We start from the raw sequence: 56,605 nt of genomic DNA on the forward strand, positions 1-56,605 counted from the left end.
CGGCCGGCTCCCAGGGGCTGACGGCCGAGCGCAGCGCCCGGCTCGGTGACCGGTTCCGCCGGCTGACGGGGCCGGACCTCGGCCGTCACATCCTGCGGACCGCCGAGCACCTGTGGGGTGTACGCCGGGACCATGAGCCGCGGGCGGTCGCCGACCGTGCCGTACTGGCCTCCCTGCACCACTGGCTGTTCACGGGATGGCGGCCCGAGGTGATCGACGCTCCCGTGTCCGTTGTGTGGGCGTCCGATTCGCTCCGCCGCTCACTGGTGGCCAGGACCGACTGGAACGACTGGACGCGGGCGGCCGCCCAGGAGACCGAGATCGAGGCGACGCACTACTCCCTGATCAGGAAACCCGTCGTCGGGGAGGTCGCAACGCACTTGATGAAGACCGTCGCCACCGTCGCGACCGGCCACTGAGCCCGCGACCCCACCCACCCCTTTCATGGAGGCAGTCCGTGTTCGACGTCAGCGAAGCGTGCCGTACATCCCTCCTCAGCCTGTCGCGGCTGACCACCGACGAAGTGGCCAGGGTGGGTGAGACGGCGTACCGGTTCGGCAACTCCCCGAAGGAGTTCGCGGACCGGCTCCACGGAGCGCGGGTGGGCCTGCTGTTCACCGCGCCGTCCACCCGTACCAGGTCCTCGTTCTGGAACGCGGCGGTCACCCTGGGCTGTCACACCCTGCACCTGGGCTCCTCGGAGCTCCAGGTGTCCACGGGAGAGAGCTGGGGCGACACCGGAGCGGTCCTGGCGCACTACGTGGACGCGGCCGTCGTGCGCACCAACGGCCCCCAGGACGAACTGGGCAGGCTCGCGGAATCGCTGCCGGCCACCGTCAACGCCCTCACCTACGAGGAACATCCGACACAGGCCATCGCCGACCTGTGCGCGCTGCGGGACCACTTCGGCGGCGCCGAGCAGCTCCGGCTCGCCTACCTCGGCCTGGTCAACAACACCGCCCGGTCGCTGGCACACCTGGCCTGCCGGGTCCCCGGGATGCGGCTTGACGTCTACAGCCCCGAGGGAGCCGGATTCCCGGACGAGGAGCTGAGCGAGATGAACGACGTGGCCGGGCGGGAGGTGGTGAGCCAGCGCCACTCCGTTCCGGACGCGCCCCACCCCGTCGACGCCCTCTACACCACGCGGTGGCAGTCGATGGGAGTACCGCACAAGGACACCGACTGGCGCGCCCGCTTCGCGCCGTTCCGTGTCACCCAACGCACCATGGAGCGGTTCAGCGGTGAGGCGGAGGCGGTGTTCATGCACGACCTGCCCGCGATCCGGGAGCAGGAGGCCACTTCGGAGGTGCTGGACTCCCCTTTGTCGCTGGTGCCCCGGCAGGCATACCACAAGACGTCCGCCGCCGCGGCCGCCCTCCTCCGAGTGCTCGGCGAGGACACCGCCGCGCGCTGAGCCCCCAGGGCGGGCCGGCTGGATGTGCGGAGGTCCGTCCGGCGGGCCTCCGCACCGGCCTCGTCAGCCGCTGTCCGGCGTCAGCCGCTATCCCGTGGCCGACGGGCCACCGCCGGCGACCGCCAGCAGCTCGTCCGGCACCGCCCCGTACCGCGGCGGCCTGCGCCGGACGAGATGCGGCGCCTCCCGCAGGGCACGGCCCAGAACGGTGAGGTACTGGGAGTCGGGCAGCGTGGCGTGCAGATGGGTGCGCAGCAGCGCGTGCATGACGTAAACCCACCGCCGCGGCAGACCGGCCCGTACCGGACGCAGCAGATTGCGGTCCGCCAGCTCATCGAGATGAGTCGCCGCCGACGCGCCGGAGCAACCGATGAGCACCGCGGCCGTGGCCGGGGTCAGCCGCTCGACGTCGAACGCGGCCAGGGCCGACAGGGCGCACCTGCTCTCCTCGGTCAGCCGGCCGCACGCCTCGTCGAACGCCTCGGCCAGGCTGCGTCCCAACAGGCTCAGCAGGCTCGCCGGGTCCTGGGCGCAGGTGAGCGAGGAGGCGACCCGCTCAAGGGACCAGTGGGGCCGGGCCGCGAGGACGTTGCCGACCGCGCGGAGGGCCACTGGCAGCCCTCCGCATACCGCCAGCACCTCCTCCAGCTGCCGGCCCTGACTCTCGAGCCGCTCCGGGGACAGCCCTGAGGACAGCAGCGCGCCCGCGTCCTCCGCTCCGAGCACATCGAGCGGCACCCGGACGGCGCCGTCGACGGCCAGACTGGACACCTGCGTCGTGATGCACACGGCGGAACTTCCCCCGGTGGGGATGACCGCCCGCATGTCGTCTGGCTCGGTGACATTGTCGATGAGCACCATGACGCTGCGGGATGCCACGAGGCTTCGGTACAGGTCCTGACGCAGGGGCCAGGAGCCGGGCTGCTCCTCCTCCGGCACACCCACGCCGTGCAGCAGCCGCCCCAGGACGTCCCGCAGACCCTCCTCGGTGCGCGGGAAGGCCGACGCGTCGACGTACAGCTGGCCGTCGGGGAAGCTATCGCGCGTCAGATGCGCGGTGTGCACGGCGAGCGCGCTCTTCCCCACCCCGGTCATGCCGTTGATGATGACGGTGCGCGCCGCGGTGTCCATCCGCGTGGTGGAGCCGGTGGTGAGCGCGTCGACGATGCGCCTGCTCTCCCAGCCGCGGCCGATGAAATCGGGGATGTCCGGCGGAAGTTGATTGGTCACCGGACCCGCCGGGCCACCGCGGTCCGGCCGAGCCGCCGTGGCGGCCGGGGGCCGGGCCCGCCCTGACTGTTGGTCCGCCGGGGCGGTCACCACCCGGTCCATGGACAGCAGCTTCTGGTAGAGGTGCTGGATGTCCGCGGCGGGATCGGTGCCCAACTCGTCGGCCAGCCGCCGCTGAAGGCCGAGATAGACGTTGAGCGCGTCGCTGCGCCGCCCGCTGCGGTCGAGAGCCAGCATCAGATGGTGATGCAGACGCTCGTGAGTGGGGTGCGCCGCGACGAGGTCGACCAGCTCGGGCACCAGCTCGGCGGCGTCCCGTGTCTCCAGGTCGCCCTCTATCCGGTGTTCGAGCGCGAAGATGCGCAGTTCCTCCAGCCGGCTGGCCTCACGGTCAAACGCTTCGCCCTCCAGGTGCTGGAACGCCGCCTGGCCACGCCACCTGCCGAGGCCGGTCCGCAGAACGGCCGTGGCCTCGCCGTGCCGGCCGGCCGCCCGCAGCTCGATGGCCCGGCTCACCTCCTCCTCGAAAACCTTGGCGTCGATCGCGCCCGGGGACGGCGTCAGCGAATAGCCGGACGGGAACGTCTGGATGGTCTTCGCACCGAGAAGGTGTCTGAGTGAGGAGATGCGACTGTGAATTTGCGCGAACACCGTTTGCGGTGGCCTGCGGGGCCAAAGTGTGTCCACGATCTGCGGAACCGACACAACGCTACCGGCACGGACAAGCAGTAGCGCGAGCAGAACCTGCTGCTTCGGGCCGCCTATGGGGACAGGCTGGCCGAGAGCCAATACCTGGAGAGGACCCAATACGCTGAACTGCAAAACTCTTGCTCCTCACAGGATGTGTCCAATGACTGCCATCTTGCTGGATTCTTCGTGTGGAGAAGTGATGCAGGTGGGGGTGAACAGCGAGGCCAGCGATGGTGTCCTGGACGCCTGGAATGGACAAAGCCAGGTCTTGCGGCCCGTGTGAAGTGAGAGGGGACCAACGCGGGAAGTCGGAAAGAGCCGCCCCCGGAGACTCTCAGATGTGACGCCGAAGGAGTTTCGCGGAACCGCCGACGAGAAATGCCGGGCATACGCATTCATACACGGCAAGGCGACCCCCGACTCCTCCAGATCCCGCACACGCTTGCCTCGCACCTACGGCGATCAGCGTACCCGCAAAACAGACGATTGTAGAGCAAACCTACAGTGTAGGTTTTATCCAATACTGATGGTGGAGTGAGCGGCCGACATGCCCGGCCTCGGCCACCCGATACCGACCCTCGACCACCGCTCTCCGGACGGGATCACAGCGGAACGCGCAGTGCGGACCGGCCCTCCCGCCAGGCGCCCAGAACCTCCTCGGCGAAGCGGTCCTCCAGAAGCACGGTGGCGTCGACGCCGAACGCCACATCCTTGGCGAGCGCGGGCTCGCGCGTCAGAAGGCCGTCGATCACCCCGTGGCGCACGACCTGCTCGTGGACGGCGTCGGCCTCGACATGCTCGGTGTAGAAGAACACCGCCGCCTCGCCGGCACCCAGCCGCCGCAGCGCCTGGGCCAGCCGGTCCGACGCGGGCGAGGAGGTGATCTCGACCGTCGCGAAATGTCCCACCAGAGCGCCGCGCAGCGCCCTGTGCAACCCCAGCAGCGACATCATGTTGACCACGGCCAGCATCCGCGCCGACGTGGCGTTCAGGTAGTGGTTGTACGTCGGGTCCAGAGCCAGGTCGGTCATCAACTCGGCGAAGAGCTCCGCGTGCACTCGCTCCCCGCGCCCGGCCCCGAACTCGTCGTACTCCACCGCCGCCATCGCCGCCTTGGCCCGGCCCCGCAGCCGTGGAACGACCCAGACATGCGGGTCGGCCTCCTTGAGCTGGTACAGCGACCGATGCGCGATGTACTCACGCAGCTGCCACAGCTCGCCCTCGTCCCGGAGGTGATGTGACACCCCCGCCCCGTCCGCCGGCTCCACCAGCAGCCCGGCCACGGCGGCTTGCGGGTCGTCATGGGCGGTGGCCTCGGAGCGCAGCGCATCCAGAAAGCGCCGCTCCAGTACCTGCCGCGCCCGCAGCAGATCCGGGTCCCACTCCCATGCGTCGTCCACCCCGGAGAACCCCTGGTAGTGGAGCTCGTAGCACACATACAGCGCGAGCTGTGCGTCATCGCCGTAGGGATCGGCCGCACGGAGCGACCGGCCGCCGGGCGGAGTCGCACCGCCGGGTTCGCGTACGAGAGCGTCGAGGAGCGCGCCGGACACCTCTCCTCGCGCCGTGGGCAAGGGCATCGGCCGGGCCGCCTCCGCCGGACGTGTTTCGCTCACTGTTCCCTCTGCCTCTGTCGTGGTGTCTCGGACCGGCCCGCGCCGGTGTGTGCGTCAATCGGCCCCGGTCCCCTCGACCAGGACGCGGATGGTGTCCAGCCCGGGGTCGGCCGCGTCGGGGAGGTTCATCCCGGCCTTCACTCCGGTCCGCAGATAGTCCAGGACCGGCTGCTTCAGCACCTCGCCGGGCAGCACGGCCGGTATGCCCGGCGGGTAGGGGGTGATCGTCTCGGCCGCCACCCGGCCCGCCGCGCGGGCCAGGGGCACATCGGCCACGGAGCCGAAGTAGGCGTCACGCGGCAGGCAGGACTGCGCCATCCGCAACTCGCCCGGTGCCGGCACGGCCACCTCGGGAGCGGGCCGCAGCTCGTCCGCATGGCCGGCCAGGTCGCGCAGCGCCGTCAGCAGCGCGCCGGTCGTCGAGGTGTCATCGGCGTGGGTGAGCTGGGCGCTGATCCGGCGGTGGTCGGCGAGGTGTGCGTTGACGTCGTGGTGGTCCCGGAGCCAGTCGGCCGCCCGGTAGCCACTGGCCCCGAGACCGGTGAGGTCGATGACGACGGGGAACGGATCGAAGTCGGTTGCGAGTCCCGGGCCCACGTAGTCCGCGCGCCCGTCCACATGCAGTCCGCCGATGGCCTCGATCTCCTCGCGCACCGCATGCGCCCGGCGCAGGGCCGCGCCGAGCAGTTCCTCGCCGCCCAGCGCCATCTGGCGGCGCCATCCGTCCATTCCCGCGTAGAGGAGCACGGACGGGCTCGTGGTGCCGAGCAGATCGGCGCGGGACCTCAGGACGGCCGGGTCGATCAGATCGCCCTGGAGGTGGAACACCGATCCCTGCTCCAGGCCGCTGCCCATCTTGTGGATGCTGGTCACACAGACGTCGGCGCCCGCGTCCATGGCCCAGCTCGGCAGCTCGGAGCAGAACGGCAGATGCGCTCCCCACGCCTCGTCGACGATGAGCGGGCGTCCGCGCCGATGGCAGACCTCGGCGATCCCCGCCAGGTCGGCGCAGGACCCGTACGGAGTGGGGCTGGTCACCAGGGCTCCCCTGGCCTCCGGGCACGCGTCGAAGGTCCGCTCGAACGACGCGGCCGACGGCGGATGCGCGATATGGCGGGCACCGTCCCATTCGGGTTCCACCCAGACCGGCCGGACACCGGAGATGATCAGGCCGGAGACCACCGATTTATGCGCGTCCCGGCCCACCAGCAGGGTCTCGTGGGGTCCTGCCACCGCCAGCATCGCCGCCTTGACGGAGAGCGAACTGCCGCAGGTCGAGAAGAAGGTGTGCCCGGCCCGGACCGCGTCCGCCATCAGCGCCTCCGCACGCTCCAGCACGCGGCCCGACCCCAGCCGGTCGTCCAGGCCGCCGAAAGCGAGGAGGTCGGTGCGGAACACCTCGTCCCCCAGAACCTTGACGACCTCCGGGTCGGCACCCCGGCCCTGCTTGTGCCCGGGCGGAGTGAACGGAAGGGCCCCGCGCCGGTGGTACCGGGCCAGGGCCTCCAGAACGGGAGCCTCCATGTGATCCATGCGCGACGGGTGCCCCGCCACCTGAACGGAAAACCGTACGGGACGCCGGGCCGTACGGCCGGGCGGCGCATCCCTCAGCGCTCCCTGCGCGAGCGGTGGAAAAGCCACACCGCGGGTACGAACCAACAGGTCACAAACCAGATCACGGCCGCGGCCACCAGCCAGAACGCGGTCACATCGGCCACGACCACACGCAGGATCAGCAGCAGCGCCGACGCCACCGTGCACAGCAACAGCACCAGCCCGGCCACGGTGAAGCGGGAAGCCCAGTCCACGGTTTCCGGCTTCAGCCGGCGCCCGGTGACGATCCGGTGCAGGGCCACCGGCGCGATCAGCGCGCCGGTGGCCGCCGCCCCCAGCAGGACGGTCACGACGTAGATGCCCCGGTCCACCTGGCCCAGACCCTGGAAACGCGGTGTGAAGGCGACGGTGAGCAGGAACGCGAACAGGATCTGCACACCCGTCTGCGTCACCCTCACCTCCTGGAGCAGTTCGGCCCATCTGCGGTCCGCCCGCTCCTCGCGGGTCTCCACACGACCGGACCGTGCCTCGTGGCCGCCGTTCCCCGGCGTGTCGTGGTCGTCACGCATCTGCGGGACCTCCTTCGGGTCCCGCCACGGGTTCCCACCCGCCCCGAAGGGCGAACATCACACGGCCGAACCCCGGAGAAGCCCTCGGGTCACCTCAGCACGTCGACGGCGAACGCGATACAGAAGGCCACGAACAGCGCCACGAAGAGCCAGATGACGATCGTGGGGCCCTTCGACCAGCCCTTCGTGGGGTTGTACGTCTCCCGCGGACCCGTCTCCGAGAGGCCGTCTTCGGCCGGTGGGGTCTCCCCCGGGGGTACTCCCACATGTGGCTGGAGCCGGGGAGTGCGGTCGGGGTCAGTGGCCGGGTTCCTCTGGTCCATGTCCGATGCGCTCCTCTCCGCCTGCGGCGCGTCGGCTGCCCGGGTTCCGCCACCCCGTTCGAGGCGCTCTCCCCGGTGGCTTCCCACGATACGGCGGAAGCCACGCCGGGCACGTCACGGCGTGCGTGGCGTACGGGAACGGCTTCTTGTCGCGCGGTCCCGGCCAGGCGCCCGGATCGCACTCGCGGCTGGTGGGGCGTGGGCGGCCCGGACACGCGATAACGTGGTGCGCTGCCGACCGCGCTTACCGACGACGTTGCGTGACCAGCAGGAGGTGACGAGTGGGGTCAGCCGATCCCCTGCCCATACGGGTACCGGTCGGTGCGGACTCCGATCGCTGGGCCAGCCGCGCGACGCATCGCCGCGTTCTGCTGGTGGTGCACAACGTCACCTCCGCCGGGCGGCTGCTGGACGTGCTGCCGCTGTTCCACGACGACTTTCGAGTACAGCTGCTGGCCACGTCGACGGAGTCATCCGCGTTCCAAGGTGGCATCCGCGAGCTGTTCGCGGAGCTGGGTCTGCCCGTGCTGCCGTGGGAACAGGCGCTGGAAACACCGGTGGACCTGGCGGTTTCCGCCAGCTTCGGTGGACAACTCCACCGTCTGCACGGCAAGTTGGCCGTATTGTCCCATGGTGTCGGATACACCAAGAAGCTGATGGCGCCGGGGGCCGGGGGTCAGGAGCCGACGTTCGGGTTGTCACCGGAGTGGCTGCTGGCGAACGGCGAACCCTTCGTGGACGGTCTCGTACTGTCCCATCCGGAGCAGCTGGAGCGGTTGCGAAACACCTGTCCCGAAGCCGAGGCGGCGGCCGTCCTCGCGGGCGACCCGTGCTTCGACCGCCTGCTGGCCGGCCGGCCGTACCGGGAGCGGTTCCGGCGGGCGCTGGGCGTGCGGCGCGGTCAGCGGCTCGTGGTGCTGAACTCCACCTGGAACCCGGAGGGTCTCTTCGGAAACGGCGGTGACCACGACGTCCTGCCGAGTCTGCTGCCCCGGCTCGCCGCCGAGTTGCCGGCCGACGACTACCGGCTGGTGGCCGTATTGCATCCGAACATCTGGTACGGGCACGGCCCGGGGCAGATCCGGGTGTGGCTGGACCGGGCCCGCCGCGGCGGCCTCACCCTGATCGACCCCGTACACGCTTGGCGGCAGGCCCTGCTGGCGGCGGATGTCGTCGTGGGGGACTTCGGGGCGGTCTCCTACTACGCGGCGGCGCTGGGCATCCCCGTACTGCTGGCGTCGGCCACCCGGGACAGACTGGATCCGGCGGCGCCACTCGCCACGTTCGTCCGGGAAGCGCCGCGACTCGATCCACACGGCCCGCCACGGGATCAGCTGGAGGAACTGCTGGCGTGGCACCGCCCGCTCCCCGGTCCCGCGGAGTTCACCAGCTCGGCCCCGGGCGCCTCGGCGGCGCTGCTGCGGCGGCTCTTCTACACGCTGATGGATCTCCCCGAGCCCGCGGCCCCCGCGCTGCTGGAGCCGCTGCCGCTGCCACCGTACGATCCGCCACGGCGCACGGCTCCCCTCAACGTCCGTACGCGTGTGCACGGAACCGAGGTCCGGGTCGAGCGCACCACGGGCCACCCGTACGACGCCGTGGGCGAGGCCCATCTCGCCGTGCACGAGGACACCCGGGACCCCGGCGACCTGGAGCCGGCCGACGTGATCGTACGCGAGGGGCGGCCGGACGACCCCCGCCTCGGTGGCCCGAGGGAGTGGACCGCGGAGGTGCTGGACCGGTATCCGCACTGTGCGCTCGCCGTGTATGTGAGCGGACCGGACCGCTGCACCGTGCGCAGCCGGGAACACGGCGTGTTCGAGCTGTCGGCGGGCCCGGGCGCGGACGCCGACCCGGCGGCGTACGCCTCCTCGCTGCACGCATGGCTGGCGGGCGGCCGCACCGTGCCGCCCGGTGGGACGACGCTCCGGGTGCACACGGCCGGCGGTGTGCACCCGGTGGCGGTGGCGCCCGCTAGCGCGGGGCCTGGCAGCGCAGCCGCAGACGGGCGAGATGCGTCAGATGCGGGGTCGCCTGCTCCGGGTTGAGCAGCCGCTCGGCCTCGGTGATCTTCGTCAACGCCTCGGCGTCGTCGCCGGCGTCGTGCAGTGTCTCGGCGAGGTCGGTGAGGGTGCGGGCCTGGTTGTACGCCTCTCCCCGCTCCGCGAAGAAGTCCCGTACGGCCTCCAGGCGTACGCGGGATTCCTCCAGCCGGCCCAGACCGCGCAGGGCTCGGCCCTGGTGGCGTTCGGCCAGGGCGAGGGCCCGTGGCAGGTCCTCCGCGCCCTCCTGGCCGGGGGTGATCCGCCGGTAGACGCGCTCCGCCTCGACGAACCGCTCGTACGCCGCCTCGTAACGCCACCGGTTCAGACTCAGCAGGCCCAGCATCTCCAGGGACGACGCCTCGCCCCGTACGTGGCCCGCCGCGCGTTCACACGCGGCGGCGGTGCGCACTTCGCGGTCGGCCTCCTCCGCCCGCCCCAATTCGCCGAGGCAGTGCCCCAGTTGGAAGTGGAGCGCGCCCGCCATGCGGGAATCCGCGCGATACCGGTCGGCACACCGTGCCCCGACCCGGAGGGCGGGCAGCACCTCGTCCCACCGCCCGGCCTTCAGCTGGACCGGCCACAGCGCGCGGGCCAGCCGCAGCGCGGTGTCGATGTGCTGGTACTCCTCCGCCACCGAAACCGCCCGGACCACGTTTCCGGCCTCGGCCAGCAGCACCGCCATGCCCTCGGCCTCGTCGCGGTACGCGGTGCCCTCCGCCGGTGCGGGCTCGGTCCGCCAGCTCTGCGGCAGCGCCGCGTGCGCGGCGTGCAGGGCTCGGTTGAGCAGTCCGTCGAGGGCCCGGGAGATGGCCGCGGAGCACTCCGGGATGCCGTGTTCCAAGGCCGCGGTGTCCGCCAGCGCATGACGCACTTCGGGCCGGAATCGGTACCGGCCGTCGCCCAGGGGCTCCACCAGCTGTACCTCGGCCGCTTCCACAAGCATCCCGGCGGCCTCCTCCCGGCCCACCTGCGCGGTCTCCGCGGCCAGCCGGGCGTCGAGCGCGGGCCAGCCGCCCAGCGCGGTCAGCCGGCAGAGCCGCGCCGTATCCGGCCGGAGGCGGCGGCAGGCGTTCCGCACCATGCCGTGCACCGGATGGCGTGCCGAGGACTCCGCCATGTCCTCCGGCAGGGGCGGCTCCTCGGCCAGCAGGCTCATCGCCGCGGCCTTCAGGGCGAAGGCGTTGCCCGCGCAATCGCCCAGCAGGGCCGGCATCCGCGGCTTGGCCAGCGCCACCTTCTCGGGCCCCGCCACCTTGCGCAGCATCTTCACCGCGTCCCGGTCGCTCAGCGGAGGCACCGCGATGCGCTCCGCCTCCAGCGCGAAGGCCGGACCGGAGGCGACCACCAGCAGGAACACCTCCGGCGTGGCCGGAACGAGGCCGCGGACCTGCGCCGCGGAGGACGCGTGGTCGATCACCACCAACGCCCTGCGGCCGGTCAGCATCCGCCGATAGAGCTCCACGCGCGCCGGCTCCGCGGGCGGAATCAGCTCGGGCTCGACGCCCATCCGACCGAGCAGGCGCAGCAGGACGGCGGACGGCTCCAGCCCGCTCTCCCCGGGGGCATCGCGAAGGTCGACGTAGAACTGCCCGTCGGGGTACCGCGCGACCTGGTCGGCGCCCCAGTGGAGGGCCACCGCGCTGGTGCCGATCCCGGGCGGCCCGTATAACAGCGCGACCCGGGGCCGCCCCGCCGCGGCGCGGGTCGCCTCCCGCCTCAGCTGCCGCAGGACGGTCTGACGGTCGGTGAAGTCGCGCGTGGCGGGCGGCAGTTGAGCCCCGGGCCGCAGCGCCACCGCCGAATCCGGCAAGCTCCGCAGCAGAAGGGCCCATTCACCGCCACGCCGCCCGTCCCGGCCGAGCCGCGGATGCATCTCCCGCGCCAGCACCTCCCACCCCTCCGGGGTGGTCGGCAGCGGTGTCTCCCGCCCCAGGGTCCGTCTCACCAGCGCGCCCGTCGACAGCAGCATCTGCTTGCCCATCTCCCCGGCGGCGCCGTTCCCCACCGCGGTGAGGAACGCGGTGAGCGCACTCACCGTCACGACCTCGAACACACCGGCCCCTCCCCTGGTACCCATCCGAACCCTGGCCGGACTGTATCCCCGTGGCCATGACGGGGAACAGTCGAACCTCCCCGCACACAATCAGTTATCCGCGGGCGACACGCCGTGAACCACATCCTCGCGGTGCGGCGGTCGCGTTCTTGCGAGAGCCTGAAGAAGGAGAGCGTGCCCGGCGGTGGCGCCGCACATCCACGGTGGCACCTGCGCCTGGCGAGGAAGGCGGGCCATGATGAGCGCTTCAGAAACCGCCGTGGGGCGGAGCCAGGGCGAGATGGCCCCACTCTCGGCGATCACGTTGAACGTCAACGATCAGGTGCGGCAGCTCGAGGTGGATCCACGGACCTCGCTGCTCGACGCGTTGCGCGAACACCTGCGTCTGAGCGGGACCAAGAAGGGGTGTGACCACGGGCAGTGCGGCGCCTGCACGGTCCTGATCAACGGCCGCCGCGTCAACTCGTGTCTGACGCTCGCCGTGATGCATGAGAACGACGCGATCGTGACGATCGAGGGCTTGGGCGATCCCGGCCATCTGCATCCTATGCAACGGGCCTTCGTCGAACGTGACGGCTTCCAATGCGGCTACTGCACCCCCGGCCAGATCTGTTCGGCCGTCGGCATGCTCGCCGAGGTGGAAGCGGGCTGGCCCAGCCATGTCACCGCCGATGTGGCCACGCCGGGGATCGCGTTGACCGACAACGAGATCCGCGAGCGGATGAGCGGCAACATCTGTCGGTGCGCCGCCTACCCGAACATCGTCGCGGCCATCCGCGGCAACGCGGAGGGAGGTCCGGGATGAGGTCCTTCACCTACGAGCGGGCGACGGACCCACGAGCCGCCGTCGCCGCGGTGTCCCGCTCCGGTGCGAAGTTCATCAGCGGCGGCACCAATCTGCTCGATCTGATGAAGCTCGACATCGAGGATCCCAGCCATCTGGTGGACATCAGCCGGCTTCCGCTGCGGGACATCGAGGAACTGCCGGACGGTGGACTGCGCATCGGCGCCCAGGCGCGGAACTCCGACGTGGCCGCCGACGCCCGCGTGCGCACCCGCTACCCGGCACTGTCGGAGGCGCTGGTGTCCGGCGCCTCGGGCCAGTTGCGCAACAAGGCGTCCACCGGCGGAAATCTGGTGCAGCGCACCCGCTGCCCCTACTTCTACGACACGGCCGCGGACTGCAACAAGCGCGATCCCGGATCCGGCTGCGCGGCGATCGGCGGATTCAACCGGATACACGCGATCCTCGGCGCCAGCGACTCCTGCATCGCCACCCACCCCTCGGACATGGCCGTGGCGATGACCGCGCTCGAAGCGCAGATCGAGCTGCTGCGCGCCGACGGCTCGACGCGCCGCGTCGCCATCACCGACTTCTACCGGCTGCCGGGCGACACACCGCATATCGAGAATGTGCTGGAGCCCGACGAGATGATCACGGGTGTGCTGCTGCCGCCGCCCCTGCCGGGCCGGCAGCTCTACCGCAAGGTGCGGGACCGTGCGTCCTACGAGTTCGCGCTGGTCTCGGTGGCGGCCGTCGTCTCGACCGAGCGCGGAACGATCAGTGCGGCACGGGTGGCGTTCGGCGGTGTGGCGCACAAGCCGTGGCGGTCCGTCGAGGCGGAGAACGCGCTGACCGGCCGTCCGGCCACGATGGCCACCTATCGCGCCGCCGCCGAGGCGGCCATGCGCGACGCGGTCGGGCGGGGGCACAACGACTTCAAGATCGAACTGGCCAAGCGCACGCTGTGCCGCACGCTGGCGCAAGCGGCCGGGGCGAGCTGAGGAGGCGAGATGATCGGGCAAGCTGTGAACCGCGTCGACGGCCCGCTGAAGGCCACCGGCCGGGCGACCTACGCCTACGAGCACTGGGAGGCCGGTCAGCCGCTCTACGGCTTCATCGTCGGCGCGACGATCGGCAAGGGCCGCATCACCCGGATCGATACCGAGGACGCCGAACGCGCGCCCGGTGTGCAGCTGGTGATGACCTATCTCAACACCCCCGAGCAGGGCCCCCGCGACGAGTCCATTCCCTTCGAGTACTGGCGCGCCCAGCCGGTGCTGACCGGTCCGGACATTCACTATTACGGCGAGCCGGTGGCGCTGGTCGTCGCCGAGACCCTGGAGGAGGCCCGGGCCGCGGCCGATCTCGTCGAGGTCGAATACCGCGCCGGGCGGGGGCGCTTCGACTTCGGCGAGTTCGAAGACGTCTACATCCCCAAGACGGTCAACGCCGGCCTCCCCACCGACACCGCGGTGGGCGACTTCGACGCCGGGTTCGCCGGGGCGGAGGTCAAGGTCGACCAGCAGTACACGACGCCGTACGAGTTCTCGTTGCCGATCGAACCGAACGCGTGCATGGCGGAGCCGCGCGGCGAGGACCTGGTCATCTACGTCAGCTGCCAGATCACCGACGCGGCGCGGGACTCGGTCGCCAGCACACTGCGGATGGCCCCGGAGCGGGTGCATATCCTCGCCCCCTTCGTCGGCGGGGGATTCGGCTCCAAGCTGGGCATCCATTCGGAGACGATCCTGGCGGCGTTCGCCGCCCGTACGCTGCGCCGGCCGGTCAAGGTCGCGATGACCCGCCAGCAGGTCTTCCAGCTGGTCGGCATGCGTCCCACATCGAGCCAGCGGGTCCGGCTGGGCGCGGGGCGCGACGGACGGCTGTCCGCGATCGCCCACGACGTCACCATGCACACCAACCCCGACATCGAATACGCGGAGCAGACCGCCGCCACCACCCGCAGCCTCTACGCCGCGCCCCACCGGCTGACCAGCCACCGGCTGACGGCACTCGACCTGCCACGCGGGACGGACGTCCGCGCGCCGGGCGAGGCGCCGGGCATGCTGACGGTCGAGTCGGCGATGGACGAACTGGCCGATGCGCTCAGGATGGACCCGGTCGAGCTGCGGATCCGCAACGAGCCCACCGTCGATCCCGAACGGGACGTGCCGTACAGCGACCGGCATCTGGTGGACTGTCTGCGCGAAGGCGCGCGCCGGTTCGGCTGGGAGAACCGCCCGGCCACCCCCGCGAGCGTACGCGACGGGCAGTGGCTGATCGGGTACGGCATGTCGGCCGCCATCCGGGGACACTTCCAGGGGCCGACGGCGGTCCGGGTGCGGCTGGAGACGGACGGCACCGCGGTCATCCAGACGGACATGACCGACATCGGCACGGGCACCTACACCATCCTGACCCAGGTCGGGGCCGAGGGACTCGGGCTACCGCTCGAACGGGTGCGGATCGAGCTGGGACGTTCCGATCACCCCACCAGCTGGGGGTCCGGCGGCTCATGGGGCGCCACCAATTCCTGCACCGCGGTGCACCGGGCCTGCATGACCCTGCGCGAGAAGCTGCTGGACACGGCCCGCGACGACACACGCTCCCCGCTGCACGGCCTGGACCCGGCGAACGCCGTGTTCTCCGATGGCAACGTGGGCATCGACGGCGCGTCCGAGTCGCTGGGCGAGATCGTCGCACGCAACCACCCCGAGGGTGTGGAGGCGGAGGGCCGGACCCTCTTCATGGGCGACGATCCGAACTACTCGGCCTACTCGATCAACACCTACGGGGCCACTTTCGCCGAGGTGGGGGTCGACGCGGACACCGCCGAGGTCCGTCTGCGGCGGATGCTCGGCGTGTACTCGGTGGGCCGTGTGTTCAATCCGAAGACGGCCCGCTCGCAGCTGATCGGCGGCATGATCTGGGGGGTCGGCGCGGCCCTCGAGGAAGAGGCCGTCGTCGACCCGCGCTCCGGCGCCTTCGTCAACCGGGACTTCGCGGGGTACCTGGTGCCGGTCCACGCCGACATCCCCGACGTCGATGTCGTCGTCCTCGAGGGGTACGACGACAAGGCCAACGTCCTCGGCGCGAAGGGCCTCGGCGAGGTGGGCATCTGCGGGTCCGGTGCGTCGGTGGCGAACGCGGTGTTCAACGCCACGGGAGTGCGCGTACGCGACTTCCCCATCACGATCGAGAAGCTGCTGCCCGGACTGCCGCCCATGGACGCGTGAGCGCGTCTCGTTCAACCGGCGCGGCCACCGAGCCCGTCGGGCACCGTCCGGTGGCCCGGTGCGCGTGTCACGCCGTGCTCCCGCCCTTGCGCATGACTCTCGGCGGCGGTAAGCAAAGCTGCATGGGTTGCCGCGGTGGCGCGGGGCAGGGGGAGGCCGTATGGACCAGGGACTCGCGGCCTTCTTCGCCAGTATGGCCGCCCTTCTCGGTGCCCTCATCGGTGGCGGATTTTCGGCGCGGGCGGCGCGTATCGGCGGCGAGAAGACCGTGGAGGCCGCGCGCCAGCAGGTGAGGGACCAGGCGCAGGCGGAGGCGGATCGCTGGCTCTTACAGGCCCGGCATGACGCCTATCAGGTCATCTTGGGGGCCATCGACGCGTACACGGACGCCCTCATCCTGCCCACGACGGAAGCACAGGCCGTGGAGGCGGCGAAGCAGCGGTTCCGCTCGGCCGAACTACGGGTCAAGGTGGTGGGCCCCGAGACGGTCCGAAGCGCGGCCAACGAGTTGTCGCTCACCTTCATCGGTGTGCAACGGGTCCTCGACGACGGGCAGCCGATCGAGTCGTGGATGGCGAGGCGGATCGAGGAACATCACGACGCGTTCGTCAAGGCCGTGACCGCTGTGTACGCATGGGATGCCGACGCCACACGGGATGTTCCGTAAGGCGATTCCAGCGCCGACGGCCATCCACCCACTCACGTCACGCAAGGGATACTGGGCAGGTGGCCCACACTCGCGAGGACCCGCCGTCCCTTCCCACGGAACCGCGGCCCTATCTGGAAGAGCTTGTCCGGCGCACCCGCACGGTGTGCGGGCCTCAGCTGGTGAGCGTCCTCGCGGTCGGTTCCCTCGCGCTCCGGGACTATCGGCACGGCCGCAGCGACGTCGATGTGACGGTCGTCGTGGAGCCGTCACTGCCCGGATCGGCCCTGCACGACCTGGCCACGGCCCTCGCCCACCCGCATCTGCCCTGCCCCGCGGCGGGCCTGGAACTGGTGGTCTACGGAACGGATTTCGTCAGCCGCCCCTCCGGCGACGCCGGGTACCTCCTGGACCTCAACACCGGCCCGCTGCTGCCGGACCGGGCCGGCTTCGACCCGGCGCGGTCCCCGGCGTTCTGGTACGTCATCGACCGCTCCGTCGCCCACCAGACCGGGCTGACGCTGTTCGGCCGCCCGGCCCGGGAGGTGATCGCCGCGCCGGATCGCCGGGACCTGCTCGCCGCGATCCGCGCCTCCGTCCGTGAGCACAGCGACGGCGAAGGCCACCTCGCGGACAACCGTGTGCTCAACGGCTGCCGCTCGGTGGTGTTCTGCCGTACGGGCCGCTGGCTGGCCAAGCGCGTGGCGGCGCGTGAAGTCGCCCTGGCCGAGGGGGAGTTCCGGCCGCTCATCGAGGCCGCGGTGCACAGCTTCGAACGTCCCCGCTCCTCCGCGGTCCCGCTGCCCACCGCCGAGGTGCGGGCCTTCCTGACCTGGGTACGCGAACGGGTCGAGCAGGCCGCGCGGGCGACCGGGGCCTGAGCGGGGTCCGCGGCCTTCGCCCACGGCAGAGGCCGACCGCTTGCTCGAGCCGCGCGCTCAGGGCCGCAGCAGGATGCGGATCGGGTTGCCCTCCCGCTCACGCAACCGGCGGATGCCCTCGTTCACTTCTTCCAGTGGCAGGATCGCGCTGACCGACCCGGAGATGTCCAGACGGCCCCGGGCGGTCAGCTCGACCAGGTCCTCCAGATGTTCCATGCGATATCCGGTGTGTCCGATCACGGTGTGGCGGTTGCGCACGAAGTGCAGTTCCGGGCCCATGGCCAGAGGGTCGGGAGAGATCCCGACGAGCACCAGGCGGCCCCGGTGGCCGAGGGCCCGCTCCGCCTGGGTGAAGGTGGGCGTGCGGCCCACGCAGTCGAAGGCCACGTCCAGGCCCTTGCCGCCGGTGATCTCCTTCAGCCTGGCCCGGGTGTCGTCGTCCGTCGGGTCGAGCGCGAAGTCGGCGCCCAGGGCGAGGGCGCGTTCGCGGGCGGCGGGCAGGGGGTCGAGGGCGACGATCGGGGACGCACCGCAGATGCGGGTCAGCTGTACGAGGTGGGTGCCCAGGCCGCCCAGCCCCCAGATGCCCACGGATTCGGCGGACCGCAGCTGGGCGGTGTCGATGGCGCCGTACGGGGTGGAGACGGCGTCGGCGAGCACGGCGGCGTGTTCCAGGGGTACGGAGCCGGGCACGGCGATGAGCGTGGTGGCGTCGGTCAGGACGTACTCGGCCCAGGCGCCGTCGTAGTGGAAGGCCATGACCTGGAGGTCCTCACAGGTGTTCGTGCCACCGCCGAACCGGCAGGCCGGACATGTGCCGCACGCCCTCCCCGCGCCCAGGACCACCCGGTCGCCCGCCTTCCAGTGCCCGGCGCCACCGCCGACCGCCGCCACCACACCCGATGCCTCATGGCCGGGGGTGACCACCGGCAGCCGGGGCGCGATATGGCCGTCCAGCTGGCTCAGATCCGACTGGCAGATACCGCACGCGGCCACCTTGACCACAACCTCGCCCACCCCCGGCCGGGGCACGGGCACATCCTCGACCTTCAGAGTGCCCGCCGCCGTGTCGAACCGCGCCGCGCGCATCGTGGCCGGGAGGACATCCGCCACCGCGCCCGCCGCTGAGTCCGCTGAGCCGGCCGCGTCCGCGTCGGATCGTATCGGTCGTGCGTCCAAGGTCATCCGTGGTTCCTTTCAGGTGCTCGGCCGGTTGCCGGGCCAGGTCGCCACACGCCGGTCCGGGAGCGGCGAGTGATCACGATGCCGCACGCAGTCTGCCGCATACGGCCAACGCCGGGTGACCCTGGTGGGTTTGCGCGGAGAGGCCGACCGCGATGGCTCGAGGCCGCCGTGCGACTCCGGCACACGCGGCCGCGCGGCCCGAAGGTGTCATTGCAACGGTGTTGCCGGGCTTGACAGTTCGCCGGCAATGACGAGGGCAACCTCCACTCGGCGTTCACACACATGTACCATCCAGCAGCAACATGGAATGCGCCCAGATGAGGGAGCTTGCAGTGGACACTTCTGCCGATAACGCCAGCCTGAAGTCCCAGTACGCCGCTCAGGTCGCCGCCGATCTGGAACGCAACTCCGCGGAGCGCGAACGTCTGGACTCCGAAATCGCGGCGCTGCAACAGCAGTTGGCGGTGCTGGAAGGCAACCGGGCACTTCTGCTCAGCATGCGGGAAACCCTTGGTGACGACGCCACCGCGGGTGTCCTGGAGAACGGCGGCCCCAGCGGCTCCGGAAATGGGGTGGCCGCGATAAGCGAGTCCCCGGCCCCGCCCGCCACGCGCAAGCCGAGGAAGAAGGCCGACGCCACCGGCGGCAAACGGAAGGAGGCGGAGGCGGCCGGGAGTCGTCCGGGCCGTAAGCGGGTGCGGGAGGCGGGTGTGCCCTCTCTTCGGGATCTCGTGCATGACCACCTCACCCAGCACGGCGAGCCCCGCTCGGCGGCCGAGATCACCACCGCCCTCACCCAGGCCCTTCCGGAACGCGAGTTCAAGGGCACGGTCGTGCGCAGCACGCTCGAATCACTCGTCGCCAAGGGCCAGGCACACCGCACCAAGCAGCAGAAGTCCGTCTTCTACTCGGCCGCCACCACGGACGCGGACACCGAGGTGGCCGAGCCCAGTGAGGCAGCCGGGCCCAGCGAGGCGCACGCTTCCTGAGAAGCCACGGACGGCGAGGCGAACACGCGCGCCTCGCCGTTCGGTTCAGCGCGGCTGACGGGCGTGGCGGCGCTCCCGGAGAAGCACCCGGGCGGTGGCCGGTACCGGTGGCCGGGCGGGGGCGCGGAGCAGGCCGGGGCCCTTGGCGGCGGCTGCCGTGGCCGTGAGCTGCTCGATCTCGATCATGGCGCGGAAGAGCGGCCGGCCCTCGGGCGGCGCGAGGCCGACCAGGTGTCGGCTGGCGGACAGGCACTCGCGGGCCTGGCCGATCAGATGTGCCAGAAGGCTCCGGGTTTCCGGGGTGTCCCGGGCGTTCTCCAGGTCGGCGCGGGTGACACCGTACGCGTCGAGCGTCTCCCGCACCACGTTCAGGCGCCCGTCGGCGAGGTCTTCGGAGAGGTCGTTGACGAAGTCCAGGCGCTGACTTCCGTCGATGTACGTCCGGCACGCCTCGCGGTAGCCCGCCTCGGGGTCCTCCCCGGTGAACAGGCTCGCGATCAGCATGAACGCGGGTAGCGCATACGCGTCCACGTAATGCTGGTAGTCCGCTTCGGTGGCGAATCCGGTGAACTCCAGCTCCGTCGCGGCGGCGTCGAGGAAGTCCTCGACCCGGTCGCGCAGCCCGGGGTGCGCGGAGACGGTGTGCAGCAGCGGCCGTACGGCGGCGTGGTCGCTTCCGCCACTTGCCAGGCCGTCGCGCACCTCCTTCACCCACTCCGCGCAGGCCCCGGCGCGCTCCGCGACGGGGCCGCTGTCGAGGAGGGTGTCCGTGCGATGCATGAAGGCGGTCGCCGCGATCAGATGCGGCAGCAGTGGCAGAGGCAGCAGCAGGCGCGCGGCGAGGTAGGAGCTGCGCCGGTAGCCCGCGACCACTTTCCGCTGGTGTGTGTAGTCCTCCCGCAGCCCCGGATCGCTAATCCCCGCGGCATCCAGCGCCCTGCCCCACAGACCCATACCCGTCCTTCCCGATTCCTCGGTCTCCCGGCCGGTCGTTCGCGGCCTCAGGCGAGCCACCGGTCCCGGCCCCCGCCCGTGCGAACCACCGGTGGCGTCCGGCCGTGCCACCGTCGCGGTAGAGGCTACCGTCGCCGTCCCGCGCCACAGGGCGGACACAGGACACGGTGGCCCTGGTCACCCGGCCTCGCGTGGCGCCGCGGGGGCCAGGCGTGCCACCGGCGGTAGCGGTGAGTGCTGCGGCGAGGCTTGGAACGCCTGGATCACGAGCGCGGCGAAGCGCCGGGAGGCCGCGACCCGGGCGGCTTCCGATGTGGTCTGGATGCCCCTGTTGGCCATGAGCATGAGGATCAGATCGTCCAGGACGAAGTCGGGGCGCAGATGGCCGGCGTCCTTGGCGCGGTGGGCCAGTTCCGCGATCGAGTTCAGCGCGTACGCGCGCTCCGCGACGAAGTCGATCGCGTTGGGGAAGGTCGCCATGAAGGCTTCGGTGAAGCCCCGGCTCCGAGCGTGCAGCTCACAGGTCTTCTCGATCACGAGGCGGAAGCCACGCCATGGATCCGGGTGGGCGAGCCCCTCGTCGACGATGGCGCGGCATGCGCGCATCTCGTCCGTGAAGGCTTCGGTGGCCAGCATCTGCTTGGTCGGGAAGCGGCGGTACAGGGTGGCGGGGCCGACCCCGGCGTGCCGGGCGATCTCCCGCATCGGCACCTTCAGACCCTCGGTGGCGAAGAGGGCGCGGGCCGCGTCGAGGATGCGGTCGCGGTTGTCCAGGGCGTCGGAGCGCAGAGGGTGAGGCAAACGGTCGGTCACGCTCTCACTTTAGCTAACCGGACGGGGGCGTCCGTTAATGTCCGAACGCAGGGAAGCTCCCTGCTTCCCCGAGTGCGGGCCGGTCCCGATCGGCCGCGGATCCAGGAGACATCGATCCCGAATCCAGGAGACATCGGTCCCGGATCGAGGAGACGAAGGAGACGACTTTGAAGGCAGTCACGATCCGGACGTTCGGAGGTCCCGAAGGTCTGGCCGTCATCGACGTTCCTGTCCCGGCCCCCGCCGCCGGACAGGTGCTGATCAGGAACGAGGCGATCGGCGTCGGCGGTGTCGACGCCGTGATCCGGCGCGGCACTCTCGCCACGTATGGCTTCGAGGAGGGCCATATCCCCGGCAGCGAGGTGGCGGGCACCGTGACCGCGGTCGGCGACGGCGTCGACGCGTCCTGGGTCGGCCGGCGGGTGTGGGCGTTCACCGGTGTGGGCGGCGGCTACGTGGAACACGCGATCGCCGCGGTCGAGGAGGTCTTCCCGCTCCCCGCGGACCTCTCCGCCGTCGACGCGGTGACGCTGGGCAGCTCCGGAATGGTGGCGCACTTCGGCCTCGCCCATGCCCACTTCGCTCCGGGCGAGTCGGTACTGGTGCGTGGCGCGGGCGGCAGCCTCGGGATCATGACGGTCCAGCTCGCGGCTCACGGTGGCGCCGGCGCCGTGGCGGTCACGACGTCGTCGGCCGAGCGTGGCGATCGGCTGCGCAAGCTGGGCGCCACCCATGTGCTGGACCGCTCAGGCCAGGGAGGCGGCGCGGACGCTCCCGCGGGCTATGACGTCATCATCGACATCATCGCCGGTGCGGACATGCCCTCCTTCTTCGCCAAGCTCAACCCGAACGGCCGCATGGTGGCCGTCGGCGCGGTCGGCGGCCAGCCACCGGCGGACTTCGGCATGGCGATGATGGCGGCGTTCCAGAAGTCGATGTCGTTCGCCACCTTCAGCGCCGCCACCGTGTCGGAGCCCGATCGACGTGCCGTACGGACCGCGCAGTTCGATGCCGCGAGCCGCGGCGAGCTGCGCACGGTGGTGCATGAGCGGCTGCCGCTGGAGCAAGCCGCGCTGGCGCACCGGAAGATGGACGCGGGCGAGGTGTTCGGCAGGATCGTGCTCACACCGTAGCCCGCGCTCCGCTCCCGGTGGCCACGGGGCCGTGACACTGTACGTACCCCGGGGCGACTCCCCGGCTCGGCGTAGGGAGAGCGGGTGGAATCCGTGAGCGGGCAGGGCGACGGCGGCACATGGCCCATGGGCCTGGACGAGGCGATACGCGGCACCGCGGCCGACATCGCCACAACGCTGCGCGGCGCGCCCGACACCGGCGCCGCGGTGCCCGGTTCGCTGTGGACCGTCGGGGAGGCGGCGGCGCATCTGGCGCAGGCGAATGAGCTGATGGCGCAGCTCGCGGACGGGAAGGCACGCCGCCACGGGGACGGTACGCCGCGGGGGCTGGCCGAGGCGAACCAGCTCGCGCTCGCCGCGTTCGCCGAGCGCCGGGCCGAACCGCTGGCCGCCATGATCGTGGAGCAGGCCGACGCCTTCCTCCGGTCGACGGCCCGGCCCGTGTCACACGGTGAACCGGTCACGCCGATGGGCCCGATGAGCCTGGACGTACTGGGCTCGTATCTGCTGACCCATATGCTCGGCCACGGCTATGACCTCGCCCGTGCGCTGGACCGCCCGCATATGCTCGACCGGGCCCGGGTCGAGCTGACCCTGCCCTTCCTGATCACGGCCATGCCACGGGTGGTGGACACCGCGGCCACCGCCGGGCTCACCGCCCGCTACACCATCCGTCTCAGGGGTGGCGCCGGATTCGGCGCCACCTTCACCGACGGTGCGTTGACCGTCACACGGCATCCGCCGAGCCGCCCGGACTGCACCATCCTCACCGAGCCCGTCGCCTTTCTGCTGATGGCGCTGGGCCGTCTCGGCCCGTGGGGCGCGGCCGCCAGGGGCGGCGTCCTCGCCTGGGGCCGCAAGCCATGGCTGGCCCCGCGCTTCCCCACGCTCTTCAGCCCGCCCTGACCGGCCCCGCTCCGGGCGGTCCGGATCAAACCGGACCGGGACCGGACCGCCGGGCGGGATGCCACGGGGCTGCCCCGCCGCTCAGGTGGCGCAGGCCGGATGGCCCCATCCGTCCGGGTTCTTGCTGATCGTGTCGCCCTTGGCGTAGGACGTGCCGCAGCGGCACCGCCCGGGGAACTTCGCCTTGATGGATCCCTTGGCGCGGGTGCCGCTCCCCCGCTGTGCGGCCGTGGTGCGCGGGCGCGCCGTACCACCGCGGCCCGCTGAGCGCGTCGCCGGCTGGGCCTCGGGCGGTGGCAGCGCGGAGCCGAGCGAGGTGCCCGCGGGCTGCTGGGTACGGGCCGTGTGGCTGGCTGCCCCGTCGGCGGCCGCGTTGAACGGATCGCCGTCGATCTGGTGTGCCGGAACGTAGACGAACTCCACCGCGCGGCCGTCCAGAAGCTCGTCGATTCGCATCACCAGCTCGCGGTTGGCCACCGGCGATCCCGAGGCGGTCTTCCACCCCTTCCTCCGCCACCCGGGCAGCCAGGTGGTGACCGCCTTCATCGCGTACTGGGAGTCCATGCGCACCTGCAACGGCATGGCCGCGTCGGTGGACTCCAACAGCTCGCGCAGCGCGGTCAGTTCGGCCACGTTGTTGGTCGCGGTGCCCAGTGGCCCGGCCTCCCAGCGCTCCACCGCACCATCGGTGCTTGCGATGACCCATGCCCAGGCCGCGGGCCCGGGGTTCCCCTTCGATGCCCCGTCACACGCGGCGATGATCTGTTCAGCCATACGCCGATACTGCCAGTACTCCTCGTCCGGCACGGCGGCGACCTGGTCGACCGGGGCTTCCCCCAGCCATGGCATGTTCATTGAATCCGCACGGAAAGGGCACACCGCGTACACATGTTCGGGCGTCGCACATGGGAATCTCCCAGAGCTTGTGTCATGAACATCCGTACTCGCGGCGCCGGTTGGCGGTCCGGGTACTCGTCTAGGAGAGGACACCCCCCCACATCATGTCCACTCATCACAAGCGCCGGTTCCGGCGCCTTCCCCTGCTGGCCATAGTGGCCGCGGCCGGTGTGGCCGCCCCTTCGGTCGCCGCCGCCAACACACCGGCCACCGCGGACACCACCCGGCCCACGGCCGTGCAGGCGCCCGACGACTACTACCAGGACGCGACGGGCAAGAGCGGCCCGGAGCTGAAGTCGGCGCTGCACACGATCATCAGTGAGCAGACCAAGCTGTCCTACGACGAGGTCTGGGACGCGCTGAAGTCCACGGACGAGGACCCGGACAACCCGTCGAACGTCATCCTCCTCTACACCGGCCGCTCCCAGTCCAAGGACGCCAACGGCGGCGACCCCGACCAATGGAACCGCGAGCACGTCTGGGCGAAGTCGCACGGCGACTTCGGCACGGCCAGCGGCCCCGGCACCGACCTGCACCATCTGCGCCCCGCCAATGTCACGGTGAACAGCGTCCGCGGCAACAAGGACTTCGACAACGGCGGCCAGGAAGTGCCCGACGCCGCCGGCAACCGCACCGACGACGACTCCTTCGAACCCCGTGACCAGGTCAAGGGCGATGTGGCCCGGATGATCCTGTACATGGCCGTCCGCTACGACGGAGACGACGGCTTCGCCGACCTCGAACCCAACGACGAAGTCGACAACGGCTCCGCGCCCCATATCGGCCGTCTGTCCGTGCTGAAGCAGTGGAGCGACGAGGATCCGCCGGACGCCTTCGAGAAGAACCGCAACGACGTCATCTACAACAGCTTCCAGCACAACAGGAACCCGTTCATCGACCACCCCGAATGGGTCGACTCCATCTGGAAGTAGTCCGCGGACCCGCCACGTCCCCGCCCCGGCACACGACGGCCACGCATGTGCCGGGGCGGGGGCGCCGGTTCCGGTGGCCGCCATGCCACCCGGCCGCGGGCGGCCATGCCACCTGGCTCCGGGCGGCCGTGGCAGCTGTGGTAGGCAGTGCCCGTGCCTATTCTTGTGCCCCTGCCCGACCGGGACTTCGATGTCACCGAAGTGGCCGTGCCCTGGAAGTTACTGACCGACCTCGGCCACGAGGTGGTGTTCGCCACCGAACACGGCGATGGACCACCGGCCGCCGATCCGCTGCTGATCACCGGTGTGCTCTTCGGGCAACTCGGCGCCGAGCCCGAACCCAAGGAGTTCTACCAGCAGCTCACCGAGGACAGCGCCTTCCGCCACCCCGTCGCCTGGGCGGACCTCCGGCCCGATACGTACGACGGGCTGATCCTGCCCGGTGGCCACGCCCCGGGGATGCGCCAGTACCTCGGCTCCGAGCTGCTGCGCGAGAGGATCGCGGAATTCTGGCGGCTGGACCGCCCGGTCGGCGCCATCTGCCACGGCGTCCTCCCCCTGGCCCGCACCCACGACCCGGCCACCGGCCGCAGCATGCTCGCCGACCGGCGCACCACCTGTCTGCCCGCGTACATGGAGCGGTCCGCCTACTACCTCACGGCCTGGCGCCACGGCCGCTATTACCGCACCTATCCGGCCTATGTACAGGACGAGGTCGTCGCCGCCCTGGACGACCCCGCCCAGTTCGAACGCGGCCCCGTCGAGCTGCGGCGCCGTGGCACGGCCACCGACGACACACCCGCCTTCGTCGTGCAGGACGGCAGATATCTGTCCGCCCGCTGGCCCGGCGACGCCTATCTCTTCGCGCGGCGCTTCGCCGCGCTGCTCACCTGACCGGCCTGCCCATCAGGCCGGTCGGAACGATCGGTCAGACCGGCCTGCTCCATCCAGGCCATGACCCGGCCGGATGGGGTCAGCTGTCCGCGGTGGTGGTCGCGGGGTTGGCGGCACTGCCCTCCGTGCTCAGCAGCACCACGGTTGAGGCGGGGCCGAGGCCCAGCGCGGCACGGCGCTCATCGGCGCCGTCGCCGGTGAGCGCGGCGCGCAGCCCGGCGAGCGGGGCGGCGCCGCACGGGCCGCTGGAGACGCCGAGACAGGCGAGGTCACCGGCCGCGCGGGCGCTCGCGGCGTCCGGGATGGCGATGGCCGCGTCCAGGCCGTCGCGCAGATGGGGCCAGGCGATGCTGGAGGGTGTGCCGCAGTTCAGTCCGGCCATGATGGTCTCGCCGGTGGTGACGCTGACCGGTGCGCCACGCAGGAGGCTCTCGATGAGGCAGGGGGCGGCCGTGGGTTCCACGGACAGCAGCGCGGCGGGCGGCCCGGCCGGGCGGCTGCGGTAGTGGGTGACGACGGCGTGGGCCAGCGAGCCCACGCCCACCGGGATGGTGATGAGGTCGGGTGTCCCGGCCCCGGCGGCCGCGAGTTGCTCGTCGATTTCGGCGCAGAGGGTGGAGTAGCCCTCGACGATCCAGCCCGGAATCCGCTCATAGCCGGGCCAGGCGGTGTCCTGGACCAGGAGCGCGTCCGGTGTGGCGGCCGCCTCGGCCGCCCGGCGCACCGCCTCGTCGTACGCGCCCATGACCTGGGAGACGTCCGCTCCCTCGGCCGCGATGGCCGCCACCGCCTCCGGATGGACACCCCGTGGGACGAAGACCCGGGCACGGTGGCCGAGCAGACGTGCCGTCCGGGCCACGGCCCGGCCGTGGTTGCCGTCGGTGGCGCTCACCAGGGTGACCGGCGTGGCGAGGTCGCCGTCCGCCGCCCGTGCGGCGAGGGCTCGGTGCACGGCCCAGGACGCGCCCAGGGCCTTGAAGGCAGGCAGGCCAAGACGGCACGACTCGTCCTTGACGAAGACTCTCCCGACCGCCAACTCTGCTGCCAGCGGCGGGAGTTCGGTCAGCGGGGTGGGGTCGTGGCCGGACAGGGAGGCGTGGAATTCCCGTACCTCGGTGGGGGCGGGGGCGCAGGTCCAGGACCGGGCGGCGGGCCGTGCGAACCACGGGGGCGGGGCGGTGGAGGAAACGTTCTCTGGCACACGGCCAGCGTGCGGCCCACGTCTCCCATCGGTCCAGCGAATGTTTCTCATCCACCGCCTGCCGCCACGCTCCGCGGCAAGCGGCCACGGACGTGGCCGCTTCGGCCGAGGTACGAGCCGACGTGTGAGCCACCGTACGAGCCTGACGACGTCGGCCCCGACGGCGAACGGTCGGGGCCGACGATGCGTGTCCTCGGGCTCAACCGTCCTCAGTCGTCGACGCACTTGGGGTACTTCGAGCCCCGGTTGCAGTCGTGGTAGTCGTACTTGCTGACCCGGAACTTCTTCTCCGCGCCGCCCTTGGCCGGATCGACGACCAGGTAGAACTTCTTCCCGTCCTTGACCTTGTCGCTGACTGTCCCATCAGGGCCCCGGTCGAAGTCTTGCGCGCACCCGGCGAGTGCGAGGGCTGAACATGCCAGGAGGGCAAGGGCAAGGCGACGCATGTCGTGCTCCGATCAACGTGTGGATTGCGAGACAGTCTAGGGGGCATCGGATCATGGTCGGGCCAGGGGTTGAACCCGCCCGACGCGGCGGCCGCGGGGGTGTACAGCCCGGTGGGGCGCCCTTTCGGGCACCCCCCGGTGGCCGGTGCCCCGGTGTCTAGGGGCGGATATAGGGCCGGGTGATGATCTCCATGTTGTGGCCGCCGGGATCGTCGAAGTAGGCGCCACGGCCGCCGAAGAGACGGTTGATACGGCCGGGGTCGGTGTGGCCCGGGTCGGCGTAGTAGGTGACGCCGACCGCCTCCAGGCGGGCGATCATCGCGTCGAACCGCTCCTCGGGCACCAGGAACGCGTAGTGCTGCGGCTGTATGGGCTCGTCGCGCTTCTCGTAGTAGTCGAGCGTCACGCCGTTGCCAAGGTCGACGGGCAGGAACGGGCCGAACGGGGCTCCGACCTCCACCCCCAGGATCACGGCGATGAACTCTGCGGACAGTTGGCGGTCGGGGGCGTAGACGGCGGTGTGATTCAGCTGGACGACGGTGGTCGAGGTCTCGGAGCCGTGCTCGGGCCGCGTTTGTCGTGACATCTGTGGTGGTGTCTCCGCATCGTGGAATCCGCTGGAACAGGCGCCACGCAGGGGCGCCAGGAGGAAGGACACGGAGGAAGGGGCGGGTCTCTGGCCCGCCTCGGGCTCACGCCGAGGCCGGGCGCCTCACTCGTGTGTGGCCCATGGCCGACCCGGCAGTCACCTCACCGACTCTAGCAGCGCCCCACGCCCGGCCCCAGGGGCGGTCGGCAGTGGCTCGGGCCATGCCCACGACCGCATGCCCACGACCGCCGAAGAGCCGCGTCGGACGGCCACGGCGCCGCTCAACTAGCGTGGTCCGCCCGGCAGATCGGCGGACGTCGGCGGATGGTACCGACGCGCTCATGACCGGCGAGACCGCACCGGAGCGGCCCGCGCACGCCTCTCCCCCACTCCACACCGCTATGAGCGCCATGTCCGATTTCCGCCAGCACACCGCCCCTCCCCTGGCGCACAGTGGAGGTGTGATGAGCGACGACAGCAGGTACGAGGCGGTGTGCAGCCGCGACGCGCGTTTCGACGGAGAGTTCTTCTTCGCCGTCGCCACGACCGGGATCTACTGCCGGCCGAGCTGCCCCGCGACCACGCCACGGCGCAAGAACGTCCGGTTCTTCCCGACCTCGGCCGCCGCGCAGGGCGCGGGGTTCCGGGCCTGTCGCCGCTGCCGGCCGGACGCCGTGCCCGGCTCCGCCGACTGGAACGCGCGGGCGGACGCCGTCGGCCGCGCCATGCGGATGATCGGGGACGGCGTGGTGGACCGGGAGGGGGTGTCCGGGCTCGCGGCGCGGCTCGGCTACAGCGCCCGGCAGGTGCAGCGCCAGCTGACCGCCGAACTCGGCGCCGGGCCGGTGGCGCTCGCCCGCGCCCAGCGCGCCCACACCGCGCGGATCCTGCTACAGACCACCGCCCTGCGGGCCTCGGAAATCGCGTTCGCGGCCGGGTTCTCCAGCGTCCGGCAGTTCAATGACACCCTGCGCGAGATCTACGCCGCCACCCCCACCGAACTGCGCGCCGCCCGCCCGGAGAAGTCCTCCCGGCCCGGGTCCGCGGGGACGGCCGGCGGGGTGCTGGGGACCAATGACGGGACGGCCGGGGTGCCGCTGCGGCTCGCATACCGCGGTCCGTACGACACCACACAGGTCTTCGACTATCTCGCCCGGCGTGCCCTCGCCGGTGTGGAGGAGACGGTGGGCACCGCGGGCGCCCGGACCTACCGCCGCACCCTGCGGCTGCCGCACGCCTGCGCCATCGTCGAGATCGACGAACGGCCCGGCGACGGCTGGCTGGAGTGCCGGCTGCGCCTGACCGAGCTACGCGATCTGACCACCGCCATCCAGCGGATCCGGCGCCTGTTCGACCTGGACGCCGATCCGTACGCGGTCGCCGAGCGCCTCGGCGCCGACGCCGCGCTCGCGCCCCTGGTGGACGCGCGGCCGGGGCTGCGTTCCCCGGGCACCGCCGACCCCCATGAACTCGCCGTCCGCGCGGTGCTCGGCCAGCAGGTCTCGGTGGCCGCCGGACGCGTACTGGGCGATGCGCTGGTCGCCGCGTACGGGAAGCCCCTGGAGCGGCCCGACGGCGGGCTCACCCATCTCTTCCCGGGCGCGGAGGACCTGGCGGGGGCGCCGTTCGAGGAGCTCGGCATGCCGGAGAGCCGGCGCGGCACGCTGCGCGCGCTCGCCGCCGCGCTCGCAAACGGCACGGTGCGGCTGGACGCGGGCGCCGACCGCGACCGGGCCGAGAAGGAGCTCCTGGGGCTGCGTGGTATCGGCCCCTGGACGGCCGGTTACATCCGGATGCGGGCGCTGAGCGACCCCGATGTGCTGCTGGAGTCGGATGTCGCCGTACGGGCCGGGGCCCGCGGCGCGGGGGCGTATCTGGAGGACTCCGAGGGCTGGCGGCCCTGGCGTTCGTACGCCATGCACCACCTCTGGAACGCCCCGCGGCCCCGGCCCGCGTAAGGGGTCCTTGCACTATGCCCGCCCGGGTCGCGCGGCCTGGCACCGCACCTCGCCGCGTTGCCGAAAAGCCCTGGTAGCTCCGCTACGAGGGCTCCCCGGCGCCTTGCGATGCTCCCCCAGCTACCGCTGGGAGGTGCCCCCCGCACCAGACCACGCGACCTCATCGGGCGCTCATAGTGCAAGGACCCCTAAGCCCCCGGGCGGCAGCGCGCCCGCCGGCTCCTCGCCGGGCCGCTGAGCGGGGTCAGCCGGGCGCCAGGTCGCGGACCCTGTGCAGCCCTGCGGTGACATCGGCGAGGGTCGCGCAGTCTCCCACCGCCGCCCCGGCGGGCAGGACGAGGTCCGTCGGCGGGCGGCGGGCGGCGACGGCGTCGGCCAGGTCGGACAGCGCGGCCCGCAGCCGGGCGGCGAGGACGGGCTCGGGCTGTGGGGCGCCCTGGTCGAGCCGTACACCGCAGGCCGTGGCCGCGTCCACGATCTCCTCGAGGGCGAAGACCACCGGGGCCCACGCCGCCAGGTCCCGGCCGAACGGCGGATGTTCGGCGCTCGCCACCTCCACCGCGCGGCGGGCGTCGGCGAGCGCGCGGTACGCCTCGCGGCGCAGCCGCAGCCGGGTGGCGTAGGGCGCTTCGGCGGTCAGCACCCGGTCGAGGTGGTCGCGGGTGGCGCGGACGGCGAGCGACAGCCGCACCGACACCTGGGCACGCGGGCCGCCGAGTCCGGGCAGCGCCCCGGCGGCCAGCACCACACCGCAGGCCAGCAGGGTGTCGGTGAGCCGGGTGAACCCGGGGTCGGTGTCGCCGCCGAGGTGGACCAGGGCGAGCAGCAGCGGTGTGAGCACGGCGGTCTGCAAGGCGAAGTGGCGTACGGAGACGGGGATCAGCGCGGAGCAGACCGCCGCGACGACGACCGGCCAGACGCCGGGGGCAACCCCGGCGGGGGCGAGCAGCGTGGCGAGTGCGCCGAAGACGGCCACGCCCACGGCGGTGCCGAGGGCGCGGGAGAGGGCCCGGGAGACCAGCGGGCCCATGTCGGGCTTGACCAGGAAGGCGGCCGTGGCGGGGAGCCAGTACCAGTGCGCGCCGGGCAGTCGCTGGGCCAGGGCGGTGCTGACGCCCACACACAGGGCCACCCGGGCGGCGTACTCCCGGCCCGCCGGACCGAGCGCGCGGCGCAGCCGCTGCCGGTGGCCGGGGACGACCGCGCCGACGGGGGGCGCCGGTTCGCCGTCGAAGACCCGGGCGGCTAGCAGCACGGCCCGGTGCATGGCCACATTGCCCGCGGTGTCGGGTACGGGGGCGGGCAGCCGGCCCGGTGGCAGTCCGGTCCGTACCGAGCGGGCGAGTTGGGCGGGGGTGCGCGCGATGCGGTCGGGTACGGGTTCGTTCTCCCACAGGAGGGTCAGCACGCCCTCGCTGAGCGCTCCGGCCACCGCCAGCCGGTCGCGCAGCCGCCGCTCCTCCCCGTCGAGGCGGTGCAGCGGAAGCCGGTGGGCGTAGAGGGCTTCGTACGCGGCGTCGTAGGCGGCGGTCAGCCGGCGCCGGGCGGCCTGGCCACCGTCGGAGCCGACCGCCGTCATCAGACCGGCCAGCGCGTCGTACACGGCGGCCACCGCCTCCCGTTCACCGGAGGGCGCGCTCTGGCGTGCGGGGATGACGCGGGGCAGCAGTGCGGCCATCGCGATCACCCATGCGGCGCCGATGAGCAGCAGACCCGCCCTGCCCGGCGGGGACACCGGAAGGGGCATGCCCGCTCCGACGACGGCGAGCACCATCAGCTGCACCCCGGCGGAGGAGCAGACCGGGCCGATGGCGCTGATCGCGCCGGAGACCAGTCCGACGGGGGCGAGTGCGAGGGCGATCCAGATCCCCAGGCCCAGCGTCCCCAGCCAGGCCCCGGTCAACAGTCCCGCGGCCCCGGCGAGGGCGGGCAGGCCGATGCGCACGGCCCGGGTGGCGCGGGTGGCGGGGCGGTCGTTGATATGGGCGAACATCGCGCCCAGCCCGGCGAGCATCCCGAACGACATATGTCCCGACGCCACGCCGACGGCCACCACCGGCCCCACGCCGAGGGCTCCGCGGACCACCGCCGCCCAGGGCACCGGGCCCCGCAGCGCCCGCACCCCGCGCAGGGGGTGCGTCAGCCAGTCGGGCGGTGTGGGCAGCCTGCGCAAGGATCCTCCGTGAGGTGGAAATCGTGGACGTCCTCGAACCGTACGTGCGCAATACGGATCTTTCGTAACCTGCGTATTTCCGCCATGTGAGGCGCTGATGCACCACCTCGTACCGAGCTGGTCCCCGGGCCGCGTTCCCGGGTGTGACCTGGCGGTTTGGACAGCCTCCGCGGTCCGCTGGGTCGGCCTGTCCGGGGCGCACATGCCAGGCTCATATGTCTCGCTCCGTGGCCAGCTTCTTGCGGAGCGTGTTGTGCTGGGTACGCGGGAGAACTAGCCTCCCTTCCGCCCGCTACCGAACATTCGTCTGGATAACCGCCTTCCGTTGATCCCCCAGTGCCGGAGAACGCCATGCAGGTGACCTTGCATCAGGACAAATGCGTCGCCTCGGGGCAGTGCGTGCTCGCCGCCCAGGACGTGTTCGACCAGCGGGACGAGGACGGTGTCGCCGTCCTCCTCGACAACCGCCCGCCGGCGCGGCTGCACGACGACGTCCGTCACGCGGCCGCCGTCTGCCCCGCCCTGGCCATCGCACTGGCCGACCGGTGAGCACACCGGGGAACGTCGTGATCGTGGGCGCCTCGGTGGCGGGGCTCACCGCGGCCGTCACGATGCGCACCCTGGGATACGACGGACGGCTCACCCTCATCGGCTCCGAGCCTCACACCCCGTACAACCGGCCGCCGTTGTCCAAGCAGATCCTGGCGGGCACCTGGGAGCCGGACCGGATCAAACTGCGCACCGACGAGGAGCTGTCCGACCTCGACGCGCGGCTGCTGTTCGGCAAGTCCGCCACCGGGCTGGACACCGCCGCCCGCCGGGTGGTGCTGGACGGCGGCGTCGGCGTCCCCTACGACGCCCTGGTCATCGCCACCGGTGTCACCCCCAACAGCCTGCCCGGCGCCCACCATCTGGCCGGCGTGCATCTGCTGCGCACCCTGGACGACGCCCTCGCCCTGCGCGCCGATCTGCGCCGCAAGCCCGATGTGAAGGTGGCGGTGGTGGGCGCGGGGTTCCTCGGCTCGGAGGCCGCGGCGGCGGCCCGCCGGATGCGGCTGGACGTCACCATGATCGACCCCCGGCCGGTGCCGATGCGGCGGCAGTTCGGCGACCGGATAGCCGCCCTGGTCGGACGGCTGCACAAGGCGAACGGCGTGTCCATGCGCTGTGGCACCGGGGTGCGGCGCTTCTTCGAGTCCGGCGGCCGGGTGACCGGTCTGGAGCTGACCGACGGCACGCTGCTGGACGCCGATGTCGTGGTGGTCGCCATCGGCGCCGTCCCGGCGATCGGCTGGCTGGCCGGTTCCGGACTGGACCTGGGCAACGGTGTGGAATGCGATGCCACCTGCCGTGCCGCGCCCGGCGTCTACGCGGCCGGTGATGTCGCCTCGTGGCACAACGACCACTTCGGCTGCCGGATGCGACTGGAACACCGGCTGAACGCCACGGAGCAGGCCCAGGCCGTCGCCCGCAATGTGCTCGGCGAGAACCGGCCGTTCGCCCCCGTGCCGTACTTCTGGACCGATCAGTACGACGCCCATATCCAGGCGTACGGCATCTTTCCCGCCGACGCCGAACTCGCGGTGCTCCATGGCGAGCTCGAAGGCGGCCACTTCGTCGTCGCCTATGGACACCGGGGCCGGGTGGTCGGGGTGCTCGGCTGGAACAGCCCGTGCGAGCTGCGCAAACTGCGTCAACTCGTGGTCGACCGGGCACCGTGGACAACGGTCCTGCCCGCCTCGCCGGCCGTGTGGCCCGGCCGACACCTCTCGGCCAGTCTCCGGTGACCGCGACGTCAATTTCCGGCCATGCGCTCTCGCGACGCTGTCGGGGTGCTGGTCCGTCGTGTACTCCTCCAACGTGTCACCGTCGCTCCAGGTCACTGCCGGCTTCTCGGGCTCGCCGGATCGGTGGCCCTGGCGGCGGGCGGGGCGAGCGCCGGAGCGCTACCGGTGGGGGACGCCCTCACCCCTGACTCCGGGAGAGCGGCGCTCGGGCTGATCAGTACCTACTTCGGGCTGGTGCTGCTGGTCGCGGCGTGGTGGCTGCTGGGGCGCGAGGTGCGCGGACCGCGGCCGCCCAGCCCCCGCTCGCTGCTGCTCACGCTCGCCACCTGGGCGGCTCCCCTGCTGCCCGGACCGCCGCTGTTCAGCCGCGATGTGTACAGCTATCTCGCCCAGGGCGCCATGGTGCACGCCCGCATCGACGTCTACACCCACGGCCCCATACGCCTCGGCGGCCCGCTGGCCGCCGAAGTGGCGCCGGTGTGGCAGCACACCCCGACGCCGTACGGCCCGGTCTCGCTGGCCTTCGAATCCGCCGTCGCCCACGCCTCGCGCGCCGAACTGTCCCTCGGGGTGATCGGGCTGCGGCTGATCGCGCTGCTCGGGGTGGCGGTGATGGTGCTCGCGCTGCCCGTACTGGCCCGCCGCTGCGGCACCGACCCGAGCGCCGCCCTGTGGCTGGGGGCGCTCAACCCGCTCCTGCTGCTGCATCTGGTCGGCGGGGCGCACAATGATGCCGTGATGCTCGGACTGCTCGGGGCCGGACTGGTGGCCGCGACGGGCCGATGGCCGGCCTGCGGCGCGGTCCTGGTCACACTCGCCGCCCTGGTCAAGGCCCCGGCGGCGCTGGGGCTGCTGGCGGTCGCCACGCTGTGGGCGCGCCGGGTGGAGGGCCGCAGGCGCCGCGTCGGCGCCGTGGCGGCCACCGCCGGGCTGGCCCTGGCCACCACCGGAGTGGCGACGGCCGTCACCGGCACCGGCTACGGCTGGATCTCCGCGCTCACCACCCCGGCCTCACCCGACAACTGGGCGCTGACCAGCACCCTCGGCCGCGCCACCGGCGCCCTGCTGGAGGCCGTCGGCAGCGGTCTGGCGCCGCTGGCCGCGCCCGCGTGGCACGGGCTGGGGCTGCTGGCCACGGCGGTGGCCATAGGGGCCGCCTGGCTGCGCCCGCCACGCCCCCGACCGGTGTACGCGCTGGGGCTGAGCCTGATCGCGGTGGCCGTGCTGGGCCCGGCGATCCGGCCCTGGTACGTGCTGTGGGGGCTGTTCGTGATCGCGGCGGCCGGGCCGGGCGGAGCGGTGCGCAAGGCGGTGGTGGCCGGGAGCGCGGTGCTCACGCTGGCCGTACTGCCCAATGGGTTCGCCCCGGATTCGCGGCAGCTGACATTCGCCGTGTGCGGGGGTGTGCTGGCGGTGTGCGCGCTGTGGTGCGCACGGCACGCACCGGGGCTCGCCCCCGGCACCGCGTTCCCCGGCGGCCGGCGATCGGAGCGTTCGGCATGACCGGGCCCACCACATCACGCGGCCGGCTGGCGCTGGCGCTCGGCCTCACCTCGGCGGTGGCGCTCTTCCTGGCCTTCGTCCCGCTGCACCGCCACTGGTTCGACCTCAACGTCTACTACGAGGCCGTGGGCCACTGGCTGCGGGACGGCCGTATCTACGACTTCACCATCCCCGGCGCGGACGGGGCGGACTACGGCTTCACCTATCCGCCCTTCGCCGCGCTGTGCATGCTGCCGATGACCCTGTTCAGCTGGCCGGCCGCGATCACCCTGAGCATGGTCCTCAACGTGGCCGCCTCGGCCACGCTGCTGACCTGGCTGATCGGGCCGATCGTCCAGCGGCACGGCTGGAACAAGTGGTTCGCCTTCGTGGTGGCGTCCTGTCTGTTCGCCCTGCTGGAGCCGGTACGGGACACCTTCAGCTTCGGGCAGGTCAATCTGCTGCTGCTGGTGCTGGTGTTCTTCGACGCCTGGCTGCTGTCCACCGGGCGTGGCCGGTTCGCCGGCTACGGCATCGGGCTCGCCGCCGCCATCAAGCTCACCCCGGCGATCTTCATCTGCTATCTGCTGATCACCCGGCGGTGGCGCGCCGCCGCGACGGCCACGGGCACCGCCGCGGCCGCCACTCTGCTCGCCCTGGCCGTGGCGCCGGGGGCCTCACGGGTCTACTGGACGCAGGCGCTGTGGGACACCGATCGCATCGGGGTGCTCAGTTATGTCTCCAACCAGTCGTGGGAAGGGGTGCTGGCCCGGCTGGTCGACCCGGTTCCGCCGAGCGGGGTGGTGTGGGGGCTCGGGGTGCTCGCCGTGCTGGCCGTCTGGGCACACCGGGTGCGCTGCGCGGCGGCCGTCGGCGACGAGCGGGCCGGATTCGCACTGACCGGGATCGCCGCCTGTCTGATCAGTCCGATCACCTGGGTGCACCATCTGGTATGGCTGATTCCGGCGCTGGCGGTGCTCGTCGACAGCGGGCTGCGGCCGGACGCGCCACCGGCCCGGCGCAAGCTGCTGCTCCGGGTGGGTGCGGTGGTGTACGTGCTGCTGTGCAGCAGTGTGGTGTGGCTGTGGCGGTTCGACTCCACCGGGGTGGACGGCTTCCTCGGCAGCAATGCCTATGTGTGGATCTGCCTCGGGTTGCTGATCGCGCTCCCGCTGCGCGGTGCGCGCTCCGCGGAGATGCTGAGCCAAGAGCCCCATCCGGCACGTATCCCATGAACAGGAGTGCCCGGACCGATGTCTGAAGCGATGCCGCGCCCCGCGGAGCAGTCCGTGGACCAGCCCACGATGGAGCGGGCGGGGCGCCCGTCCCCGCTCCGGCGGCTGCCACTGCGCCAGATCCTGTGTCTGCTGCCGCTGCTCGTCGTCGGTGTCTGGGTGGTCCAGCACCGGTCGCTCATCGCTTCCGGTGCCCGTCAGATGTTCACCGCCAATCCGTACTGGCTGCTGACGGCGGTGGCGACGACCGGGCTCGGCTGGGTGGCGGTGTCGTTCGCCCGGCAGGGCACGGTGCTGGAGCGGCTGCCGGCCAGGCGGCTGTTCGTGACCCAGTTCGCCGCGGGGGCGGCCAATCATCTGCTGCCGTCGGGGATCGGCGCGAGCGCGGTCAACATCCGGTTCATGACGGGCTGCGGACTGCCGCCCGCCCGCTCCTCGGCGGCGCTCGCCCTGTACTTCCTGGCGGAGGCCACGACCCGGGTGGGGCTGCTGGTGGTGCTGCTCGTGGCGTTTCCCCAGGCGCTGCGGCTGGGCCCGCTGCTCCCGGAGTCGGTGAGCGGAATGCTGGTGGCCGGGGTGGTGGCGGCGGCCGGGGCGGTGGTGGCCGGGGTGGCGCTGATCCGCCCGGTGCGCCGGCTGGTGATGACGTTCCTGCGCACCGCGCTGGCCGACGCCCGTTCGCTGCACATGCGGCCGTCCAGGGCGCTGGCGCTGTGGGGTGGTTCGCTGGCGTTTCCGTTGCTTCAGGCGGCGGGGCTGGTGGCGGTGGCCCTGGCGCTGGAGCTCCAGGTGCGGCCAGCGCATGTGATGCTCGCGTATCTGGCCGCCACGGCGGTGGCGGCCGTCGTGCCCGCCCCCGGTGGTATCGGCTCGGTCGACGCGGCGCTGGTCATCGCGCTGGTGGCGGCGGGGGCGCCGGTCGAATCGGCCACGTCCACGGTGCTGGCGTACCGCTTCATCACGGTGTGGCTGCCGCTGGTCCCCGGGGCGCTGGTGCTGGGCGGGCTGGTGCGCTCGAAGATCGTGTGACCGGGTGGCGGTCAGGGCCTGCGCAGGGTGAGGACGTCGTCCGGCCGGACGTCGATATGCGAGCCGAGGAAGGCCCCGACCCGGTCGAGGGTCTCGCCCAGCCATGCGGCGTCCTGGTGGCCGGTGCGCTCCAGCCGCATCCGCCGTGCCCGCAGCGGCACCATGCGCAGGCTCACCAGCCGGCCGGTGTCCGGGTCCACCTCCGCGAAGTGGAGCAGCCGCAGATCGTCGCGGTAGCGCTCGTAGCCGCCGATGCCCTCGTAGTCGTCCACCATGTCGCCGCAGCCGTAGAGAACCAGCTTGCCGCGGTACACCTCGATGGGGCGGGGGTGGTGGGAGGAGTGGCCGTGGACGAGGTCGACACCGCCGTCGATCAGGGCGTGGGCGAAGTGGATCTGGTCGGGTGAGACACCGTACCCCCAGTTGCCGCCCCAGTGGACCGAGGCGACGGCGATATCACCGGGGCGTTTGAGCCCGCGTACGCGGCCGGTGATCGCGGCCGCGCGGGCGTCCGACAGATCGGGCAGGAAGTCGACCCCGGATCGATTGCCGGTCGCGGCCCACCGGCCCGGAATGCCGCTGGAGGCCGCGCCGAACGAGAAGACCAGGACCCGGCGGTGGTCACCGGCCGGGACGACGGCGGGGCGCCGTGCGGCGGCCGCGTCACGGCCCGCTCCGGCCACCCGGAGCCCGGCGGCGGCCAGGGTTTCGAGGGTCTCGTCGAGCCCTTGCCGGCCGCCGTCGAGCACATGGTTGTTGGCCAGGACGCAGACGTCGGGCCGGACCGCGGTCAGACAGGGGAGGTTGTCCGGGCTCATCCGGTAGTGGACGTCCTTGTCCGGGGCGAACTCACCGCTGCGGGTCACGCTCGTCTCCAGGTTGAGCACCCGCACATCGGGCGCCTCCTCGTCCAGCACCGCCAGGGCGTCGCCCCAGGGCCAGGAGAAGTCCACCGGGCGCGGGATCGGGCCGTTGGCCTCCTCGGCCAGTTCGACATAGGCCCGGGAGTCGCGGATGTACGGCTCATGGAGTTCGGGGTCGCCGGGGTGCGGCAGGATCTGGTCGACACCGCGGGCGAGCATCACATCGCCGCAGAGGAACAGCGTCACCGCCGTGCCGCGCATATCTCAACGATCGCATACCCCGCGCTGCGTGACCGTGGCCCGCGGTGGGGACCCGGGGGCCGTGGACCCGCGGACAGGGAGGTGCGACGGATGAGGCGAGCGGAGACGAGTCAGAGCCCGCTGCGGCCCCGGGATCTGGAGGAGGCCGGGGCCCGGCTGTCGGAGCAGGCGGACCGGCTGCGGTCGCAGCTCGCCCGGGCGGAGGAGGCGGCGTCGGCGTTGCGCGCGGACTGCGACCTCGACGCCGCGGACGCGGGCGCGAAGGCCATGACGCTGAGGGAGCTGCGCACGCGTACGGAGATGGACACGGCCCTGCTGGAGCGGACCGTCGCGGCGCTCGACCGGCTGCGCGCCGGATCCTTCGGGATCTGCGCCGAGTGCGGCCGGCCTCAGGGCCGGGAGCGGGCGCTGGCCCTGCCCCATGCGGAACTGTGCGTCCTGTGCGCCGAGGAGCGGGAGGCGGGGCCGGGCGGATGAGGCCCGCCCCGCTCACGGCGTCCGGGCACGGGGCCACGGGCGGCGGGGGCGTGGGCGGCGGGCGTGTGGGCGGCGGGCGTGTGGGCGGCGGGCGTGTGGGCGGCGGGCGGATCGGCCCCCTCAGGCCGCGTGGGCGCCGACCTCCTCGCCCAGACGGGCGCAGGTGCGGCTGATGAGGCGCGAGACATGCATCTGGGAGATGCCGAGCCGGTCGGCGATCCGGCTCTGTGTCTCGTCACAGAAGAACCGCAGATAGAGGATCTCCCGCTCACGCTCGGGGAGCCTGCGCAGACAGGGCTTGAGGGATTCGCGCTGGACGACCCGCTCGTAGGAGGGCTCGGTGGAGCCGAGGGTGTCCACCAGCGCGTAGCCGTCGTCGGCGCCGCGCAGCGCGGCGTCCAGCGACAGCGTACGGAAGCTGTCGATCGCCTCCATGCCGACGAGGACGTCCTCCTCGGTCATGCCGGTGTGGTGTGCGATGTCCTTGACGCTGGGCGAACGGTCGTCGGGTGAGCGGGTGAGGTCCTGGACGGCGGTGCGCACCCGGTTGCGCAACTCCTGGACCCGCCGGGGGACGTGCAGACCCCACATATGGTCGCGGAAGTGCCGCTTGACCTCCCCGACCACGGTCGGGACGGCGTAGCTCTCGAAGGCCGAACCCCGGTCCGGCTCATAGCGCTTGACCGCCTTGACCAGGCCGACCATGGCCACCTGCCGCAGATCCTCGGGGCTTTCACCGCGGTTGCGGAACTGCGCGGCGATGCGCTCGGCCATCGGCATCCAGGCCCGGACGACATCCTGCCGCAGGTTCTCCTTCTCCCGGCCGTCCGGCAGACCGGCGATCCGGCGGAACTCGGCGGAGGTGTCGGGGGCGTCGTCATGCGCGTGCTTGGGGTGCGCTCGCGGGTGTGCTCGTGCGGACGTCATGGGCTTCTCCCTTGGCTGTCGTCGTCACCACGGGCTCAGGCAATCCGGACAACTCGGGCGACCGTGGACACGCCTTCCGCAGCCGGGCTGCTCCCGTGGCGTGCCTCCGGTCCGAAGCACATGGGTCGCGTGCCCGTCCTCGGCCCGGCGAAACGGAGTTCGCCCCCACGGATGCCGGTCCATCCGGTGCGTCATGTGTCACATCTCCCCGTGACATGCCCGTATGAGCGGGTGGGAAGGGCTGTGCCAAGAGCGATCAAGATTTACGGAGGCTTTCCCGCCGTTTCGCCCATGCGCCGTTGTCCGTACCGGTCCGGCGGAAGAGACTGCACCGGATCCCCCCGCATCCCCTTCGCATGCCACAGGAGACCGGAGCTTCATGACCTCCATAGACCGTCGAAGATTCATGCAACTGGCAGGCACCGGCACGGCCATGTCCCTGCTCTCCACCAGCATCGCCCGCGCCGCCGAGATTCCCGCGAACCGCCGGACCGGAAGTCTGCGGGACATCGAGCACATCGTGGTGCTGATGCAGGAGAACCGGTCGTTCGACCACTACTTCGGCACCCTGCGCGGAGTGCGGGGATTCGGCGATCCGCGGCCGGTGCGGCTGCCCAACGGGAAGCCGGTGTGGCACCAGTCCGACGGCTCCAAGGAGGTCCTGCCGTTCCGGCCCGAGGTGAACGACCTCGGGTTGCAGTTCCTCCAGGACCTGCCGCACGGATGGGGCGACGGCCATGTGGCGTTCAACGGCGGCGCGTACGACAAGTGGATCCCCTCGAAGTCGGCCACCACCATGGCCTATCTGACCCGCGAGGACATTCCGTTCCACTACGCGCTGGCGGACGCCTTCACCATCTGCGACGCCTACCACTGCTCGTTCATCGGCTCCACGGACCCCAACCGCTACTACCTGTGGTCCGGTTACACCGGTAACGACGGCAAGGGCGGCGGCCCGGTGCTGGACAACGCCGAGGCCGGCTACGGCTGGACCACCTACCCCGAGCGCCTGGAGAAGGCCGGGATCTCCTGGAAGATCTACCAGGACATCGGCGACGGGCTGGACGCGAAGGGCGGCTGGGGCTGGATCGAGGACGCCTACCGCGGCAACTACGGTGACAACTCGCTGCTGTACTTCAACCAGTACCGCAACGCCAAGCCCGGCGACCCGCTGTACGACAAGGCCCGCACCGGTACCGACGCCAAGAGCGGCGACGGCTTCTTCGACATCCTGCGGGCCGATGTGAAGGCCGGAAAGCTGCCGCAGATCTCCTGGATCGCGGCGCCCGAAGCCTTCACCGAGCACCCCAACTGGCCGGCCAACTACGGCGCCTGGTACATCGCACAGGTGCTGGACGCGCTCACCTCCGACCCCGAGGTGTGGAGCAAGACCGCGCTGCTGATCACCTACGACGAGAACGACGGCTTCTTCGACCACGTGGTGCCGCCGTACGCGCCCGCCGCCCAGCGGGGCGGTTCGACCGTGGACACCACCGGGGAGCTGTACGCGGGCTCCGCCTCGCAGCCCGCGGGCCCGTACGGGCTGGGGCAGCGGGTGCCCATGCTGGTGGTCTCGCCGTGGAGCAAGGGCGGCTGGGTGTGCTCGCAGACGCTGGACCACACCTCGGTCATCCGGCTCATGGAAGAGCGCTTCGGCGTCGAGGAGCCCAACATCTCGCCGTGGCGGCGTGCGGTGTGCGGCGACCTGACCGCGGCCTTCGACTTCTCGCGGACCGATGTGAAGGTCCCCGCCCTGCCGGACACCAGCGGCTACCGGCCCAAGGACAACGACCGGCACCCGGACTACGTACCGGCGCTCCCGGCACACCCCTCGCTGCCCCGGCAGGAGTCCGGGCTGCGCCCTGCCAGGCCGCTGCCGTACGACCTGTCGGCCGATGCCACGACCGACGCCGACGGCGGTCTGCGTGTCGAGTTCGTCAACCACGGCCGGGGAACCGCGGCGCACTTCCATGTGACCTCCGCGAGCCACACGGGCGGCCCGTGGGGCTACACCGCCGAGGCGGGCAAGCGGCTGTCCGGCGACTGGCAGCGCTCCTCGGCGGACCAGGGCGCCTATGACCTCCAGGTGCACGGCCCGGCCGGTTTCCTGCGCCACTTCACCGGCCACGCCACGGGCAAGGGCCCCGAGGTGAGCGCCCGTCACGACCGGTCGACCGGGGAGGTCAAGCTGACCCTGGTCAACCAGGGCGACACCACGGTGCGGCTCACCGTCACGGACGGCTACCACAAGGAGAAGCCGGCGAACTACCGGCTCCGGCCGGGGGCGCGGGTGGTGCACACCGCACGCACCGGGCGCAGCCACGAGTGGTACGACCTGTCGGTGGTCTCCGACCACGACAGCGGCTATCTGCGCCGGCTGACCGGGCATGTGGAGACCGGCCGCGCGGGTGTGAGCGACCCCGCGCTCTCGGCGGACTGACCCACCGCCACCGGTCCTTCGTCGCGCGCCCGTCCGGCGGCTCCCTGCCGGGCGGGCGCGCGGCGCGTCTCGCCCTTCCCGCTCCGCGTCCGGCGCCTCCCCCGCCGCCGCGTCCGGCGCCTTCCGCCCCGCGTACGGTCCGCCTCGTGCGGGCCCCGGGCCGTCAGCGCCGGGCGTGCGAGGCGCGGGCACGGAAGCCGGCCGGGGTCTCGCCCGAGCGCCGTCGGAAGAACTTGGTGAAGACGGTGGCGTCCGGGAAACCGAGCCGCTCGCCGATGGCGGTGGCGGACAGATCGGTGTGCACCAGCAGCCGCTTGGCCTCGAGCAGCACCCGGTCGTCGATGAACCGCTTGGCGCCGCATCCGACCGTGGCGCGGGTGGCCCGGGTCAGGGTGCGGACGCTGTAGCCCAGCCGGGCGGCGTAGTCCTCGACCCGGTGGGTGCGGGTGTAATCGCGCTCCACGGCCCGCTGGAAGCGGCGGAACACCTCACCGCCCGCCGTCTCCCCGCCCTGGGCGCCGGGCAGATGGGCCAGCCGCAGTACGAGCACGGCGACGAGGTGGCGCACCACCTCGATATGCGCCTCCAGCGGCCCCGACACCGTCCGGCGCTCGTTCTCCAACAGGTCCAGGACGCCGCGGACGGCCTCGGCGTCGGCACCTTCGGGAACCATCAGCGGGGACCGCGGCGCGGGCCGGTCCAGCCGGGCGGCCGCGGCGGTGGCGGCGCCGAGATAGCCGGACGGGAAGAGCACGGCGGCGCCCTCCGCGGCCCCGAGGTCGGAGCGGAACTGGTGGATCTGCCCGGGGCGCACCCACATCCAGCCGCCCTCGGTCAGCTCGTACTCGGTGAAGTCCACCGAGCAGCGCAGCGCCCCGGAGCGCACGGTGATCAGCTGGTGGAAGGCGAGCCGCATCGGGGCGTGGACATCGAGGCCATGGCTCCGGGCACGGGCGGCCAGCCCGGGGAAGTCCAGAACGGCCGCTCCCGGCGGTGCTCCCACGGAGAGCCGGAACGGAACCTCGGTGACCTCACGGTGTCCGTTTCTGTCCATAGCGTGTTTTCAGTGTACGGCTGGTGTCACCTGGTCCGCATCCAGCGTGGAGTGCGTTGCGATGAACGGGTGACCGAAAGAGTCCCACCATCACCGCTTCCCCTTCCCGGCCGTTCCGCCGCCGCGGAGGGCCGCGGCGCCGGGCGCGACGGGCGGCGGGCGGCTACCAGGTGACGGGGAGTTCGTAGACCCCGTAGATCACCGCGTCGTACTTGAAGGGGATGTCCGCCAGATCCGTCGCCAGGCGCAGGGTGGGGACGCGACGGAGGAGGGCGGGGTAGACCACCTGGAGTTCCATCCGGGCCAGCGGCTGACCGAGGCAGTGATGGGTGCCCACGCCGAACGCCTGGTGGTGGCGGGCGTCCCGGCCGATGTCCAGCCGGTCCGGGTCCGGGAAGACGGCCGGATCCCGGTTGGCCAGTTCGCCGAGGAGGATCACTCCCTCACCGGCCCGGATGGTCCGGCCGGCGATCTCGATGTCCTCCAGCGCGGTACGGCGGCGTCCGAGGTGGACCACGCTGAGGTAGCGCAGGAGTTCCTCCACCGCGGAGACGATCACCTTGGGGTCGTCGGCCTCGCGCACACGGGCGAGCTGCTCGGGGTGCTGCAGCAGCAGCAGCGTCCCCATGGTGATCATGTTGGCGGTGGTCTCGTGGCCGCCGAGGAGCAGCAGCACACCCATCGCGGCGGCCTCACGGCGGGTCAGCTCGCCTGCCGTGATCTGCCGGCCGAGGCCGGAGAGCAGATCGTCACCGGGCCCGGCCAGCTTCTCCCCCACCAACTGGTCCAGATACTCATACAGGTTGGTGTGCGCGGCGGCCCGCTCCTCGGGGGTGGCCACGGCCGAGACGAGGACCTTGCTGTTGGTCTGGAAGAACGCGTGGTCCTCGTACGGGACACCCAGCAGCTCGGAGATCACCAGCGATGGGAGCGGCAGCGCGAGCGCCTGGACCAGGTCGGCGGGTTTCGGCCCGGCCAGCATACGGGTGAGGAAGTCGTCCACCATCTCCCGCACGACGGGGCGCATCGCCTCGACCCGCTTGATGGTGAAGGCGCCGCTGACCATGCGGCGCAGCCGGGCGTGTTCGGGGTCGTCCATGCCGACGAAGCTCAGGTCGGTGGCCCCCCGCTTGCCGCCCGTATGGGGGACGGGGCTCGGGAAGCCCGGGTGGGAGAAGTCGGCGCTGAGCCGGGGGTCGGAGAGGAGGGTCTTCTGCTCGGCGTGGCCGGTCACCACCCAGGGGGTGCTGTCGCTCCAGGACCGGACCCGGGTCAGCGGGCCCCACTTCGCCAGGCCGCGCAGCTCGGGGGACGGGTCGAAGGGGCAGGCCGCGGCGCGCGGCTGGGGAAAGGCGGGGATCTCGGCCGGTGCGTCGTCGGCCACGGGCGAGGTGGTCATGGTCGTCCTCCGATGGTCGGTCGGGAGTGGGCCGCGGCGGGGGAACGGGGGGTGACGGGGGCGAGGAGCAGGCCGGTGATGGCGTCGGTCAGCGCATCGGCCGTGTCGTCCCAGGACGGCTGACGCGTACTGGTCCCCTCGGCGAGGGCGCGCTCCCGTTCAGCACAGGTGTGGGTGATCAACTGACGGGCCATGGCGCCGCGTTCGGCCCGCACCTCGGCGGGCAGGGCGTCCAGGCAGCGGCCCAGGCCATGGAGGGTTTCCCGCAGCGGCTCCCGGGTGAGGGCCTCGTCGGTGACGATCGCCCGCAGTACGGGGTCGGTCATCACCTGGACGGCGAACCTGGCGTACCAGGAGGGGACGCCCAGGGTGGCCAGGTGTTCGGGGGCGGGCCGCACCAGACAGGCCACCCAGTCCCGGACCTCCTCGCTGCCGCGGGTCCCGTCCAGTATCCGCTGCCGGATGTGCTCGATCGTCTCGGAGTGCTTGCGCATGATGGCGCGCACCAGGTCCGCCCTGGTGCCGAAGTGGTAGCCGACCGCGGCGACATTGCCCTGCCCGGCCGCCTCGCTGATCTGCCGGTTCGACACCGCGACCAGGCCGTGCTCGGCGTAGAGCCGTTCCGCCGCGGCCATGATGGCTTCGCGGGTCTCGGCGGAGCGGACGGTGCGTGCGTCGGCCACCGCGACCTCCGGTCTCGTTCGTGCTCATGATCTGTCGCGGCCACTTTAAAACACATGAATTAAGAAGGGCAACCGCTCCACCGGCGGCCACCGGGTGGCCGCCGTGGACCGAGGGCTCGCACGCCGGGGAGTCGTCGGCGGGGACCCGGACGGGATCGGGTCCGGGTCCGGGTCCGGGTTGAAGCCACGCAGGGATGTTCATGCGGCAGGAGGCACCCGAGCCGCTCTCATGTGGTGCGGTGCGGGATGTCCTGCTCGGTCCAGATGCATTTGCCGTCGCGCAGGTAGCGGGCGCCCCAGCGTCTGGAGAGGGCGGAGACGAGTTGCAGGCCGCGGCCGCCCTCATCGGTGTAGGCGGCGTGCCGGATGCGCGGGGTGCTGAGGCTGCCGTCGTAGACTTCGCAGGTCAGGCAGCGGCTGTTGAGCAGGCGCAGGCGGATGGGGCCCTCGGCGTGCCGGATCACGTTGCCGACCAGTTCGCTGGCGAGCAGTTCGGTGGTGATCGCCAGTTCGTCCAGCCCCCAGACGTCCAGTCGCTCGCGGACGAATTCGCGGGCCTGTCCAGCCGCGCGGGGATCATCCGGGAGGATGCAGGTGGCGACATCACTGGCGTTCACGGCCCCTGTGTGGGCGATCAGCAGCACCGCGTCGTCGATCGTCTGGCCGTGCTGGGGCAGCAGGGCCGAGACCACCGTGTCGCACAGGTCGTCGAGGTGTCGGGTGCTGTCGGCCTCGTCCCGGGCCGTGAAGACGGGCACCGCATGCTGGGCGAGGATCTGTTGCAGCTGAGCCAGCCCCCGGTCGAGATCCTGGTCGGGGGATTCGACGAGACCGTCCGTGCACAGGACCAGCAGGCTCTCCTCGGGCAGCGGCAACTGGTGTATTTCAAACGGTGGCTCGGCGGCCCCCAGCGGCGGGTCGGGGGTCAGCCGGGGCATGTCGACGGCGCCGTCGGGATGGACGACGACCGGCGGGGGATGACCCGCCAGGGAGAAAGAACATATCCGGGTGATCGGGTCGAAGACGGCGTACAGACAGGTGGCGTACCAGTCCTCGCCCAAGTCGCTGACCAGGTCGTTGAGTCGGCTGAGCAGCTCGTCGGGGGGCATGTCCAGATCGGCGAGGGTGCGCACCGCGGTGCGCAGCTGGCCCATGGTGGCCGCTTCGGGGATGCCGTGCCCCATGACATCGCCGATCACCATGGCGACCCTGTCCGCGGACAGCGGGATCACGTCGTACCAGTCGCCACCGATCTGCTCGCCCCTGCCCGCGGGCAGATAGCGGGCGGCAGCGCTGGCGGCAGGCAGGCAGGGCAGCGTCCGGGGAAGCAGGCTGCGCTGCAATCCCTGGGCCCGGGCGTGCTCCACGTCGTACAACCGGGCCCGCTCCAGCGCTTGTCCGACCAGACCGCACAGAGCGGTCAGCAGCGCGCGCTCCTCGTCGTTGAAGGAATGTGGCTGGGTGAAGGAGATGACACACACGCCGATGGCATGGCCGGAAGCGATCATGGGCAGGAACGCCCACGACTGCTTCTGGGACGCCGCCGCCACGTCCTCCAGCATGGGATAGCGCCGACGATGGTCCGCGACCGATTCGACGAACCAGAGACCCTGAGACCTCAGAGCATCGGCGGCCACGGGGTTGTCGGCTATCGGGATCCCGTCCAGCAGTTGGACGAAGTCCTGCGTGTACCCCGCGGAGCCGACCACCCGGTGTCTGCCGCTTTCCATCACCGAGACGATGAGACCGTCGGCGCCGAACGGGGGCAGGACGTGGGTCCCGACGGCCTGTACGACCTCTTCGGAGGTGAGTGCCTCGGCGAGCGCCGCGGTCAGCCGGCCCATCAGGACCGCCCGCTCGGTGCCGGGCTCGGATACGTGGGTGGGCGGTGCGCCGGGCATGCCCCCAAGACGAGAGGCAACCCGCCTCGCCATAGAACGCAGAAACAATCGCTGAACCTCATCCGGCTCGCACTCTGCCGTGATCACGGAGAGCGCACCCATCGGCCCATCGGTACCGAGAAGGGAAACCGCTGCCGCGCCGGCTGCTCCGGTGCCCAGGCCGTCCTCGGCCACCCACGCCAGTCCCCTAAAATACCACTTTTATGACACCTTGCACCTTATTGACTTGTGCCCTATCGAATAGGGCACTGAGCCTGGAGATCGGCGATTGTCCCCACCTCGCTAAGCGTCGCGCTCGCGGAACACGATGAACGCCGCCGCCAGCAGCGCGGCCACACACCCGGCCATGACGGCAAGCCCGACCCAGGGGCTGAGCAGCTCCGGATCACGGAAGGCAGTGATGATCCGCCCACCGGCGATGGGCGGCCAGAACTTCGACACCCAGTCGCCGACCGCCCCGGGCAGCGCCGGGGCGAACGCCTGGACGATGAGCATCACACCGAACAGCGTCGTCACCGTGGCCGTCGTGGAACGGATCACCGCTCCCAGAGCCAGTCCGAAGAGCCCGGCCAGTGCCAGATACACGCCCCCGCCGAAGATGCCGCGCAGTGCCGCACCGTCGGACAGCCCCAGGTGCAAAGCGCCCGCCCCGGACAGCGACGCCTGCCCGATGAGAAAACCGGCAAGCGACACCAGGACCCCGACCGGCAGTGCCACCCCCACCAGCACCGCGGCTTTGGACCCCAGGACCCGCGCCCGGTGCGGCACGGACGTGAGCGTGGCCACGATCGTGCGCGCCCCGTACTCGGAGGTCATCACCAGGCCGCCCAGCAGGCCGAACGCGATCTGCGCCACCAGGTAGCCCCGCAGACTGGTCGCCAGCGGATCGAATGCGGCCTGGTCAGCGGGCGACAGACGGGCGTACTCGCCGCCCGCTGACGAACCGTTCAACGCGGCGAGTCCCATGCTGAAGGCCAGCGCGCCCAGGATCACGTACAGCGTCGACCGCATGGTCCGCATCTTGATCCACTCGGCGCGCAGGCTGTGCCAGAAGGTTGCCCGGCTGGTCCGCGTATCGTTCGAAGCGGGCCGTCGGCCGCGTACACGAGGAAACAGCTTTCCCTTCGCCGCCTTCGGGCCGAGGTGCGTGACGGTATGCCTCATCGGCCGGTCTCCCTCTCGGCCTGATACTCCACCGCATCGCGGGTCAGGTCCATGAACGCCTTCTCCAGGGAGACCTGACGCGGAGACAGTTCGTGCAGCTCCACTCCTCCCGCTGCGGCGCGGGCTCCGATCTCGGCCGCTTCCAGGCCGGTGACCACGAGCGTGTGGTTGTCTTCTGCGCGCACACCAGCGCCGCCGGGGAGCAGAGGCCGGAGCGTCTCGGCCTGCGGGGTGCGCACGAGGACCTCGCGCTCGGAGTGCGCTTCGATGAAGTCCTTCATCGTGGTGTCGGCGATCAGCTTGCCGCGGCCGATGACGATGAGGTGGTCCGCGGTCAGTTCCATCTCGCCCATCAGATGGCTGGACATCAGGACGGTGCGTCCGTCGGCGGCCATCTCGCGCATGAGCGAGCGGATCCACACGATGCCCTCGGGGTCGAGGCCGTTGAGGGGCTCGTCGAAGACCAGGACCGGCGGCTCGCCCAGCAGCGCGGCGGCGATCCCCAGGCGCTGGCGCATGCCGAGGGAGTAGGTTCCCGCCCGACGCCGTGCCACCTTCTCCAGCCCGACTTCGGCCAGTGCTTCGTCCACACGGTTGCGCGGGATTCCACTGCCGGCCGCGAGGGCCAGCAGATGGTGGTAGGCGGTGCGGCCGGGCAGCACCGCGCCGGGGTCCAGGAGTGCTCCGACGGCCTTGAGCGGGGCGGGCTGGGCGAGGTATGGCTTCCCGCCCACGGTCGCGGTGCCGGAACTGGCGGCGTCCAGGCCCAGAATCATGCGGAGGGTCGTCGACTTGCCGGCGCCGTTGGGCCCCAGGAAGCCGGTCACCTCTCCGGGCCGGACGGCGAAGGTCAGATCGTCCACGGCGAGGACCCCGCCGTAGCGCTTGGTCAGTCCACGTACTTCGATCATCGGGTCTCCGCGGGTCGGGGGCAGCGGTGCGCGCGAAGGGGCGCGAGCACCGTTCCACTCTCGTCCGCGGACGTGGAACGCTTCTGGGTGAACATGAACGCCGCATGACAGCACCAAGCCTGTGGCCTGCACCGATCGGGCAGGAGGCAGCCTTCGAGGCCGGCGCTCACAGGAAACTCGCATACCGCGGGTCCCGATCCCCTCGGTCTCATGGCCCGGCGAGTCGGCACCCCATGGCCGGGGCCGCGGGGTGAAACCATGGCCGGGAGGTCACCACGAGCGAGGAGCCGCGAATGAACAGCGCCGATCTGCTGGCCGACGCCTTCGAGCGGGTGCGCGAGGAGGTGCATGCGGCCGTGGAGGGGCTCTCGGCGGACGAGCTCGCCGTACGGCTCGACAGCGGGGCCAATTCGATCGCCTGGCTCACCTGGCATCTCACCCGGATCCAGGACGACCACATCGCCGACGCCGCGGGCACCGAACAGCTGTGGACGTCCGAGGGCTGGGCCGAGCGGTTCGGCCTGCCGTTCCCGCCGGATGCCACCGGCTACGGCCACCGGAGCAAGGACGTGGCGGCGGTGCGGGCGGACGCCGAGTCGCTCACCGGGTACTACGACGCCGTTCACGAGAACACGCTGGCCTTCGTCCGCGGCCTTCGCGTCTCCGATCTCGAACGGATCGTGGACGAGCGGTGGACCCCGCCGGTGACCCTCGGTGTCCGGCTGGTCAGTGTGATCGCTGACGATTTGCAGCACGTCGGGCAGGCGGCGTTCATCCGCGGCGCGATCCGCAGGCGATAGCGCGGGATTTCCGAGAGCGGGAGCTGTCACCTCGCCCGCATTGACATGCAGGCAATCGCCTGCATAACGTTCGGTGTGAGCTCAGAGATGGACAAGGTCTTCAAGGCGCTGGCCGATCAGACCCGGCGATACCTGCTGGACAGGCTGCATGAGCACAACGGCCAGACGCTGGGCGAGCTGTGCCGGCGGCTGGAGATGACCCGCCAGTCGGCGACCCAGCATCTGGCGGTCCTCGAGGCCGCCAATCTGGTCAGCACCGTGCGGCGGGGCCGCGAAAAACTCCATTACCTCAACCCCGTCCCCCTCAATGAGATCCAGGAGCGCTGGATCGACAAGTTCGAGCGCCCGCGGCTGCGCGCGCTGAGCCTGGTGAAACAGCAAGCCGAGAAAGCGGAGGAAGCGATGGCCGACAAGCCGACGTTCGTGTACGTCATCTATATCGAGAGCACACCGGAGAAGGTCTGGCACGCGCTGACCGACGCCGACCTCACGGCCGAGTACTGGGGCCACAGCAATGTGTCGGACTGGCAGGTCGGCTCACCGTGGGAACACCAGCGGACGGACGGCTCCGGCACCGCCGACGCCGTCGGCACGGTCGTGGAGAGCTCACCGCCCACCCGGCTGGTGACCACCTGGGCCGCGCCCGACGCCGATGCCGCCGCCGAGCCCTCCCGGGTCACCTTCGACATCCAGCCGCACGGCGACATCGTCCGGCTGACCGTGACCCATGAGAACCTGGCGGACGAGGCCGAGCGGACCGCGGTGGCCGGTGGCTGGGCCGCGGTGCTGTCCAATCTGAAGTCGCTGATCGAGACCGGGAGCCCGCTGCCGCAGCAGCCGTGGCTGGTCCCCCGGTGACCGATGTCCTCGGCCACCGCCGGTCGCGGCCCGGCGGACCCGAGGCCCACCTTTGCTGACCGGTGCGGCCGAGGGACCCGTACGGCCGGTGGGATCCGTGGGACGGGTGGGATCCGTGGGTGGGACGTGGGCGCTCAGCGCGCGGCGCCACCGTCCCGCACCGTGATCCCCAAGGCGTCGGCGAGCATCGGCGCGAGCTCCATCAACTGCCCGCTGCCGATGGTGGCGCCGCCCAGCGCGTCATATCCATCGGTGATCTCCAGCCGCGTGGCCTCCCGCAGATCGACCTTCGCCATCCGCGCCTTGCCGAACCGCACACCCTCCAGCGCCGACCCCGGAAACGCCACATCCGTCAGCCCTGCGCCACCGAGGTCGACATCGCGCAGCAGACAGTCCACGAAGGTGACGTCCCGCAGCGTGGCATTGCGCAGATTCACCGATTCCAGCTTGCACCGGTGGAAGACCACCCGGTGCAGCCGGGTGGAGAACATCTCGAGACCGGCCAGCACACAGCCGTTGAGCTCGCCGTCCAGCCAGTCGGTGTCCGCCAGATCGGTGCCGACCCACCGCACCCCGTCCAGCCACACCTCATTGAACCGGGCCCCACGGCCACGGCCTCCGGTGAAGGTCACCGAGGAGAACGCGGACTCGAGGAACCGCGCGTTGTCACATACGGCACCGTCGAACGCCTCGCCGTCCAGATGAACGGTGTCGTAGTCACCGCCTTCCGCCAAGGCTCCGTCGAACGGCCGCAGATGGTCCGCGAAGGGCAGATCGTCGAGGTCACGGGGGGACGGTGCCATGCGGAACTCACTTTCGCGGGGGCGGACGGCGTACGAGCCCGATACTGCCACCCGCGACCGACACCGCCGCCGGCCGGAGGCGCCGTGGACATCCGTCGCTACCGACACCCACGAGCGATAGCGTGCGCCGGATGGCCCACGCTTCGGTGTGCTGAGCCATGGACCCAGAACTCTCTCCGTTAAATCTGATCGTCAGACAGTCGCTCTGCGACCCGACACGGAGGAATCCATGCAGATCGTGAAGAAGGCCGCCCTGCTGGCCGCCACCGCCGGCACCCTCGCGCTCCTCGGCACCGGCACGGCGGTCGCCAACGGCTTCGGCGGCGACCGAAGCGCCGATATTCCCACCAACATCGACATCAAGAGCTTCATCTTCCAGAACAACGACTGCGACACCCTCACCGGCACCACCACCGTCACGTCCGGGGCAGGCCCGACCGGCGACCTGAGAATCGGCAGCAACTGCGCCAACATCATCGGCGGATAACTCCGGGACGAAGGCCGTCGACCACGGTCACCGACCCACCGCGCTCCTCTCGCTCCCACAGCGGCGAGAGGAGCGCGCCCGTTTCGGGCCGATGACCCGGTACGCCAAACGGGCCACTCTGCGGTGCGCTTACCCGACTCTCCCTAACCTCCTCCGTTAAATCTGATCGTCAGACATCCCGCTCTGCGACCGACACGGAGGAATCGATGCAGATCGTGAAGAAGGCCGCCCTGCTGGCCGCCACCGCCGGCACCCTGGCGCTCCTCGGCACCGGCACGGCGGTCGCCGACGGCCACGGCAGGAACTTCGAGAACCCCAGCACCACCTTCAACCTGTCCAGCTTCATCTTCCAGAACAACGAGTGCGACACCGCCACCGGTACGACGGCCGTCACGTCCGCGGCAGCCCCGACCGGTGACGTCAACATCGGCAGCACCTGCCTCAACGTCATCGGCGGGTAACTCCGGGACCACGGCCGACGGCCCACCCCGACGCTCCCCTCGGCCCTCCGGCCGGGGGGAGCGTCCTTTCACCGCCGTACCTGGATCAGCGCATGGGCGCCGCTCGTACGCCAGTGGTCCTCCCGCTCGTCCAGCGCGGCCACGGTCCGCTCGTCGAGGCCGACGACGACATCCGACTTCAGGGTGCGCAGCGCGGCCACCGGGCCGGGGAAGTACGCGGTGCGGTCGGCGAAGGAGGTGGTCGGGGGCCACAGCCGGTCGCCGACCAGGCGGCGGTAGTTCAGATCGCCCTTCATGATGGTGAGCGTGGCCTCGGCGAACTCGCTCCGCAGATCGCCGGGCATCTCCTCGTACGGCAGCGGGGCGCGGAAGAAGTCATGCGCCCGCACCGTGAGCCGCCCGTCGCCCATGGCGGCCCACAGCCGTCCGCCGGCCCCGGCCGCGGCGCCCTCGGACCGCGTCAGACGGCGCAGACAGTCGACGACATCCTCGGTGGTGGCGTCGGAGACGTAGTACGGATACGGCTTGACCTGGAGCACCGCCCGCTCGGCGCGCCCGTGGTGGAGCACATGGTCGATCAGGACCAGGTCGGGGAGCAGCTCCCGCCCCGCGTTGTCCGCCACCACGCACAGCGTGGCCGGGGAGCCGACGGGCAGCAGTGACCACAGCGCCTCCGAGTCGTCCGCGACCAGCGGCGGGGTGTCGCCGCCCGCCGTGTCCGCGGCCGATGAGGAGATACGGAAGCCCAGGTCCGCGCGGTTGCCCCACAGGGAGCCGTGGACCAGCGCGGCCGCCTGTTCCCCGGCGGGTTCGCGCAGGATGTCGTCGAGCGTGGCCAGTTCGGCCTCGGTCTCGGGGGTGTGCAGTTCGGCCTGTTTGAAGGGGCGGAACGGGTCGACGCCCCGCCAGGGGCCGTCGGCGAAATAGCCCACGGCTTCCAGGAGCCGGCGGTAGAAGTAGCTCTCCGCCCACAGGAACGGGACGTCGAACCAGGACCGGCCGAAGTGCTCCCGGCCCCACACCGCCCACCGGTCGTGGTCGTACGCGGTCGGCGGGAGCGGGGCGATGGTGCCCTCGGCGGCGTTGTCGCGCAGCGCGTCGAGGGCGCGGTGCTGCCCGGGGCCGTAGGGGAAGGCGTCGCGCACCTTCTCGATCAGTGCGGGATGGCGCTCGGCCAGCACACTCCGGGAGAACGATCCGGGCTCATCGCTGCGGATCACGGGCGCGTCGACGGTGTCGGACATGGCAGTCAGGGTCGCACACCGCGCGGTGACGCGGAGGGGTCACCAGTGCTCGGGCCGGGTGAGGCCCGTCGGCAGCCGGGTGGCGGCGTCGCCCTTGGCCGCGTTCAGCTGGGCCTGGGTGAGGAAGACGGCTCGCCGCAGGTCGGCCGCGCTCAGGTCGGTGTCGCGGAGGTCGGCCCCGATCAGATCGGCCGCCGTCAGATCGGCTCGGGCGAGGTTCGCCGCGATGAGGCGGGCCCCGCGGAGGTTGGCGCCGCGCAGATCGGCTCCCCGCAGATCGGCGCCGATGAGATCGGCTCCCCTGCGGTTCTTCTTCTTTCCCGGGATCCCGGCCCGTACCAGCTCGCTCGTCCGCAGCAGGAGCTGATTGACCCGGTCGCGGTGGGCCGCCACATCGAGCTCCCTCAGCTCGGCGGCACCGCGGAGGGTGAGGTGTTCCGTCTCCCGCAGGGCCTCGCGCAGTGCGCCGTGGACGGACTGGGCGGCCGGCAGGGTCAGGGCCTCGGTGAGGTACCAGAGCAGCTCATGGAGGTGGCGCATGACGGGGAAGACGGCGAACATCTCGGCGGCCGCCCCCGGGTGCCGACGCCAGTCACGGCCCTCGAAGGTGAGCTGGGAGACCTTCTGCCCGGCGCCGAAGCAGTCGTAGACCGTGCAGCCCGGGAAGCCCTCCGCCCGCAGCCGGGAGTGGATACCGCAGCGGAAGTCGGTCCGGAGGTTGCGGCAGGGCTCGCCCGCGTCCTTGCCGATCGCGAAGTCCGTGGAGGCCGCGAAGGGCAGGGCGACACAGCACAGCCCGAAGCAGCTGCCGCAGTCGGCCCGCAGGGCGGGGCGGTCCGGGGCGGTGGCCGGACCGGAGGAGGGGGTTTCGGGCGTAGTCGACACCGTGCGTGGTCTCCCGCGTGGACAAGAGCACCGCGGTGCGCAGCGGTGCTCGGTGGCCTTCCATTGTCGCAAGCGGGCTCAGCCGGAAATGATCAGGTCGATTCCATAGGCGGCGATCGCCAGGCACGCGGCGAAACACACCACCGCCGCGGCCGCCGCCACCGTGTCCCCGCGGCCACGGGGCGCCCCGTGGCGCGGTGCGCCGCCACCGGCGCGGGCCCAGGCGGCCACGCCGAGGGAGAACATCACGACCACCAGGACGGTGACGCCGAGGCTGGCCCCGAAGACCCCGCCGATCGTGCCCCAGGTGGTGCCCATGGCGATCAGCTCCTTCGACGAAGGTCGTCATCCGGGTCAGGCGGTCGTGTCCAGGGTGCGCTCGGCGGGCTCGCGGACACGGGGTTCGTTGACGTTGTCCGGGTTCACCGGGCGGCGACGCGAGAGCGCGTAGAAGCCCACCGCCGCCGCGACGGCCACGCCCGCCACCAGGGCCACCCCCGCGTTGCCCCGGCCCGCCACCCAGGCGGCGACGCCTCCCACGGCCGCCGCCGCGGGCAGGGTCAGCAGCCAGGACACGGCGATCCGCCCGGCGATCCCCCAGCGCACATGGGCCAGCCTGCGGCCGAGCCCGGCACCCAGGATGCTGCCGGTGCACACCTGGGTGGTGGACAGCGGGAAGCCCAGATGTGACGAGGCCAGGATCACCGCGGTGGCGCTGGTCTCGGCGGCGAAGCCCTGCGGGGGCTGGATGTCGGTCAGCCCCTTTCCCATGGTCCGGATGATCCGCCACCCGCCCACATAGGTGCCGAACGAGATCGCCAGGCCGGCCATGAGCACCACCCACCACGGGGGTCCGGAGCCGTGGCCGAGCACCCCTCCGGCGATGAGGGTGAGCGTGATGACGCCCATCGTCTTCTGGGCGTCGTTGGTGCCGTGGGCGAGGGCCACCAGGGAGGCGGATCCCACCTGGCCCGCGCGGAAGCCCTTCCGCGCCACCTGGGCGGCCGCCCGGTGGGTGATCACATAGGCGAGGTAGGTGGCCAGGGTGGCCACCGCACAGGCCACCACCGGTGAGGCGACCGCCGGAATCACGATCTTCTCGACGATGGCGGTGAAACGCACTGCGGATTCCCCGGCGCCCACCCACACCGCGCCGATCAGCCCGCCGAACAGGGCGTGCGAGGAGCTCGACGGCAGCCCGGCGAGCCAGGTGATCAGATTCCAGAGAATCGCCCCGATCAGCCCCGCGAAGATCATGACCGGGGAGACCTTGGCATCGTCGACGATGCCGTTGGAAATCGTCTTGGCCACTTCCGTGGAGAGAAAGGCCCCGGCGAGATTGA

At 71.6% G+C, this 56,605-nt stretch carries 52 protein-coding genes (2 of these 52 only partly in view); 25 read left to right on the forward strand and 27 right to left on the reverse strand.

Translation table 11 applies throughout. The features are described 5' to 3' along the window. Both AB0E24_RS21420 and AB0E24_RS21425 read left to right on the forward strand, forming a co-directional pair. A protein-coding gene (locus AB0E24_RS21420) for a non-ribosomal peptide synthetase (RefSeq protein WP_359379011.1) crosses the window boundary here: on the forward strand, window positions 1–419 show its 3' end. Its footprint begins 3,643 nt before the window's first position; only the last 419 of its 4,062 coding nucleotides appear in the window; the start codon falls outside the window, past its left edge; it ends in the stop codon at window positions 417–419. A 38-nt stretch (window positions 420–457) separates the two neighbouring features. Then, window positions 458–1,414, forward strand: coding sequence for an ornithine carbamoyltransferase (locus AB0E24_RS21425; RefSeq protein WP_359379014.1), 957 nt, complete (start codon window positions 458–460; stop codon window positions 1,412–1,414). Window positions 1,415–1,501: 87 nt separating this feature from the next. On the opposite strand, the gene AB0E24_RS21430 is transcribed toward AB0E24_RS21425, so the two are convergent. The 5 genes from AB0E24_RS21430 to AB0E24_RS21450 all read right to left on the reverse strand — a co-directional run bounded on the left by AB0E24_RS21430 (window position 1,502) and on the right by AB0E24_RS21450 (window position 7,396). Further along, window positions 1,502–3,295, reverse strand: a complete 1,794-nt coding sequence (locus AB0E24_RS21430) for an AfsR/SARP family transcriptional regulator (protein WP_359379017.1) — start codon at window positions 3,293–3,295, stop codon at window positions 1,502–1,504. A gap of 641 nt (window positions 3,296–3,936) precedes the next feature. Beyond that, window positions 3,937–4,914, reverse strand: coding sequence for an iron-containing redox enzyme family protein (locus AB0E24_RS21435; protein WP_206331332.1), 978 nt, complete (start codon window positions 4,912–4,914; stop codon window positions 3,937–3,939). Window positions 4,915–5,004: 90 nt separating this feature from the next. Next, complete coding sequence (locus AB0E24_RS21440) at window positions 5,005–6,483, reverse strand: aminotransferase class I/II-fold pyridoxal phosphate-dependent enzyme (RefSeq protein WP_359379020.1); 1,479 nt, start codon at window positions 6,481–6,483, stop codon at window positions 5,005–5,007. A 74-nt stretch (window positions 6,484–6,557) separates the two neighbouring features. Continuing rightward, window positions 6,558–7,073, reverse strand: coding sequence for a DUF6328 family protein (locus AB0E24_RS21445; RefSeq protein WP_069862338.1), 516 nt, complete (start codon window positions 7,071–7,073; stop codon window positions 6,558–6,560). A gap of 89 nt (window positions 7,074–7,162) precedes the next feature. Continuing rightward, complete coding sequence (locus AB0E24_RS21450) at window positions 7,163–7,396, reverse strand: DUF6480 family protein (RefSeq protein ID WP_069862336.1); 234 nt, start codon at window positions 7,394–7,396, stop codon at window positions 7,163–7,165. A 281-nt stretch (window positions 7,397–7,677) separates the two neighbouring features. Between AB0E24_RS21450 and AB0E24_RS21455 the strand changes: the two genes are divergently transcribed. Further along, a complete protein-coding gene (locus tag AB0E24_RS21455; protein WP_359379025.1) occupies window positions 7,678–9,444 on the forward strand; it encodes a hypothetical protein in 1,767 nt (588 codons plus the stop codon). Here the strand turns inward: AB0E24_RS21455 and AB0E24_RS21460 are convergent. Beyond that, a complete protein-coding gene (locus AB0E24_RS21460) occupies window positions 9,371–11,494 on the reverse strand; it encodes an ATP-binding protein (protein WP_359379028.1) in 2,124 nt (707 codons plus the stop codon). The genes AB0E24_RS21455 and AB0E24_RS21460 overlap by 74 nt on opposite strands. Before the next feature lie 238 nt (window positions 11,495–11,732). Here AB0E24_RS21460 and AB0E24_RS21465 point away from each other — a divergent pair, with 238 nt between their 5' ends. From AB0E24_RS21465 to AB0E24_RS21485, 5 genes are all read left to right on the forward strand, one after another. Further along, window positions 11,733–12,299 (forward strand): 2Fe-2S iron-sulfur cluster-binding protein, encoded by a 567-nt coding sequence (locus AB0E24_RS21465; RefSeq protein ID WP_167499854.1) that lies wholly within the window; start codon window positions 11,733–11,735, stop codon window positions 12,297–12,299. Beyond that, a complete protein-coding gene (locus AB0E24_RS21470) occupies window positions 12,296–13,279 on the forward strand; it encodes an FAD binding domain-containing protein (RefSeq protein WP_079256160.1) in 984 nt (327 codons plus the stop codon). Before AB0E24_RS21465 ends, AB0E24_RS21470 begins: the two co-directional genes overlap by 4 nt. Before the next feature lie 9 nt (window positions 13,280–13,288). Beyond that, a complete protein-coding gene (locus AB0E24_RS21475; protein WP_359379031.1) occupies window positions 13,289–15,514 on the forward strand; it encodes a xanthine dehydrogenase family protein molybdopterin-binding subunit in 2,226 nt (741 codons plus the stop codon). 160 nt (window positions 15,515–15,674) lie between these two features. Then, window positions 15,675–16,181: a hypothetical protein gene (locus AB0E24_RS21480; RefSeq protein ID WP_093701539.1), complete on the forward strand. Its 507-nt coding sequence runs from the start codon at window positions 15,675–15,677 to the stop codon at window positions 16,179–16,181. A gap of 59 nt (window positions 16,182–16,240) precedes the next feature. Beyond that, a complete protein-coding gene (locus AB0E24_RS21485; RefSeq protein WP_359379035.1) occupies window positions 16,241–17,041 on the forward strand; it encodes an aminoglycoside adenylyltransferase domain-containing protein in 801 nt (266 codons plus the stop codon). A 57-nt stretch (window positions 17,042–17,098) separates the two neighbouring features. Here the strand turns inward: AB0E24_RS21485 and AB0E24_RS21490 are convergent, their stop codons facing one another. After that, a complete protein-coding gene (locus AB0E24_RS21490; RefSeq protein WP_147965005.1) occupies window positions 17,099–18,226 on the reverse strand; it encodes a zinc-binding dehydrogenase in 1,128 nt (375 codons plus the stop codon). A gap of 332 nt (window positions 18,227–18,558) precedes the next feature. Between AB0E24_RS21490 and AB0E24_RS21495 the strand changes: the two genes are divergently transcribed. Beyond that, window positions 18,559–19,215: a hypothetical protein gene (locus AB0E24_RS21495; RefSeq protein ID WP_099012400.1), complete on the forward strand. Its 657-nt coding sequence runs from the start codon at window positions 18,559–18,561 to the stop codon at window positions 19,213–19,215. Between the two features lie 45 nt (window positions 19,216–19,260). On the opposite strand, the gene AB0E24_RS21500 is transcribed toward AB0E24_RS21495, so the two are convergent. Further along, window positions 19,261–20,169 carry a phytoene/squalene synthase family protein gene (locus AB0E24_RS21500; RefSeq protein WP_102933457.1) on the reverse strand — a complete coding sequence of 303 codons (909 nt, stop codon included), beginning with the start codon at window positions 20,167–20,169 and terminating at the stop codon, window positions 19,261–19,263. A gap of 177 nt (window positions 20,170–20,346) precedes the next feature. Further along, window positions 20,347–20,982, reverse strand: a complete 636-nt coding sequence (locus AB0E24_RS21505; RefSeq protein WP_174882456.1) for a TetR/AcrR family transcriptional regulator — start codon at window positions 20,980–20,982, stop codon at window positions 20,347–20,349. Window positions 20,983–21,149: 167 nt separating this feature from the next. Between AB0E24_RS21505 and AB0E24_RS21510 the strand changes: the two genes are divergently transcribed. Next, the gene (locus AB0E24_RS21510) at window positions 21,150–22,115 is read left to right on the forward strand and encodes a zinc-dependent alcohol dehydrogenase family protein (protein WP_359379040.1); all 966 of its coding nucleotides are present in this window, start codon (window positions 21,150–21,152) and stop codon (window positions 22,113–22,115) included. 84 nt (window positions 22,116–22,199) lie between these two features. Continuing rightward, entirely contained in the window at window positions 22,200–23,021 is an 822-nt protein-coding gene (locus AB0E24_RS21515) for a maleylpyruvate isomerase family mycothiol-dependent enzyme (protein ID WP_359379043.1), read from the forward strand. Window positions 23,022–23,102: 81 nt separating this feature from the next. Here AB0E24_RS21515 and AB0E24_RS21520 read toward each other — a convergent pair whose 3' ends face one another. After that, complete coding sequence (locus AB0E24_RS21520) at window positions 23,103–23,795, reverse strand: ribonuclease H family protein (RefSeq protein WP_069863097.1); 693 nt, start codon at window positions 23,793–23,795, stop codon at window positions 23,103–23,105. A gap of 227 nt (window positions 23,796–24,022) precedes the next feature. On the opposite strand from AB0E24_RS21520, the gene AB0E24_RS21525 reads away from it, so the two are divergent. Next, window positions 24,023–24,850: an endonuclease I family protein gene (locus tag AB0E24_RS21525; protein WP_359379045.1), complete on the forward strand. Its 828-nt coding sequence runs from the start codon at window positions 24,023–24,025 to the stop codon at window positions 24,848–24,850. Window positions 24,851–25,003: 153 nt separating this feature from the next. Further along, window positions 25,004–25,744, forward strand: coding sequence for a type 1 glutamine amidotransferase domain-containing protein (locus AB0E24_RS21530; protein WP_359379048.1), 741 nt, complete (start codon window positions 25,004–25,006; stop codon window positions 25,742–25,744). 79 nt (window positions 25,745–25,823) lie between these two features. On the opposite strand, the gene AB0E24_RS21535 is transcribed toward AB0E24_RS21530, so the two are convergent. From AB0E24_RS21535 to AB0E24_RS21545, 3 genes are all read right to left on the reverse strand, one after another. Next, complete coding sequence (locus AB0E24_RS21535; protein ID WP_359379050.1) at window positions 25,824–26,945, reverse strand: diaminopropionate ammonia-lyase; 1,122 nt, start codon at window positions 26,943–26,945, stop codon at window positions 25,824–25,826. Window positions 26,946–27,154: 209 nt separating this feature from the next. Then, a complete protein-coding gene (locus AB0E24_RS21540) occupies window positions 27,155–27,391 on the reverse strand; it encodes a hypothetical protein (RefSeq protein WP_069862306.1) in 237 nt (78 codons plus the stop codon). 157 nt (window positions 27,392–27,548) lie between these two features. After that, complete coding sequence (locus tag AB0E24_RS21545) at window positions 27,549–27,977, reverse strand: VOC family protein (protein ID WP_093706247.1); 429 nt, start codon at window positions 27,975–27,977, stop codon at window positions 27,549–27,551. Between the two features lie 467 nt (window positions 27,978–28,444). Between AB0E24_RS21545 and AB0E24_RS21550 the strand changes: the two genes are divergently transcribed. Then, window positions 28,445–29,938: an AlkA N-terminal domain-containing protein gene (locus tag AB0E24_RS21550; RefSeq protein WP_359379054.1), complete on the forward strand. Its 1,494-nt coding sequence runs from the start codon at window positions 28,445–28,447 to the stop codon at window positions 29,936–29,938. Window positions 29,939–30,182: 244 nt separating this feature from the next. Here the strand turns inward: AB0E24_RS21550 and AB0E24_RS21555 are convergent, their stop codons facing one another. Continuing rightward, a complete protein-coding gene (locus tag AB0E24_RS21555; protein WP_359379057.1) occupies window positions 30,183–32,111 on the reverse strand; it encodes an FUSC family protein in 1,929 nt (642 codons plus the stop codon). A 351-nt stretch (window positions 32,112–32,462) separates the two neighbouring features. Between AB0E24_RS21555 and AB0E24_RS21560 the strand changes: the two genes are divergently transcribed. The 5 genes from AB0E24_RS21560 to AB0E24_RS21580 are packed head-to-tail and all read left to right on the forward strand — an operon-like array spanning window position 32,463 to window position 37,644. Further along, window positions 32,463–32,660, forward strand: coding sequence for a ferredoxin (locus AB0E24_RS21560; RefSeq protein ID WP_069862298.1), 198 nt, complete (start codon window positions 32,463–32,465; stop codon window positions 32,658–32,660). After that, window positions 32,657–33,898 carry an NAD(P)/FAD-dependent oxidoreductase gene (locus tag AB0E24_RS21565; protein WP_359379060.1) on the forward strand — a complete coding sequence of 414 codons (1,242 nt, stop codon included), beginning with the start codon at window positions 32,657–32,659 and terminating at the stop codon, window positions 33,896–33,898. Before AB0E24_RS21560 ends, AB0E24_RS21565 begins: the two co-directional genes overlap by 4 nt. A 21-nt stretch (window positions 33,899–33,919) precedes the next feature. Then, a complete protein-coding gene (gene mptB / locus AB0E24_RS21570; RefSeq protein ID WP_232636475.1) occupies window positions 33,920–35,401 on the forward strand; it encodes a polyprenol phosphomannose-dependent alpha 1,6 mannosyltransferase MptB in 1,482 nt (493 codons plus the stop codon). Then, window positions 35,398–36,615: a glycosyltransferase 87 family protein gene (locus AB0E24_RS21575; protein WP_102935379.1), complete on the forward strand. Its 1,218-nt coding sequence runs from the start codon at window positions 35,398–35,400 to the stop codon at window positions 36,613–36,615. Before mptB ends, AB0E24_RS21575 begins: the two co-directional genes overlap by 4 nt. Window positions 36,616–36,633: 18 nt before the next feature. Then, window positions 36,634–37,644 carry a lysylphosphatidylglycerol synthase transmembrane domain-containing protein gene (locus AB0E24_RS21580; RefSeq protein WP_359379064.1) on the forward strand — a complete coding sequence of 337 codons (1,011 nt, stop codon included), beginning with the start codon at window positions 36,634–36,636 and terminating at the stop codon, window positions 37,642–37,644. A gap of 11 nt (window positions 37,645–37,655) precedes the next feature. Here the strand turns inward: AB0E24_RS21580 and AB0E24_RS21585 are convergent, their stop codons facing one another. After that, window positions 37,656–38,768: a CapA family protein gene (locus AB0E24_RS21585; protein WP_359379067.1), complete on the reverse strand. Its 1,113-nt coding sequence runs from the start codon at window positions 38,766–38,768 to the stop codon at window positions 37,656–37,658. Between the two features lie 90 nt (window positions 38,769–38,858). Between AB0E24_RS21585 and AB0E24_RS21590 the strand changes: the two genes are divergently transcribed. Continuing rightward, entirely contained in the window at window positions 38,859–39,245 is a 387-nt protein-coding gene (locus tag AB0E24_RS21590; protein WP_069862290.1) for a TraR/DksA family transcriptional regulator, read from the forward strand. Window positions 39,246–39,365: 120 nt separating this feature from the next. Here the strand turns inward: AB0E24_RS21590 and AB0E24_RS21595 are convergent, their stop codons facing one another. After that, window positions 39,366–40,172 (reverse strand): SigB/SigF/SigG family RNA polymerase sigma factor, encoded by an 807-nt coding sequence (locus AB0E24_RS21595; protein ID WP_069862288.1) that lies wholly within the window; start codon window positions 40,170–40,172, stop codon window positions 39,366–39,368. 379 nt (window positions 40,173–40,551) lie between these two features. Here AB0E24_RS21595 and AB0E24_RS21600 point away from each other — a divergent pair, with 379 nt between their 5' ends. Then, window positions 40,552–42,612 (forward strand): phosphocholine-specific phospholipase C, encoded by a 2,061-nt coding sequence (locus AB0E24_RS21600; RefSeq protein ID WP_359379071.1) that lies wholly within the window; start codon window positions 40,552–40,554, stop codon window positions 42,610–42,612. 163 nt (window positions 42,613–42,775) lie between these two features. Here AB0E24_RS21600 and AB0E24_RS21605 read toward each other — a convergent pair whose 3' ends face one another. The 6 genes from AB0E24_RS21605 to AB0E24_RS21630 form a co-directional block, all read right to left on the reverse strand. Next, entirely contained in the window at window positions 42,776–43,666 is an 891-nt protein-coding gene (locus AB0E24_RS21605) for a helix-turn-helix transcriptional regulator (protein ID WP_100808382.1), read from the reverse strand. 163 nt (window positions 43,667–43,829) lie between these two features. Beyond that, a complete protein-coding gene (locus AB0E24_RS21610; RefSeq protein WP_359379075.1) occupies window positions 43,830–45,065 on the reverse strand; it encodes a cytochrome P450 in 1,236 nt (411 codons plus the stop codon). After that, on the reverse strand, window positions 45,062–45,700 hold the full coding sequence (locus tag AB0E24_RS21615; RefSeq protein WP_359379337.1) for a TetR/AcrR family transcriptional regulator: 639 nt from the start codon (window positions 45,698–45,700) through the stop codon (window positions 45,062–45,064). Before AB0E24_RS21615 ends, AB0E24_RS21610 begins: the two co-directional genes overlap by 4 nt. Window positions 45,701–45,975: 275 nt before the next feature. Further along, window positions 45,976–47,649: an ATP-binding SpoIIE family protein phosphatase gene (locus AB0E24_RS21620; RefSeq protein WP_237287410.1), complete on the reverse strand. Its 1,674-nt coding sequence runs from the start codon at window positions 47,647–47,649 to the stop codon at window positions 45,976–45,978. A gap of 282 nt (window positions 47,650–47,931) precedes the next feature. Continuing rightward, window positions 47,932–48,660, reverse strand: coding sequence for an ABC transporter permease (locus tag AB0E24_RS21625; protein WP_359379079.1), 729 nt, complete (start codon window positions 48,658–48,660; stop codon window positions 47,932–47,934). 149 nt (window positions 48,661–48,809) lie between these two features. Continuing rightward, entirely contained in the window at window positions 48,810–49,724 is a 915-nt protein-coding gene (locus AB0E24_RS21630; RefSeq protein WP_359379082.1) for an ABC transporter ATP-binding protein, read from the reverse strand. Window positions 49,725–50,017: 293 nt separating this feature from the next. On the opposite strand from AB0E24_RS21630, the gene AB0E24_RS21635 reads away from it, so the two are divergent. Together AB0E24_RS21635 and AB0E24_RS21640 are read left to right on the forward strand one after the other, a co-directional pair. Continuing rightward, complete coding sequence (locus tag AB0E24_RS21635) at window positions 50,018–50,524, forward strand: mycothiol transferase (RefSeq protein ID WP_069862276.1); 507 nt, start codon at window positions 50,018–50,020, stop codon at window positions 50,522–50,524. Window positions 50,525–50,611: 87 nt separating this feature from the next. After that, window positions 50,612–51,382: an ArsR/SmtB family transcription factor gene (locus AB0E24_RS21640; protein WP_069862274.1), complete on the forward strand. Its 771-nt coding sequence runs from the start codon at window positions 50,612–50,614 to the stop codon at window positions 51,380–51,382. 134 nt (window positions 51,383–51,516) lie between these two features. On the opposite strand, the gene AB0E24_RS21645 is transcribed toward AB0E24_RS21640, so the two are convergent. Continuing rightward, on the reverse strand, window positions 51,517–52,185 hold the full coding sequence (locus tag AB0E24_RS21645; RefSeq protein WP_069862272.1) for a pentapeptide repeat-containing protein: 669 nt from the start codon (window positions 52,183–52,185) through the stop codon (window positions 51,517–51,519). Window positions 52,186–52,414: 229 nt separating this feature from the next. Between AB0E24_RS21645 and AB0E24_RS21650 the strand changes: the two genes are divergently transcribed. Both AB0E24_RS21650 and AB0E24_RS21655 read left to right on the forward strand, forming a co-directional pair. Beyond that, window positions 52,415–52,672, forward strand: coding sequence for a hypothetical protein (locus AB0E24_RS21650; protein WP_069862270.1), 258 nt, complete (start codon window positions 52,415–52,417; stop codon window positions 52,670–52,672). Window positions 52,673–52,878: 206 nt separating this feature from the next. After that, window positions 52,879–53,133, forward strand: a complete 255-nt coding sequence (locus AB0E24_RS21655) for a hypothetical protein (RefSeq protein WP_069862268.1) — start codon at window positions 52,879–52,881, stop codon at window positions 53,131–53,133. A gap of 68 nt (window positions 53,134–53,201) precedes the next feature. Here the strand turns inward: AB0E24_RS21655 and AB0E24_RS21660 are convergent, their stop codons facing one another. From AB0E24_RS21660 to AB0E24_RS21675, 4 genes are all read right to left on the reverse strand, one after another. Further along, a complete protein-coding gene (locus AB0E24_RS21660) occupies window positions 53,202–54,377 on the reverse strand; it encodes a damage-control phosphatase ARMT1 family protein (RefSeq protein ID WP_093707327.1) in 1,176 nt (391 codons plus the stop codon). A 39-nt stretch (window positions 54,378–54,416) separates the two neighbouring features. Further along, window positions 54,417–55,262, reverse strand: a complete 846-nt coding sequence (locus AB0E24_RS21665) for a pentapeptide repeat-containing protein (protein WP_359379089.1) — start codon at window positions 55,260–55,262, stop codon at window positions 54,417–54,419. 78 nt (window positions 55,263–55,340) lie between these two features. After that, the gene (locus AB0E24_RS21670) at window positions 55,341–55,580 is read right to left on the reverse strand and encodes a hypothetical protein (protein ID WP_102933471.1); all 240 of its coding nucleotides are present in this window, start codon (window positions 55,578–55,580) and stop codon (window positions 55,341–55,343) included. Between the two features lie 36 nt (window positions 55,581–55,616). Further along, on the reverse strand, window positions 55,617–56,605 hold the 3' portion of the coding sequence (locus tag AB0E24_RS21675; protein ID WP_102933472.1) for an inorganic phosphate transporter. 154 nt of this gene lie beyond the right edge of the window; only the last 989 of its 1,143 coding nucleotides appear in the window; its start codon lies beyond the right edge, outside the window; its stop codon occupies window positions 55,617–55,619.

Source organism: Streptomyces malaysiensis subsp. malaysiensis (assembly GCF_040653035.1).
Taxonomy (GTDB): Bacteria; Actinomycetota; Actinomycetes; order Streptomycetales; family Streptomycetaceae; genus Streptomyces; species Streptomyces malaysiensis.

Coding starts and splice junctions, on each gene's coding strand:
- AB0E24_RS21435 (WP_206331332.1), bottom strand. CDS start 4,914: ATGCCCTTGCCCACGGCGCGAGGAGAGGTGTCCGGCGCGCTCCTCGAC.
- AB0E24_RS21440 (WP_359379020.1), bottom strand. CDS start 6,483: ATGGATCACATGGAGGCTCCCGTTCTGGAGGCCCTGGCCCGGTACCAC.
- AB0E24_RS21445 (WP_069862338.1), bottom strand. CDS start 7,073: ATGCGTGACGACCACGACACGCCGGGGAACGGCGGCCACGAGGCACGG.
- AB0E24_RS21450 (WP_069862336.1), bottom strand. CDS start 7,396: ATGGACCAGAGGAACCCGGCCACTGACCCCGACCGCACTCCCCGGCTC.
- AB0E24_RS21465 (WP_167499854.1), top strand. CDS start 11,733: ATGAGCGCTTCAGAAACCGCCGTGGGGCGGAGCCAGGGCGAGATGGCC.
- AB0E24_RS21470 (WP_079256160.1), top strand. CDS start 12,296: ATGAGGTCCTTCACCTACGAGCGGGCGACGGACCCACGAGCCGCCGTC.
- AB0E24_RS21475 (WP_359379031.1), top strand. CDS start 13,289: ATGATCGGGCAAGCTGTGAACCGCGTCGACGGCCCGCTGAAGGCCACC.
- AB0E24_RS21480 (WP_093701539.1), top strand. CDS start 15,675: ATGGACCAGGGACTCGCGGCCTTCTTCGCCAGTATGGCCGCCCTTCTC.
- AB0E24_RS21490 (WP_147965005.1), bottom strand. CDS start 18,226: ATGACCTTGGACGCACGACCGATACGATCCGACGCGGACGCGGCCGGC.
- AB0E24_RS21500 (WP_102933457.1), bottom strand. CDS start 20,169: ATGGGTCTGTGGGGCAGGGCGCTGGATGCCGCGGGGATTAGCGATCCG.
- AB0E24_RS21520 (WP_069863097.1), bottom strand. CDS start 23,795: ATGGCTGAACAGATCATCGCCGCGTGTGACGGGGCATCGAAGGGGAAC.
- AB0E24_RS21525 (WP_359379045.1), top strand. CDS start 24,023: ATGTCCACTCATCACAAGCGCCGGTTCCGGCGCCTTCCCCTGCTGGCC.
- AB0E24_RS21540 (WP_069862306.1), bottom strand. CDS start 27,391: ATGCGTCGCCTTGCCCTTGCCCTCCTGGCATGTTCAGCCCTCGCACTC.
- AB0E24_RS21545 (WP_093706247.1), bottom strand. CDS start 27,977: ATGTCACGACAAACGCGGCCCGAGCACGGCTCCGAGACCTCGACCACC.
- AB0E24_RS21550 (WP_359379054.1), top strand. CDS start 28,445: ATGAGCGACGACAGCAGGTACGAGGCGGTGTGCAGCCGCGACGCGCGT.
- AB0E24_RS21560 (WP_069862298.1), top strand. CDS start 32,463: ATGCAGGTGACCTTGCATCAGGACAAATGCGTCGCCTCGGGGCAGTGC.
- mptB (WP_232636475.1), top strand. CDS start 33,920: ATGCGCTCTCGCGACGCTGTCGGGGTGCTGGTCCGTCGTGTACTCCTC.
- AB0E24_RS21575 (WP_102935379.1), top strand. CDS start 35,398: ATGACCGGGCCCACCACATCACGCGGCCGGCTGGCGCTGGCGCTCGGC.
- AB0E24_RS21580 (WP_359379064.1), top strand. CDS start 36,634: ATGTCTGAAGCGATGCCGCGCCCCGCGGAGCAGTCCGTGGACCAGCCC.
- AB0E24_RS21585 (WP_359379067.1), bottom strand. CDS start 38,768: ATGCGCGGCACGGCGGTGACGCTGTTCCTCTGCGGCGATGTGATGCTC.
- AB0E24_RS21590 (WP_069862290.1), top strand. CDS start 38,859: ATGAGGCGAGCGGAGACGAGTCAGAGCCCGCTGCGGCCCCGGGATCTG.
- AB0E24_RS21595 (WP_069862288.1), bottom strand. CDS start 40,172: ATGACGTCCGCACGAGCACACCCGCGAGCGCACCCCAAGCACGCGCAT.
- AB0E24_RS21600 (WP_359379071.1), top strand. CDS start 40,552: ATGACCTCCATAGACCGTCGAAGATTCATGCAACTGGCAGGCACCGGC.
- AB0E24_RS21605 (WP_100808382.1), bottom strand. CDS start 43,666: ATGGACAGAAACGGACACCGTGAGGTCACCGAGGTTCCGTTCCGGCTC.
- AB0E24_RS21610 (WP_359379075.1), bottom strand. CDS start 45,065: ATGACCACCTCGCCCGTGGCCGACGACGCACCGGCCGAGATCCCCGCC.
- AB0E24_RS21615 (WP_359379337.1), bottom strand. CDS start 45,700: ATGGCCGCGGCGGAACGGCTCTACGCCGAGCACGGCCTGGTCGCGGTG.
- AB0E24_RS21620 (WP_237287410.1), bottom strand. CDS start 47,649: ATGCCCGGCGCACCGCCCACCCACGTATCCGAGCCCGGCACCGAGCGG.
- AB0E24_RS21625 (WP_359379079.1), bottom strand. CDS start 48,660: ATGCGGTCGACGCTGTACGTGATCCTGGGCGCGCTGGCCTTCAGCATG.
- AB0E24_RS21630 (WP_359379082.1), bottom strand. CDS start 49,724: ATGATCGAAGTACGTGGACTGACCAAGCGCTACGGCGGGGTCCTCGCC.
- AB0E24_RS21635 (WP_069862276.1), top strand. CDS start 50,018: ATGAACAGCGCCGATCTGCTGGCCGACGCCTTCGAGCGGGTGCGCGAG.
- AB0E24_RS21640 (WP_069862274.1), top strand. CDS start 50,612: ATGGACAAGGTCTTCAAGGCGCTGGCCGATCAGACCCGGCGATACCTG.
- AB0E24_RS21645 (WP_069862272.1), bottom strand. CDS start 52,185: ATGGCACCGTCCCCCCGTGACCTCGACGATCTGCCCTTCGCGGACCAT.
- AB0E24_RS21650 (WP_069862270.1), top strand. CDS start 52,415: ATGCAGATCGTGAAGAAGGCCGCCCTGCTGGCCGCCACCGCCGGCACC.
- AB0E24_RS21655 (WP_069862268.1), top strand. CDS start 52,879: ATGCAGATCGTGAAGAAGGCCGCCCTGCTGGCCGCCACCGCCGGCACC.
- AB0E24_RS21660 (WP_093707327.1), bottom strand. CDS start 54,377: ATGTCCGACACCGTCGACGCGCCCGTGATCCGCAGCGATGAGCCCGGA.
- AB0E24_RS21670 (WP_102933471.1), bottom strand. CDS start 55,580: ATGGGCACCACCTGGGGCACGATCGGCGGGGTCTTCGGGGCCAGCCTC.